The 56,515-nt window shown below is 62.9% G+C and carries 53 protein-coding genes and 1 tRNA gene (2 of these 54 cut by a window edge); 21 read left to right on the top strand and 33 right to left on the bottom strand.

Annotated features, from left to right (window positions below; translation table 11 throughout):
* Nucleotides 1-143: the 5' end (the start) of a rod shape-determining protein MreC gene (gene mreC, locus CDQ91_RS04020; RefSeq protein WP_088471361.1), read on the bottom strand. The gene continues 754 nt to the left of window position 1, outside the view; only the first 143 of its 897 coding nucleotides appear in the window; its start codon is at nt 141-143; the stop codon falls past the left edge of the window.
* Nucleotides 144-162: 19 nt separating this feature from the next.
* The gene (locus CDQ91_RS04015) at nt 163-1,209 is read right to left on the bottom strand and encodes a rod shape-determining protein (protein WP_088471360.1); all 1,047 of its coding nucleotides are present in this window, start codon (nt 1,207-1,209) and stop codon (nt 163-165) included.
* A gap of 193 nt (nt 1,210-1,402) precedes the next feature.
* Here CDQ91_RS04015 and mutL point away from each other — a divergent pair, with 193 nt between their 5' ends.
* Complete coding sequence (gene mutL / locus CDQ91_RS04010; RefSeq protein ID WP_088471359.1) at nt 1,403-3,226, top strand: DNA mismatch repair endonuclease MutL; 1,824 nt, start codon at nt 1,403-1,405, stop codon at nt 3,224-3,226.
* 9 nt (nt 3,227-3,235) lie between these two features.
* Here mutL and CDQ91_RS04005 read toward each other — a convergent pair whose 3' ends face one another.
* Complete coding sequence (locus tag CDQ91_RS04005) at nt 3,236-4,801, bottom strand: alkaline phosphatase D family protein (protein WP_088471358.1); 1,566 nt, start codon at nt 4,799-4,801, stop codon at nt 3,236-3,238.
* Between the two features lie 88 nt (nt 4,802-4,889).
* Nucleotides 4,890-5,636, bottom strand: coding sequence for a glutaredoxin family protein (locus CDQ91_RS04000; protein WP_088471357.1), 747 nt, complete (start codon nt 5,634-5,636; stop codon nt 4,890-4,892).
* Between the two features lie 32 nt (nt 5,637-5,668).
* On the opposite strand from CDQ91_RS04000, the gene CDQ91_RS03995 reads away from it, so the two are divergent.
* Entirely contained in the window at nt 5,669-6,070 is a 402-nt protein-coding gene (locus tag CDQ91_RS03995) for a MerR family DNA-binding protein (RefSeq protein ID WP_088471356.1), read from the top strand.
* Between the two features lie 490 nt (nt 6,071-6,560).
* Here the strand turns inward: CDQ91_RS03995 and ychF are convergent, their stop codons facing one another.
* On the bottom strand, nt 6,561-7,658 hold the full coding sequence (gene ychF, locus CDQ91_RS03990; protein ID WP_088471355.1) for a redox-regulated ATPase YchF: 1,098 nt from the start codon (nt 7,656-7,658) through the stop codon (nt 6,561-6,563).
* A 164-nt stretch (nt 7,659-7,822) separates the two neighbouring features.
* Here ychF and CDQ91_RS03985 point away from each other — a divergent pair, with 164 nt between their 5' ends.
* Nucleotides 7,823-8,482: a CAP domain-containing protein gene (locus tag CDQ91_RS03985; protein ID WP_088471354.1), complete on the top strand. Its 660-nt coding sequence runs from the start codon at nt 7,823-7,825 to the stop codon at nt 8,480-8,482.
* 77 nt (nt 8,483-8,559) lie between these two features.
* Here CDQ91_RS03985 and CDQ91_RS03980 read toward each other — a convergent pair whose 3' ends face one another.
* From CDQ91_RS03980 to CDQ91_RS03945, 8 genes are all read right to left on the bottom strand, one after another.
* Nucleotides 8,560-10,437 carry a PhoX family protein gene (locus CDQ91_RS03980; protein ID WP_088471353.1) on the bottom strand — a complete coding sequence of 626 codons (1,878 nt, stop codon included), beginning with the start codon at nt 10,435-10,437 and terminating at the stop codon, nt 8,560-8,562.
* Nucleotides 10,438-10,592: 155 nt separating this feature from the next.
* On the bottom strand, nt 10,593-11,003 hold the full coding sequence (locus tag CDQ91_RS03975) for a GNAT family acetyltransferase (protein WP_088471352.1): 411 nt from the start codon (nt 11,001-11,003) through the stop codon (nt 10,593-10,595).
* Nucleotides 11,000-11,569, bottom strand: a complete 570-nt coding sequence (gene pth / locus CDQ91_RS03970) for an aminoacyl-tRNA hydrolase (RefSeq protein WP_088471351.1) — start codon at nt 11,567-11,569, stop codon at nt 11,000-11,002. The genes CDQ91_RS03975 and pth overlap by 4 nt, the downstream gene beginning before the upstream one ends.
* A 72-nt stretch (nt 11,570-11,641) precedes the next feature.
* Nucleotides 11,642-12,268, bottom strand: coding sequence for a 50S ribosomal protein L25/general stress protein Ctc (locus tag CDQ91_RS03965; protein WP_088471350.1), 627 nt, complete (start codon nt 12,266-12,268; stop codon nt 11,642-11,644).
* A gap of 818 nt (nt 12,269-13,086) precedes the next feature.
* Complete coding sequence (locus CDQ91_RS03960; RefSeq protein WP_237245798.1) at nt 13,087-13,929, bottom strand: TraB/GumN family protein; 843 nt, start codon at nt 13,927-13,929, stop codon at nt 13,087-13,089.
* A gap of 53 nt (nt 13,930-13,982) precedes the next feature.
* On the bottom strand, nt 13,983-14,900 hold the full coding sequence (locus CDQ91_RS03955) for a TraB/GumN family protein (protein ID WP_088471349.1): 918 nt from the start codon (nt 14,898-14,900) through the stop codon (nt 13,983-13,985).
* 67 nt (nt 14,901-14,967) lie between these two features.
* On the bottom strand, nt 14,968-15,405 hold the full coding sequence (locus CDQ91_RS03950) for a hypothetical protein (protein WP_088471348.1): 438 nt from the start codon (nt 15,403-15,405) through the stop codon (nt 14,968-14,970).
* On the bottom strand, nt 15,398-15,610 hold the full coding sequence (locus CDQ91_RS03945) for a helix-turn-helix transcriptional regulator (protein WP_088471347.1): 213 nt from the start codon (nt 15,608-15,610) through the stop codon (nt 15,398-15,400). The genes CDQ91_RS03950 and CDQ91_RS03945 overlap by 8 nt, the downstream gene beginning before the upstream one ends.
* Before the next feature lie 247 nt (nt 15,611-15,857).
* Here CDQ91_RS03945 and CDQ91_RS03940 point away from each other — a divergent pair, with 247 nt between their 5' ends.
* The 6 genes from CDQ91_RS03940 to CDQ91_RS03915 all read left to right on the top strand — a co-directional run bounded on the left by CDQ91_RS03940 (nt 15,858) and on the right by CDQ91_RS03915 (nt 23,168).
* Complete coding sequence (locus CDQ91_RS03940) at nt 15,858-16,739, top strand: glycine--tRNA ligase subunit alpha (RefSeq protein ID WP_088471453.1); 882 nt, start codon at nt 15,858-15,860, stop codon at nt 16,737-16,739.
* Entirely contained in the window at nt 16,736-19,075 is a 2,340-nt protein-coding gene (glyS, locus tag CDQ91_RS03935; RefSeq protein ID WP_088471452.1) for a glycine--tRNA ligase subunit beta, read from the top strand. The genes CDQ91_RS03940 and glyS overlap by 4 nt, the downstream gene beginning before the upstream one ends.
* 134 nt (nt 19,076-19,209) lie before the next feature.
* Nucleotides 19,210-21,864 carry a pyruvate, phosphate dikinase gene (gene ppdK, locus CDQ91_RS03930; RefSeq protein WP_088471346.1) on the top strand — a complete coding sequence of 885 codons (2,655 nt, stop codon included), beginning with the start codon at nt 19,210-19,212 and terminating at the stop codon, nt 21,862-21,864.
* A 78-nt stretch (nt 21,865-21,942) separates the two neighbouring features.
* The gene (locus CDQ91_RS03925; RefSeq protein WP_158213610.1) at nt 21,943-22,518 is read left to right on the top strand and encodes a DUF1214 domain-containing protein; all 576 of its coding nucleotides are present in this window, start codon (nt 21,943-21,945) and stop codon (nt 22,516-22,518) included.
* A 1-nt stretch (nt 22,519) separates the two neighbouring features.
* Nucleotides 22,520-23,047 carry a DUF1254 domain-containing protein gene (locus CDQ91_RS03920; protein ID WP_088471344.1) on the top strand — a complete coding sequence of 176 codons (528 nt, stop codon included), beginning with the start codon at nt 22,520-22,522 and terminating at the stop codon, nt 23,045-23,047.
* Nucleotides 23,048-23,091: 44 nt separating this feature from the next.
* Nucleotides 23,092-23,168, top strand: a tRNA-Arg gene (locus CDQ91_RS03915).
* Between the two features lie 81 nt (nt 23,169-23,249).
* Here the strand turns inward: CDQ91_RS03915 and CDQ91_RS21845 are convergent.
* The gene (locus CDQ91_RS21845; RefSeq protein ID WP_272897603.1) at nt 23,250-23,381 is read right to left on the bottom strand and encodes an N-acetyltransferase; all 132 of its coding nucleotides are present in this window, start codon (nt 23,379-23,381) and stop codon (nt 23,250-23,252) included.
* A 32-nt stretch (nt 23,382-23,413) separates the two neighbouring features.
* The gene (locus CDQ91_RS03910; RefSeq protein WP_237245797.1) at nt 23,414-24,274 is read right to left on the bottom strand and encodes a class I SAM-dependent methyltransferase; all 861 of its coding nucleotides are present in this window, start codon (nt 24,272-24,274) and stop codon (nt 23,414-23,416) included.
* Nucleotides 24,275-24,424: 150 nt separating this feature from the next.
* Between CDQ91_RS03910 and CDQ91_RS03905 the strand changes: the two genes are divergently transcribed.
* From CDQ91_RS03905 to CDQ91_RS03890, 4 genes are all read left to right on the top strand, one after another.
* Nucleotides 24,425-25,396: a glucokinase gene (locus CDQ91_RS03905; RefSeq protein WP_088471343.1), complete on the top strand. Its 972-nt coding sequence runs from the start codon at nt 24,425-24,427 to the stop codon at nt 25,394-25,396.
* Nucleotides 25,397-25,439: 43 nt separating this feature from the next.
* Entirely contained in the window at nt 25,440-26,180 is a 741-nt protein-coding gene (locus CDQ91_RS03900; protein ID WP_088471342.1) for a gamma-glutamyl-gamma-aminobutyrate hydrolase family protein, read from the top strand.
* A 117-nt stretch (nt 26,181-26,297) separates the two neighbouring features.
* Nucleotides 26,298-27,671 carry an aspartate aminotransferase family protein gene (locus CDQ91_RS03895; RefSeq protein ID WP_088471341.1) on the top strand — a complete coding sequence of 458 codons (1,374 nt, stop codon included), beginning with the start codon at nt 26,298-26,300 and terminating at the stop codon, nt 27,669-27,671.
* 142 nt (nt 27,672-27,813) lie between these two features.
* Nucleotides 27,814-28,758 (top strand): DUF808 domain-containing protein, encoded by a 945-nt coding sequence (locus tag CDQ91_RS03890; protein ID WP_088471340.1) that lies wholly within the window; start codon nt 27,814-27,816, stop codon nt 28,756-28,758.
* Between the two features lie 126 nt (nt 28,759-28,884).
* On the opposite strand, the gene CDQ91_RS03885 is transcribed toward CDQ91_RS03890, so the two are convergent.
* From CDQ91_RS03885 to CDQ91_RS03855, 7 genes are all read right to left on the bottom strand, one after another.
* Complete coding sequence (locus CDQ91_RS03885) at nt 28,885-30,015, bottom strand: ABC transporter ATP-binding protein (RefSeq protein WP_088471339.1); 1,131 nt, start codon at nt 30,013-30,015, stop codon at nt 28,885-28,887.
* 2 nt (nt 30,016-30,017) lie between these two features.
* The gene (locus tag CDQ91_RS03880) at nt 30,018-30,860 is read right to left on the bottom strand and encodes an ABC transporter permease (protein WP_088471338.1); all 843 of its coding nucleotides are present in this window, start codon (nt 30,858-30,860) and stop codon (nt 30,018-30,020) included.
* Nucleotides 30,860-31,765, bottom strand: coding sequence for an ABC transporter permease (locus tag CDQ91_RS03875; protein ID WP_088471337.1), 906 nt, complete (start codon nt 31,763-31,765; stop codon nt 30,860-30,862). The genes CDQ91_RS03880 and CDQ91_RS03875 overlap by 1 nt, the downstream gene beginning before the upstream one ends.
* Nucleotides 31,766-31,792: 27 nt before the next feature.
* Nucleotides 31,793-32,899 (bottom strand): ABC transporter substrate-binding protein, encoded by a 1,107-nt coding sequence (locus CDQ91_RS03870; protein WP_088471336.1) that lies wholly within the window; start codon nt 32,897-32,899, stop codon nt 31,793-31,795.
* A gap of 91 nt (nt 32,900-32,990) precedes the next feature.
* A complete protein-coding gene (locus CDQ91_RS03865) occupies nt 32,991-34,382 on the bottom strand; it encodes a glutamine synthetase family protein (RefSeq protein WP_088471335.1) in 1,392 nt (463 codons plus the stop codon).
* A 23-nt stretch (nt 34,383-34,405) separates the two neighbouring features.
* Nucleotides 34,406-35,674, bottom strand: coding sequence for an NAD(P)/FAD-dependent oxidoreductase (locus tag CDQ91_RS03860; protein ID WP_088471334.1), 1,269 nt, complete (start codon nt 35,672-35,674; stop codon nt 34,406-34,408).
* Between the two features lie 12 nt (nt 35,675-35,686).
* A complete protein-coding gene (locus CDQ91_RS03855; RefSeq protein ID WP_088471333.1) occupies nt 35,687-37,033 on the bottom strand; it encodes a glutamine synthetase family protein in 1,347 nt (448 codons plus the stop codon).
* 117 nt (nt 37,034-37,150) lie between these two features.
* Between CDQ91_RS03855 and aptA the strand changes: the two genes are divergently transcribed.
* Together aptA and CDQ91_RS03845 are read left to right on the top strand one after the other, a co-directional pair.
* Nucleotides 37,151-38,512, top strand: a complete 1,362-nt coding sequence (aptA, locus tag CDQ91_RS03850) for an omega-aminotransferase AptA (protein ID WP_272897602.1) — start codon at nt 37,151-37,153, stop codon at nt 38,510-38,512.
* A gap of 111 nt (nt 38,513-38,623) precedes the next feature.
* Nucleotides 38,624-39,706 (top strand): choice-of-anchor A family protein, encoded by a 1,083-nt coding sequence (locus tag CDQ91_RS03845; RefSeq protein WP_419722535.1) that lies wholly within the window; start codon nt 38,624-38,626, stop codon nt 39,704-39,706.
* A gap of 8 nt (nt 39,707-39,714) precedes the next feature.
* Here CDQ91_RS03845 and CDQ91_RS03840 read toward each other — a convergent pair whose 3' ends face one another.
* Nucleotides 39,715-40,950 (bottom strand): sensor histidine kinase, encoded by a 1,236-nt coding sequence (locus CDQ91_RS03840; RefSeq protein ID WP_088471332.1) that lies wholly within the window; start codon nt 40,948-40,950, stop codon nt 39,715-39,717.
* Nucleotides 40,951-41,097: 147 nt separating this feature from the next.
* On the opposite strand from CDQ91_RS03840, the gene CDQ91_RS03835 reads away from it, so the two are divergent.
* Nucleotides 41,098-41,511: a hypothetical protein gene (locus tag CDQ91_RS03835; RefSeq protein WP_088471448.1), complete on the top strand. Its 414-nt coding sequence runs from the start codon at nt 41,098-41,100 to the stop codon at nt 41,509-41,511.
* A 59-nt stretch (nt 41,512-41,570) separates the two neighbouring features.
* Nucleotides 41,571-42,572, top strand: coding sequence for a fumarylacetoacetate hydrolase family protein (locus tag CDQ91_RS03830; RefSeq protein ID WP_088471331.1), 1,002 nt, complete (start codon nt 41,571-41,573; stop codon nt 42,570-42,572).
* A gap of 36 nt (nt 42,573-42,608) precedes the next feature.
* On the opposite strand, the gene CDQ91_RS03825 is transcribed toward CDQ91_RS03830, so the two are convergent.
* The 7 genes from CDQ91_RS03825 to CDQ91_RS03795 form a co-directional block, all read right to left on the bottom strand.
* Nucleotides 42,609-43,655, bottom strand: a complete 1,047-nt coding sequence (locus CDQ91_RS03825) for a type II secretion system F family protein (protein ID WP_167836660.1) — start codon at nt 43,653-43,655, stop codon at nt 42,609-42,611.
* Between the two features lie 13 nt (nt 43,656-43,668).
* Nucleotides 43,669-44,640 (bottom strand): type II secretion system F family protein, encoded by a 972-nt coding sequence (locus CDQ91_RS03820; RefSeq protein ID WP_088471446.1) that lies wholly within the window; start codon nt 44,638-44,640, stop codon nt 43,669-43,671.
* 64 nt (nt 44,641-44,704) lie between these two features.
* A complete protein-coding gene (locus tag CDQ91_RS03815; RefSeq protein ID WP_088471330.1) occupies nt 44,705-45,985 on the bottom strand; it encodes a pilus assembly protein CpaE in 1,281 nt (426 codons plus the stop codon).
* Nucleotides 45,982-46,626 (bottom strand): CpaD family pilus assembly protein, encoded by a 645-nt coding sequence (locus tag CDQ91_RS03810; protein ID WP_088471329.1) that lies wholly within the window; start codon nt 46,624-46,626, stop codon nt 45,982-45,984. Before CDQ91_RS03810 ends, CDQ91_RS03815 begins: the two co-directional genes overlap by 4 nt.
* 25 nt (nt 46,627-46,651) lie before the next feature.
* The gene (locus CDQ91_RS03805; RefSeq protein ID WP_088471328.1) at nt 46,652-48,133 is read right to left on the bottom strand and encodes a type II and III secretion system protein family protein; all 1,482 of its coding nucleotides are present in this window, start codon (nt 48,131-48,133) and stop codon (nt 46,652-46,654) included.
* A 1-nt stretch (nt 48,134) separates the two neighbouring features.
* Complete coding sequence (cpaB, locus tag CDQ91_RS03800; protein ID WP_088471327.1) at nt 48,135-49,160, bottom strand: Flp pilus assembly protein CpaB; 1,026 nt, start codon at nt 49,158-49,160, stop codon at nt 48,135-48,137.
* Nucleotides 49,161-49,207: 47 nt separating this feature from the next.
* Nucleotides 49,208-49,696 (bottom strand): A24 family peptidase, encoded by a 489-nt coding sequence (locus CDQ91_RS03795; protein ID WP_088471326.1) that lies wholly within the window; start codon nt 49,694-49,696, stop codon nt 49,208-49,210.
* A 95-nt stretch (nt 49,697-49,791) separates the two neighbouring features.
* Here CDQ91_RS03795 and CDQ91_RS03790 point away from each other — a divergent pair, with 95 nt between their 5' ends.
* Nucleotides 49,792-50,922, top strand: coding sequence for an NAD(P)/FAD-dependent oxidoreductase (locus CDQ91_RS03790; protein WP_088471325.1), 1,131 nt, complete (start codon nt 49,792-49,794; stop codon nt 50,920-50,922).
* 6 nt (nt 50,923-50,928) lie between these two features.
* On the opposite strand, the gene rnhA is transcribed toward CDQ91_RS03790, so the two are convergent.
* The 3 genes from rnhA to ispH are packed head-to-tail and all read right to left on the bottom strand — an operon-like array spanning nt 50,929 to nt 53,352.
* Entirely contained in the window at nt 50,929-51,396 is a 468-nt protein-coding gene (gene rnhA / locus CDQ91_RS03785) for a ribonuclease HI (protein ID WP_088471324.1), read from the bottom strand.
* Entirely contained in the window at nt 51,393-52,355 is a 963-nt protein-coding gene (gene thrB / locus CDQ91_RS03780) for a homoserine kinase (protein ID WP_088471323.1), read from the bottom strand. Before thrB ends, rnhA begins: the two co-directional genes overlap by 4 nt.
* 10 nt (nt 52,356-52,365) lie before the next feature.
* The gene (gene ispH / locus CDQ91_RS03775; protein ID WP_167836659.1) at nt 52,366-53,352 is read right to left on the bottom strand and encodes a 4-hydroxy-3-methylbut-2-enyl diphosphate reductase; all 987 of its coding nucleotides are present in this window, start codon (nt 53,350-53,352) and stop codon (nt 52,366-52,368) included.
* A 149-nt stretch (nt 53,353-53,501) separates the two neighbouring features.
* Here ispH and CDQ91_RS03770 point away from each other — a divergent pair, with 149 nt between their 5' ends.
* The 3 genes from CDQ91_RS03770 to CDQ91_RS03760 all read left to right on the top strand — a co-directional run.
* Nucleotides 53,502-54,173, top strand: a complete 672-nt coding sequence (locus tag CDQ91_RS03770; protein ID WP_088471445.1) for a hypothetical protein — start codon at nt 53,502-53,504, stop codon at nt 54,171-54,173.
* A 140-nt stretch (nt 54,174-54,313) separates the two neighbouring features.
* A complete protein-coding gene (gene argS / locus CDQ91_RS03765) occupies nt 54,314-56,041 on the top strand; it encodes an arginine--tRNA ligase (RefSeq protein ID WP_088471444.1) in 1,728 nt (575 codons plus the stop codon).
* Nucleotides 56,041-56,515 carry the 5' portion of an SPOR domain-containing protein gene (locus tag CDQ91_RS03760; protein ID WP_088471321.1) on the top strand. Its footprint extends 278 nt past the window's final position, so only the first 475 of its 753 coding nucleotides appear in the window; it begins with the start codon at nt 56,041-56,043; the stop codon falls past the right edge of the window. The genes argS and CDQ91_RS03760 overlap by 1 nt, the downstream gene beginning before the upstream one ends.

Below are 56,515 nucleotides of genomic sequence, written 5' to 3'. Positions count from 1 at the left end.
GCGAAGCCGATGGGATCAACGACCGACAGAACTGCCAGCAACAGCCCGGCCACTGCCCCGGTCACCGCAATGACATAGGCAACGAACAGGCTGTACTGGGCCTTTCGGGATTGTCCCGGACGTCGATGTGCCGGGCGTGCCATAGTTCAGATCAGTCCGTGATCAGGCCTGTTGAAGCACGCCGCGGAAAGCGGGGTCTTCCATCGCGCGGCCGGTGCCGATCGCGACGCAGGTCAGCGGGTCTTCGGCGACCGTCACCGGCAGGCCGGTCGCTTCCTTGAGCAACTCGTCCAGTTCGGCGATCAGCGCGCCGCCACCGGTCAGGACGATGCCCTGATCGACGATATCGGCGGCGAGTTCGGGCGCGGTGTTTTCCAGCGCGATACGGACACCCTCAACGATCGTGCCGATCGGTTCGGACAAGGCTTCGGCAATCTGTGCCTGATTGATCGAAATTTCCTTGGGAACGCCGTTCACAAGGTCGCGGCCCTTGATGTGGATCGTCAGCCCGACGCCGTCGGCGGGAATCCGCGCGATGCCGAAGTCTTTCTTGATCCGCTCGGCGGTGGCTTCGCCGATCAGCAGATTATGGTGTCGGCGGACATAGGAGACGATCGCTTCGTCCATCTTGTCGCCGCCTGCGCGGACCGAAGTGGTATAGGCAAGGCCGCGCAGCGACAGCACCGCGACTTCGGTGGTGCCGCCGCCGATGTCGACGACCATCGAGCCGATCGGTTCGGTGACGGGCATGTCGGCGCCGATCGCGGCTGCCATCGGTTCTTCGATCAGCCACACTTCGCTCGCGCCCGCGTTCGACGCGGCGTCGCGGATCGCGCGGCGCTCGACGCTGGTCGAACCGCTGGGCACGCAGATCACGATTTCGGGGCTGCGGAATGCGTTGGGCTTGCCGCCATGCACCTTGGTGATGAAGTGCTTGATCATCTGTTCGGCGACGTCGATGTCGGCGATCACGCCGTCACGCAGCGGGCGGATCGCCTCGATGCTGTCGGGGGTCTTGCCCATCATCAGCTTCGCGTCGTCGCCGACCGCCTTCACCCGCTTGATGCCGTTGATGGTTTCGACCGCGACGACCGAAGGTTCGTTCAGCACGATCCCCTTGCCGCGCACATAGACAACCGTATTGGCGGTGCCCAGATCGATGGCCATGTCTTGCGAATTGAATTTGAACCAGCGGGAAAAGAAGGACATCGATACTGCTTCCTGTCATCGAAGCCGCACCCATGATGGGCGCGCCCCTGTCGTGATTATACCCGCGTGCCCGGCCGGGAACAGGACTAATCAGGGGGAGGTTCCGGCTCGTCCCTGAAGGGCTGGCTGGACAAAACGATCAGGCTGTGCGGGTGGGTCGCGATTTGCGTTCGACTGCGCTACGAGAGGCCCCATGTCAATACGTCGCCTACCTGAAAAGCTCGTAAATCGGATCGCAGCCGGTGAAGTGGTCGAAAGACCCGCCGCAGCGCTCAAAGAACTGGTTGAAAACGCTATCGATGCGGGTTCGACTCGCATTTCGGTGCGAATCGCCGAGGGCGGAATTTCGCGCCTCGAAGTCGAGGATGATGGCTGCGGAATGACCGCGGCCGACATGGCGCTCGCGCTCGAACGCCATGCGACGTCGAAGTTGCCCGACGATGCGATCGAGGATGTCACGACGCTGGGTTTTCGCGGTGAGGCATTGCCGTCGATCGCCAGTGTTGCGCGGCTGACGCTCGAAAGCCGGGGTGCGGGGGGCGACGGCTGGCGGCGCGTCGTCGACAATGGCGCGGTGGTGGTCGAAGGTCCGGCGGCGCTCGCCAAAGGGACGCGTGTGCTGGTCGAGGATTTGTTCGCGCGCGTGCCGGCGCGCCGCAAATTCCTGCGCAGCGGGCGCAGCGAATATGCCGCCTGCATGGATGTGGTTAAGCGCCTCGCGATGGCGCGCCCCGACATTGGTTTCACGGTCGAGCATGACGGGCGCCGTGTGCTCGATGTGCAGGGCGATCAGGACCGGCTGGCGCGCGTGGCCGCGCTGACCCACCGCGATCTGGCGGCCAACAGCATCGGCGTCGATCTCGATCGCGGCGACGTGCATCTGGGCGGGGTGATCAGCCTGCCGACCTACAATCGCGGTATTGCCGACCATCAATATCTGTTCGTCAACGGCCGCCCGGTGAAGGACCGGCTGCTCGTCGGCGCGCTGCGCGGCGCCTATGCCGATCTGCTCGCGCGCGACCGCCATCCGGTTGTCGCGCTGTTCCTTGATGTGCCGACCAGCGAAGTCGATGTGAACGTCCACCCGGCAAAGACCGAGGTGCGTTTTCGCGATCCGCAGCTGGTGCGCGGGATGATCGTCGGCGGCCTTCGCCGCGCGCTCGACGAACATGGCTTTCGCAGCGTCCAGCGCCCCGCCGAGGCGGCGCTCGCGGCGTGGCAGCAGGAACCCGTCGCGCCGCAACCGACGACGGGCTTTCTGTTCGGTCAGACACCGGCCGCACCGCCGCCCGCTGCCACTTATTCCTTTGGCAACAGTCATGCGCCGCAGGCCCACGATATCGCGCGCGTCTATGACCGGCTCACGCCCTTCGCCTCGGCCGCACCGATTGCGGGTCGCGCCGAAGTCGCCGCCGCGCCGGTCCCGCAAGCCGAAGCCCACCCGCTCGGTATCGCGCGCGGCCAGATTGCGCGCACCTATATCGTCGCCGAGGCCGAGGACGGCCTCGTCATCGTCGACCAGCACGCCGCGCACGAACGGTTGGTGCTCGAACAGCTACGCCGCGGGATGAGTGGGCAGGCGGTTCCTTCGCAGGGGCTGCTGCTCCCCGAGGTCGTTGAACTCGACGAGCCGGCATGCGACCGGCTCGAGGCCGCATCGTCTCAACTCGCCGCGCTCGGCGTCGAAATCGAACGCTTCGGCCCCGCTGCGGTGATGGTCCGCGCGACTCCGGCGATGCTCGGCAACATCGATTGCCAGAAATTGGTCACCGACATCGCCGACGACCTCGCGGGCTATGACGCCGCGCTCGGGCTTAGCGAAAAGCTGGAACTGGTCGCGGCCACCATGGCCTGCCACGGCTCGGTGCGCGCCGGACGGACGCTCAACGTCCCCGAAATGAACGCGCTCCTTCGCCAGATGGAAATCACCCCGCACAGTGGCCAGTGCAACCATGGGCGGCCGACGTGGGTGAAGTTGGCGATGGACGATGTCGAAAAACTGTTCGGAAGGAAATAGCGCCGCGCGCTAAGCCATTTTGATCCCGGCGACGCCATTCTCGACCACGCCCGTTGCGCGCCTCGACAGCGTGTTGACCGGGGTCGTCACCTTGTCGACGACCATGAAATGCGTCTGCCAGGCTTCGCGATTGACGTCGCAGACCAGATAGCCGCGCTGGTCATTGGCGAATTTGAGTTCGGGGTTCAGCGCCAGCCATTCGTCGGTGCCGTTCCGTTTATCGCTGCCATCGCCGCCGCTCGAAATCGAGGTGCCAACGAACTCGGCACCGACGATCTTGTCCTTGAGCGCCAGATCGCCGCAGAAATTCTGATGCTCGTCGCCGGTCAGCACGACGCAGTTTTTCAGCCCGCCCATGCGCGACAGCACCCGTTCGCGCGGCGCTTCATAACCCGCCCAGCTGTCGAGATTCAGCACTTTCTTCGGCTCGTCGGGCTTGCGGCGCCGGTCGAGCGACATCATCGTGATCTGCTGCGCCAGCGCGTTCCATGTCGCGCCGCCCTGACCCAGATTGCGGCCGAGCCAGTCTTCCTGCGCCTTGCCCAGCACCTGCGCCTGCTTGGCGTTCACCTCTGGGCACGCGGGCTTGAAACCGTCGCCGCACGGCTGGTCATCGCGATACTGCCGCGTGTCGAGCAGCTGCATCGCCATCAAATCGCCGTAGCGCAGCTCGCGATTGAGCGCGACCATCCCGCCGCGCGGCAGCAAGGCGCGGCGTACCGGCATATGCTCGTACCACGCCTGCATCGCCGCCTGTTTTTTCAACATGAAAACCTCGGGCGGCGCGGCGTCGGGGTCGTTGCCGTCGAGCCCCATTTTCCAATTGTCGATGTCGCCGACCCAGTCGTTGCGGATCTCATGATCGTCGAAGCTCGACAGGAAAGCGTGGACCGATCGCGCCGCCTGCAAATCAATGTCGCCGAGCTGCTGCGAATAGGCCGTTCGGAAGTCCTCCAGATCGACCAGCGCGCGGAACGCATGCTTGCGCACCGGGCGCGTCGGCAGCCCGGTGTTGAACAGATATTCCTCGCTATATTCGTAGATGAAGTCGCCATAATGATAGACGAAGGCAAGGTCTTCGCGCGCGAGATGGCGGTAGGCACCAAAGAAGCCCGCCTCGAAATGCTGGCACCCGGCGACCCCGAACTTCAGCGCATCGGCGCGCGCGCCGGGGGCGGGCAGGGTGCGTGCGCGGCCCCGCAGGCTGCGTTCGCCGCCCGCGGTGAAGCGGTAAAAATAGGGGCGGTCGGGTTGCAGCCCCGCAACCTCGACATGGACGCTATGCCCCAGTTCGGGGCGTGCCAGCGTCGTGCCCTTCGCCGCGATGGTACGAAAACCGCTGTCGCTCGCGACCTCCCATTCGACCGGGATATTGGTCAGCGGCATCCCGCCGTGCGGCGCCATCGGTTCGGGGGCGAGGCGGGTCCAGATGACGAAGCCGTCGCTCGCCGGATCGCCCGCCGCGACCCCCAGCTTGAATGGAAAGTCACGGAAAATGCCCTGCGCGCGGACAATCGCCGGAGCGGCCAGCCCGGCGATTGTCGCTCCGGCAAGGAAATGGCGGCGGTCATACATGGCTGGTTTCCCTCGGCGCGCGAATCATGCGACCCTCGATAGACCAGCCATGTGGGACTTCAATGACCGAAACTCTGGTCTGCTGGCGTCACACGAACATCCACAGCATCCAGACCGCCATGCCGACCATAGCGACATTTTCGGTCAGCGAGATGAAGCCGAGCGGCACCTTGCTGCTGCCGCCGACGCACGCGCATTTCAGCTCGCGCCTGTCGATATAGACCGCCTTGAACACCGAAGCGGCGCCGATGCCGCCGATGAACAGCGCAACAGGGATCGACAGCCAGGGCAGAGCGTGGGCGGTCATCAACACGCCCGCCAGGCCCTCGGCAAAGGGATAGATCAGCCCATAGGGAACCCAGCGTTTGGCAAGCAGGTCGTAATTCAGGAACATCGTCGCGAATTTGTCGATGTCCTGCAGTTTGAGCAGCGCGAGCACGATCATGCTGAACGAGATGAACCATTCGGCGGCGCGCAGGGTAAAGGCATCGCCAAACACCGAGTAGGAGGTAGCGAGCGCCATCAGCGCGGTCATCGCGAACAAGGCGATCACCGGGCGGTAGCTCGTCGCCTCGGGGGCGGCGACCTTCAGCCCGAAATGACGGCGCAGATCGTCATATCCGCCGATCCGGACGCCATCGATAAAGGTCTGCGGCGTCGTCTTGACGTCATGCTCGGCCTTAAACGCGTCGGTTTCCTCGCGCGTCGTCAGCCATTGGTCGTCGACCGTATAGCCCCTTCTTTCGAGAAGATATTTTGCCTTGAGGCCATAGGGGCAGGTGTGCCCCGGCATGACCATGCGATGGAGTGTTGCTTGCTTTGTCATGCACCCCATATAGCCTCCGTACCATAGTACGGAGTCAAGCGATGCAACTCACGATCGGAAAATTGGCGGCGGCGGGCGACGTCGGGGTCGAAACAATCCGCTATTATCAGCGCCGCGGGTTGATCGGCACCCCTGCGCGCAGCGGCGGTGACGGTTGGGGCGGCGGCATCCGCCGTTATGACGAGAATGATGTTCGGCGCCTGAAATTTATCCGTTCGGCGCAGGCTGCGGGATTCACTCTGGAAGAGATTGGCGAGCTGTTGGCGCTGGAGGCGAGCGACGACCGCGCCCGCGTCCGCGACCTTGCCCGCCAGCGCATCGAGGTGCTCGATGCGAAAATCGCGCAAATGACCGAAGCCCGCGCCGCGCTGGCGCGCCTCGCAACGCAATGCGCGGCGAGCGACAAGGGGCCGTGCCCGATCTTGGCCGCGTTCGAAACCTGACACATTGTAAATTGACTCGGAACGACGGCTAACGACCGGTGGTTGCCATACTCTATCCCTTCGTCATCCCCGCGAAAGCGGGGACCCAGAGCGTCCGTCAGCCAACCTATCCCTGGGTTCCCGCTTTCGCGGGAATGACGAAGTAAGAAAAGGGTATCCTCCGCTTCCCACCCCAAAGTCGCCATTTACTGGGGTTCCGGTCGCAATGACTGTGTTCGCCCCCCGGTGCCGCTCCATCCCCATAGCCAAAATGTGGCGGCCTTCACATAGGCCTTTCCTACATTATCCCGCTGTGACAGCCTGTCTCACAGCTCTTTCAACTTGGTATATAAAGCGGTCGGCCGGGGGTGCGGCCACCGCGGATTCTGTGCCGCGCGTTCAGCACGGCAAGGTTAAGTTCGCGGCCCGCACAAGGCTGACCTTCGCTGAACTTTGGGACATCGTGCGGTCCTCCCGGCGATCCGATTCCCGCTGAAATGACGAAGCCGGATCAGCTATGCAGGAAATGCATCACGTCGCCGTCGTGCACGACATAGGCCTTGCCTTCGGCGCGCAGCTTGCCCGCTTCGCGCGCCCGCGCTTCGCCGCCCAGTGCGACATAATCGTCATAGGCGATGGTTTCGGCGCGGATGAAGCCCTTCTGGAAATCGCTGTGGATTTCGCCCGCGGCTTCGGGGGCGGTGGCGCCGGTATGGACGGTCCAGGCGCGCGCTTCCTGTGGCCCGACGGTGAAGAAGGTGATCAGGTGGAGAAGCTCGTAACCGGCGCGGATGACGCGCGCGAGGCCGGTTTCGGTAAGGCCCATTTCGGACAGGAATTCCATCCGGTCGGCCATCTCCATCGTCACCAGCTCGCTCTCGATCGCGGCGGATACGACGACGGCCTGCGCCCCCTCGGCGGCGGCCTTGGCGAAAACCTTTTCCGAGAAAGCATTGCCATTGGCGGCGCTGCCCTCATCGACGTTGCAGACATAAAGGACGGGCTTCGAGGTCAGCAGCTGTGCGGTGCGCAGGACGCGCTCTTCCTCTTCGTCGCGCGGCTGGGTCAACCGCGCGGGCTTGCCTTCGCGCAGCAGTTCGAGCGCCTGGCCGAGCACCGAAGCGGCGATTTTCGATTCCTTGTCGCCCTGTGCGGCCTTTTTGACAAAGGCGGGAACGCGCTTTTCGAGGCTTTCGAGATCGGAAAGCAGCAGTTCGGTCTCGACCGTCTCGGCATCGGCGACCGGATCGACGCGATTTTCGACATGCTGGATGTCGTCATCCTCGAAACAACGCAGGACATGGACGATTGCATCGACTTCGCGGATGTTGCCGAGGAACTGGTTGCCCAGACCTTCGCCCTTCGACGCGCCGCGCACAAGGCCGGCGATGTCGACGAAGGCGAGCTGGGTCGCGATGATCTTCTTGCTGCCCGCGATTGCGGCCAGTTTCTCAAGCCGCGCGTCGGGGACGGCGACATTGCCGATATTGGGCTCGATCGTGCAGAAGGGATAATTCGCTGCCTGCGCCGCCGCCGTTTCGGTCAGCGCGTTGAACAGGGTGGACTTGCCGACATTGGGAAGCCCGACGATTCCGCATTTGAAACCCATGATTTTGTCTTTCGATTGTCGCTGGCGCCGCACGGACGCGCTATTTGCAGGCCCGCTAGCCGGTTCGCGCGCTTTTTGCCAGCCCAGACCGCGCAGCGTCGTTGCCGATCATTCATTATACGCAAGCTATCGCCCGACACCGGGGGAAAGAAGGGCGCGACACTATGCGATGGAAATATATGCTCTGGGCCGGGTTGGCGATCGCATCGACGACCGCTGCAACCGCGGCGCCGGGCGATTTTGAGGGTGATGTGCTGGACGAACTCAACGCGTTGCGCGCCGATCCACGCGGCTATGCCCGCGTCGTCGCTCAAACACGCGAGCGTTACGACGGCGACATTCTGCGCGGCCGATATGACGACGAGATTGACATTCAGACGCGCGAGGGCGTCGCCGCGCTCGACGAGGCCGTCGCCGCGCTGCGCGTGGCACGTCCGGTCGCGACGCTGAAGCATGGCGAGATACTCGCACGCGCGGCAGCCGATCATGTCGCGGCACAATCGCGCTCGGGCGAGGTCGGACACCGTTCGCGCGGTCGCGGCCCGGGCGAGCGCGTGGTTGCGCGCGGCGGCGGCCGTTATGTCGGCGAAGTGATCACCTATGGCCATAGTGACCCGGTCACGGTGATCGAACAATTGCTCGTCGACGATGGCGTTCCCGGGCGCGGCCACCGCTTTGCAGTGCTCGAAGCGCGCTATCGCTATGCCGGCGCCGCGTGCGGTCGGCATAGCGTTCACCGCACGATGTGCGTGATCATGCTCTCCGAAACCGCCGACGGATCGCCTCCGCCGCCGCCCAAGCGGCCCGCCGCCAGACCAAATTAAATGTTATTGGAAACGGCCAGCCCCGGGGGACGGAGGCCGGCCGTTTCGCGCGTCGCCGGACGAGCCCGGCGACGCAATCAGTTGCCGACCGGCTGATTGTCGATTCGCCGCACCACGACGGTCGACGAGCGCGGCTGCTGGCCCGCGACCGGCCAGTTGCCCGTCGGATGCTGGATGTTGACGAAGAAGGTCTTGAGGTCGGGCGTATAGGCCAGTCCGGTGATCTCGCAGCCTTTGGGGCCGACCAGAAAGCGTTTCGACAGCTTGCTCACCTGATCGACATAGAACATCGCATTATGCCCGAAGGCGCCGTCGATCGTCGTCCCTGCGACGCCTGAATTGCCCGGAACGCTGTGATCGGTCTGCACCCACAGACGGCCTTGCGGATCGATGCGCAGCCCGTCGGGGCTGGAGAAGGTGTCGCCGTTGATATTGCCGGTCAAATTGCTGCCGCCTGCGGCCAACGACTGGTCGCCCGCCATCAGGAAGACTTCCCAGCTGAACTTGGTCGCCAGCGGCGTGTCGGCGTCCTCGCGGAATTTGATGATGTGGCCATGCAGGTTGGTGACTCGGGGGTTCATCGGATCGGTGACACGGCGGCCGCTATTGTTGGTCAGCGTGACGAACACGGCCCTGTTGTCGGGCGCGACGGTCAGCCACTCGGGGCGATCCATCACTGTGCCGCCGGCAACGCGCGCCGCTGAGGCGCAGTTGATCAGCACATCGGCCTGATTGTTGAAGTTGACGATCGTCGGCGCGGGCGGGGTTGTGCTCTGGCTGACATTGCCGGGGTCCGATGCTCCGGCGGTCAGGCCGTTCTGACCGACGACCAGCGCCCGCCATTCGCCTGTCCCGTCGCCGTTGAAGCGCGCAACATACAGCGTGCCATAGTCGAGCAGGTCGGTGTTCGCTGCCCGGTTTGTTCCGCTGTAGGCGCGGTCGGGGACGAATTTATAGATGCAGCCGGGGGTCGAATCATCGCCCATATAAAATGCGACGCGGCGATCGCCATTGGCCATATAGGCCACATTCTCATGGTTGAAGCGGCCCATCGCGGTGCGCTTGGTCGGGACCGCCAGTTCGCGCAGCGGGTCGATTTCGACGACCCAGCCATAATCGGTCGCGGGCTGCGTCGGGTCGAAATAATTGTCGGTCGTTTCCTCGCAGGTCAGATAGGTGTCCCACGGGGTCCGGCCGCTCGCACAATTGTTCAGCATGCCCTTGATCGATCCCGACAACAGGCCTGCGGCGGGACCACCGGCGCGATAGCTGCTGTTGCCGGTATAGCGCCGGTTATAGGTCGAGTTCGCTTTGACCGCCCATTTTCCATCGGTGCCCTTGGCGATTTCGACAACGCCGATGCCGACCGCCGACAGCGCGAGCGCTTTCTGGTCGGCCGTTGCGGTGGCGGCATTATAGCTGCCCGCCATCAAAATGTTGAAATCGGGATATTCATAATTCATCGCAAGCAGGCCGCCATTATTGGCATCGACGCCGGGCAGGGCGAAATATTCCATCCCGTCATGATTGCCGCCGGCCCATTTCTCCGCAACCGCAGGGCTGGCGGGGAAGCTGCCCGCGTAAGGCGTGCCGGACTCAACCGAATCACCGGCCTTGAGCAGCACATCGACGCTGTAACCTGCGGGCACGGTGACGGTGTCATTCTGGTTCGCGGCGACTGCGGCAAAGCTGATCGCATAGCTCGGCGCGGGGGTTGGTGTCGGGGTGGGCGTCGGTGTCGGGGTGGGCGTAACGGTTACGGGCGGCTTGCCGTCGTCATCGCCGCATGCCGCGAGCGCGGCAACGGGAATCACCGACAGTCCGAACAGGCCATTGCGCAACAGCGTGCGGCGCGTCGGATTTTGGGCGACGATCGCCTCCAGGCTATCCGTGCCGCCAAGGTCGTCGGTGTCGCGGCGAAATGGTGCGCGCGCTTCGTCGGTAAGATGTGACATGCAGTACCCCTGTTTTTCGGTTGGGCCCCGGGACTGGATGTCCCGATGAGGTGGCCCCGATGGCAGGGGGAAGTGTCAGCGTGATTGCTTGAACATGTCAGAACGGGATGATTTTGGTGACAGTCGTGTGACCGGGGCAGCCGCGACAGCCGCTATCACGCCAGCCACCGCGCAAAAACGCGCACCGGCTGCAACTCCCAGCCAAGATGCTTGTAGAGTTCAGCCGCAGGATTTCCTTCGCGCAGCATCAATTCGACTTTCGGACAGCCGCGAAGCTTCAACCAGTCGCAGGCGTGATCGAGCAATTGCCGCGCAATCCCCTGTCCGCGACGATCCGGGGCAACCCCCAAATAATAAATCCACCCACGATGGCCGTCGAATCCCGTCATCGCCGTTCCGACAATGTCGGGTCCTTGTTCAGCGACGATGATGGTGGATGCCGAATGATTGAGTGCGCGTGCAAAATCCGCGCGGGGGTCGTTCCATGGGCGCGTCAGGTCGCAGGCCTGCCAGATTGCGATCACCGGGCCGGCGTCACTTTCTGTCGCCGCCCGCAAGCGGGTCATCCCTGCAACCGCAGCGCAAGGTCGCTCTGGAAGCGCACCTCGTCACCCTCGGCAAGCCACTTCGCTTCGGCCGCGATCGCGCCGAGCAGGTCGATCAGCGGCTCCATTTCGCTCTTGTGATAATTGCCCAGCACATGGCCGGTCACGCGGTCCTTGTGACCCGGATGGCCGATGCCGATACGCACGCGGCGGAAATCCTCACCGATATGCTGGATCATGCTGCGGATGCCATTATGGCCTGCCGCGCCGCCGCCCTGCTTGACCTTCACCTTCATCGGCACGAGGTCGAGCTCGTCATAGAATGCGGTGACGTCCTGCGACGTCAGCTTATAGAAATCCATCGCGGCGCGCACGCTGCGGCCGCTTTCGTTCATGAAGGTTCCGGGTTTCAGCAGCAGGATGCGCTGGTTGCCGATGCGGCCGTCCTGAATCCAGCCCTGAAATTTCTTCGCGGGCGCGGGGAAGCCGTAAACATCGGCGATGACGTCAGCGGCCATGAAGCCGACATTGTGACGGTGCATCGCATATTGGGGCCCGGGATTGCCGAGGCCGACCCATAGTTGCATGGCGTCGTCTTTCGCGGGGCCGCAAACGGATCGCCCCTCCCCGCAAAGGGGAAGGGGCGAGTCCAGTTTTGTTTAGGCGTCGCCTTCAGCAGCTTCGCCGTCCGCCGACGTATCGCCAGCGGTCGACTTCATTGCCGACGGAGCGACGATCGTCGCGATGGTGAAATCGCGATCGGTGATCGCGCTTTCGCTACCCTTGGGCAGCTTGACGTGGCTGATGTGGATCGAATCGCCGACTTCAAAGCCGGTGACGTCGATCGCGATGTCGTCGGGGATCTTGTCCGAATCGCAAATCAGTTCCAGCTCGTGACGAACGATATTCAGCACGCCGCCACGCTTCAGGCCCGGCGAGGCTTCTTCGTTTTCGAACACGACGGGCACCGACACATGGACCTTGGCATCCTTCGAGATGCGCAGGAAGTCGACGTGGATCGGGCGATCCTTGACGGGATGGAAAGCGACGTCCTTGGGCAGCGTGCGAACCTGCTTGCCGCCAACTTCGATCATGACGACCGAGTTCATGAAGTGACCCGTCATCAGCTGCTTCATCAGCAGCTTTTCTTCGACGTGGATCATCAGGGGTTCTTCTTTGCCGCCATAGACAACGGCGGGGACGCGGCCACTACGACGCAGTTCACGCGAGGCTCCCTTGCCTCCCCGATCACGCGTCTCGGCCGACAGCACCAGCTGGTCGCTCATCATTTTTCTCCGAGTATAGATTTCACAGTCCGCCACGCCTCCAGGGATGACCATGGACGGAAGCCGCGGCGCTTAGCGAGGAAGCGGCGAAAATGCAAGCGTCGGTGGTGAGTCCGCTTGCGAGATACGCCTAACGACCGGAAGGCGACCTGTCATTCCTCGTCACCCCGGACTCGATCCGGAGTCCAAGCGAGGTCGGCGTAAATGGACCTCGGATGAAGGCAGGATGACGAATTGCTGGTAACGACCAATAGCCGACCTGTTCACGTCCAAAGTAGTTTCCCGATTGCAGCCATCCAATGTGAGCTACAAGGCTGTAGCCGATTGCGATAATTCACATGAGGAGAAAGGCATTGTCTCGACCGACCCTTTGGCAACGGCTGACAGGCCAAGTACCGGTCAGTACAATTGAGCGAATAAATCGAGCAATAGATGTGAAATTACCACAAAGGCTCGTTCTCCATAACGGGGGAACGGAGCCGCTGGAAATCTTGGTCGAGATAATTCCCGATCGATACGTCCTTCAGCCGGGTGACGAAATGGTTATTGAGGCTGACCTCAACGATGCTCCATTTTCCATCACGCCCTACCATTTGGGCATGCAGATATATCCTGGCAACGCATTTGATCCACGGGTTACCATCAACGGTACGGTTGCCGAGTCCGATTGGAGCACGCCAACCCCCGACGCTGGTTAGATGAAATATATTGGCATGACCCGCATGCGGGTTTCGGCTCCCGCCCCGCATTATCACTCAGTCTGCTGCGCCGCTCCCCACCCCAACGCGGCCCCGACAAACCGGACCGCCATCAACCCATCACTGCACCCGCGTCACCTTAATTCCTTCTGCTTCTAACATCGCTGGTACGCCGTCGCTTCCAACCATATGCCCCGCGCCGACCGCCAGCATCACCGTTCCCGGCTGCGCCATCCGCTGCTTTATCCAAGCGGCCCAGCGCCGGTTGCGGTCGGTGATGATTGCCGCGCGCGCCGCTGGGACGACGTCGATATCCTCGTTGATCAGCTTCTCCAGCGCCGCGATGTCGCCGCGCGTCCATGCCGCCGTCAGGGCATCGACGTCCTGCACGGCCTTGTCGGCCTTGGCTGCCGCGCGCGTCAGCAGGACGCGCTGCGTCTGCGGATCGAGGGTTTCGAACAGCATCAGCTGTTCCCTGGCGGTTTCGAGCCCGCCAACCGGCTTGCCCGCCGCTTCGAATGTGGCGGTCAGGCCGGCTTCAACGCCTTTCGACGGCATGAGTTCGGCATTTTGTGCGACGCGCTGCCCCATCAGGACCATCACGGCCCAGTCGTCGAGCTTGTCGCCGCCAAAATCGCCGCCGCTCGCCTCCAGCGCGCGATAGCGGGCGAGGGCGTCGGCGGGCAGTCGTTTGTCCATCGCCAATGGCGCACTGCGCGGGGCCAGTGCCTGAAATATCGCGCCCGCGGCGACCAGTTCTTCAGGCGGCAATTCCAGCACCAGTTCATCGGCCGCCGCGATCGCGCCCGCAACCTTGCCGTCGTCCCAGTCGGTGCCGCGCGGCAGTGCGTGCATCGTACCGAGCATATAAATATATGTGTCGTCATCCTCGACCAGCCACATCGCGGGCCGCGCCTGCTGCCCGGGTTCGGCAGGGCCGCATGCGGCGAGCAGCAACGGCAAAAGGGCCGCCGCAATGCGGCGACCCCGATGCTGGAAAAGAAGCGCGCTGTTTCTCAATATGCGACCCGCGTCACGGTCAGGCCGCGCTGCTTCAGATAATCCTGGACGCTCTTCTCTCCCGCCAGATGGCCCGCACCGACCGCGACGAAGACGGTTCCCGGCTGGTCCATCCGCGCCTTCAGCGTATCGGCCCAGCGCTGATTGCGATCCCAAAGAAGGACCTTTGCGATTTCGGGCGTGTCTGCCATGCTTTCGTTCATCGTCACTGCCAGTGCTTCGGGCTCGCCCTTGCTCCACTGCATGACGAGCGTGTCGAGCATCGGTCCAGCCTTGTCGATATCCTTGACCACCGTGTTCAGATAGCCGACCTGCACTTCTTCGGGCAGGGTGTCGAGAAAGCCCAGCTGTTCGGTCAGGGTTTCAAAACCTGCGACGGGCTTGCCGCTATCCTTGGCAAAACGGGTCAGCAGCTTTTCGGCACCCTGTTCGGGGTCATAGCCGAGCTTGCCCAGCGGCAGCATCGATAGCGTGGCCGCCGCGAACCAGGGTTCGAACATGTCGAGTTGCGTCGGCTTCAGGCCAAGCCCTTCGAGTGCGGTCTGATAGGCCTTCAGTTGATCGGCATCGAGCCGCGACGACAGCGTTTTGCCGCTCGGGTCGACGGCGAGTTCCATCGTCGCTTTCGCCAGTACCGCTTGGTCCTCGGGCATCACCATTTCGAGCATCAGCTGGTCGGACTTGTCGAACGCATCCTTGACCGCCTCATCGAACCAGCTGAGGCCCGGCTTCAGCACATGGACGGTCCCGAACAAATAGATGGTCGTGTCGTCGTCCTTCATCACCCACAAGGCGGGGTCGGCATCGACCGTCGCGGCGGCAGCGGGAGCTGCGGCCTGGACCGGGCTCGCGGCGAAACCGGCAAAGGAAATGACTGCGCAGCTGGCGGCAAGGGTACGGAAAAACCTGTTCATGGGAGATGTCTTTCTTTTGCGGGAATGTTGCCCGGGATTGCAAAGAGGGAAGGGGGCAGGCGCCCGGTCAGCGAAATTTGAACCACAGCCAGACGATGACGTTGACGATCGTCGATCCGGCAAACAGCAGCATCGCATCGACCGGCGGAACCAGGTCGGCGCGGTGAAGAAGCCACCAGACAGGCGCTGCGAAGGCAAAGCCATACCATGCGGCGAGACCGGACCAGAGCAGTGCACGTTCCTCATGATCGTCGACCGCTCGGTGGAAGAGGGGGATGCCGATCGCCAAGCCGATCGCCCACAGAAGCGATGCGCCGATCGCAAAGCTGGCGGTCAGGGCGGGGTTGCCCAGAAAGAGAAACGCCGTGTCGGGGACGTCGGGGCTGACAGTACGGCTCCATATGCCGATGATCCCGCCGATCGCCACGGAAAAACCAACGGCTATCAGATAGCGCTTGCGGCGCAGCGACATCGGGCGTTTTGTGGTTTTGCCGGCGTCAGTCATGGTTTGATCCTTCAAAGCCATCGTCGAAAATCTCCTCGATCGGCATCTCGAACAGCCGCGCAAGTTTGAACGCGAGCGGGAGGGACGGGTCATATTTCCCCGTCTCGATCGCATTCACCGCCTGCCGCGATACGTCGAGCCGGTCGGCCAGTTCGGCCTGGCTCCAGTTCCGCATCGCACGCAGCACTTTCAGCTGGTTGTTCATCCCATGAGCCTTGGTCACTCGACCCTGACACTATGTCAGGTGTTATTGACTAAATGACATGAGTCGCTGACTGTGTCAACAACAGCTGACAAAATGTTCTGTGACCATGACATGGACCTGCATTGAAATCCGCTGTCCTCTTGACCCTAAGCCCCCGCTGCGCCAAGGCGGCGGCGATTGTTGCACCTGCGAAGGAATTGCGGCCGTGGCCGACGCCGAAGCGAAGAAAAGCCTCAGCTTTCAGGATATGATCCTGACGCTCCACGCCTATTGGGCCGCGCGCGGTTGCGCGATTCTTCAGCCTTATGACATGCGCGTCGGGGCAGGCACCTTTCACCCCTCGACGACGCTGCGCAGCCTCGGTCCCGAACCGTGGAATGTCGCCTATGTCCAGCCGAGCCGCCGCCCGACCGATGGCCGCTATGGCGAGAACCCGAACCGGCTCCAGCATTATTACCAATATCAGGTCATCCTGAAGCCGTCGCCGGCCGACCTTCAGGAACAGTATCTGGGCTCGCTGGCCGCGATCGGCATCGACCCGCTGCTCCACGATATCCGCTTCGTCGAGGATGACTGGGAATCGCCCACATTGGGGGCGTGGGGTCTCGGCTGGGAAGTCTGGTGCGACGGGATGGAAGTCACCCAGTTCACCTATTTTCAGCAAATGGGCGGCTTCGACTGCAAGCCTGTCGCGGGCGAGCTCACCTACGGGCTCGAACGCCTCGCCATGTATATCCAGAATGTCGACAATGTGTATGACCTGCGCTTCTCCGATCCCGTCGGCGACGTCGCGGGGCTGAGCTATGGCGACGTCTTCCTCGAGAATGAAAAGCAATTCTCGAAGTGGAATTTCGAGGTCGCCGACACCGACTCCTTGTTTGCGGGCTTCAAGGCCGCCGAGGCCGAATGCCAGCGCGCAATCGCCGCGAACGTCCCGCTCGCCGCCTATGATCAGGCGATCGAGGCGAGCCACCTTTTCAACCTGCTTCAGGCACGCGGCGTGATCAGCGTTCAGGAACGCGCCAATTACATGGCCCGCGTCCGCGATCTCGCGAAGGGCAGCTGCAAGGCGTGGATCGACAGCCAGTCCGAAAGCTGGACCGCAAAATATCCGGGGTGGACGCTGTGACCGATTTCCTTCTTGAACTGCGCTCGGAAGAAATCCCCGCCCGCATGCAGGCCGGCGCGCGCGCCGAACTCGAAAAACTGTTCCGCGCCCAAATGACCGCCGCGGGCATCGAGGCCGGCGATCTCACCATCTGGTCGACCCCGCGTCGCCTTGCGCTGATCGCCAAGGGGCTTCCCGAGGCAACCGCCGCCGTCAGCGAAGAACTCAAAGGCCCGCGCAGCAGCGCCCCGCCGCAGGCGCTTGAGGGCTTCCTCCGCAAGACCGGGCTGACGCAGGATCAGCTTCAGGACCGCGACGGCACATGGTTCGCCGTCATCGATAAGCCCGGCCGCGCGACCGCCGAAGTGCTTGCCGAGGCGATCCCCGCAATCGTCCGCGCCTTCGCCTGGCCCAAGTCGATGCGCTGGGGCAAGGACAGCGCGAGCAGCGAAAGCCAGCGCTGGGTCCGCCCGCTGTCGGGCATCGTCGCGATCTTCGGCGAAGAGCTGATCGCGTGTGAAGTTAGCGGGATTTCCGCCGGTTTCGCGACGCGCGGCCACCGTTTCCATTGCCCGGGCGAGATCACGATCGGCTCGGCTTCCGACTATGCCGAAAAGCTGCGCGCCTGCCACGTCATCGTCGACCATGAGGAACGCCAGTCGATCATCCGCGACGGCGCTGCGAAGGCCGCCGCCGACGCCGGGCTGACGCTCGTCGCCGACGAAGGTCTGGTGATCGAGAATGCCGGCCTCACCGAATGGCCGGTGCCGCTGCTCGGTCGCTTCGACGAAGCGTTCCTCGCGGTGCCGCCCGAGGTCATCCAGCTCACCGCGCGCGTGAACCAGAAATATTTCGTCGTGAACGACGCCGCGGGCAAGCTCGCCAACGGCTTCGTCTGCACCGCGAACATCGCCGCGATCGACGGCGGCGCCGAAATCGTCGCGGGCAACCAGAAGGTGCTGGCGGCGCGGCTTTCGGACGCGCGCTTCTTCTGGGAACAGGACCAGAAAAAGACCCTCGCGCAGCACGCCGAAAAGCTCGCGAACATCACCTTCCACGAAAAGCTGGGCACCGTCGCCGACAAGGTCGAGCGCGTCGCGAAGCTCGCGCGGTGGCTGGTCGAAGAAGGCATCGTCCATGACCGTTCCCCGGCGAAAGCCGGGGCCCATGACGACGGTGCCGATGGGCCCCGACTTTCGTCGGGGAACAAGGAAGAGCTGGCCGACCAGGCCGAACTCGCTGCGCGTCTGTGCAAGGCCGATCTCGTCACCGAAATGGTCGGCGAATTCCCCGAGCTGCAAGGCCTGATGGGCGGCTACTACGCCCGCGCCGAAGGCCTGCCCGAAGCCGTCGCTGCCGCGATCCGCGACCATTACAAACCGGTCGGGCAGGGCGATGACGTCCCAACCGCGCCGGTGACGGTGGCCGTGGCATTGGCGGATAAGCTGGACAGCGTTGCGCAGTTCTTTCTCGAGGAACTGACTCCCACAGGATCAAAAGATCCCTTTGCACTTCGTCGGTCGGCGCTAGCTACTATTCTTTTGATCGGCGAAAATGGCCTTAGGCTGAATTTACTCGATGTGATCCGAAAGGCGATGCTCCTTAGAGTGGCGGAAGATAAGACCGTCCAAAATTCCGCCAACGCTTTGCGTGTCGAATTGTTGGTCGGAGAGCTGTCGAGAAGCGACCGCGGCTTGGCGGCAGCGTATGATGCTGTTGGTGATGCCGAAAGGGACGCTGACAAACAGAGACTTGAGCAGCAAACCCAAGCTGTCTCGAATGCGGCGGGGGTTGTTCTCGACTTCTTCGCCGACCGCCTCAAGGTCCAGCAACGCGAAGCCGGCGTCCGTCACGACCTGATCGACGCGGTGTTCGCGCTCGGCGGCGAGGATGATCTCGTCCGTCTGCTCGACCGCGTGAAGGCGTTGCAAGCCTTCATGACGACTGACGACGGCGCGAACCTGCTCGCAGGTTACAAGCGCGCAGCGAATATCCTGAAGCAGGCGGAGCAAAGCAGTTCCCCGGCGAAAGCCGGGGCCCATGGCGGTCAAGAACCAGCGTCGGCGGATGCACGCTCTGGACCCCGGCTTTCGCCGGGGAGCATAACGGAGCATGACGCTATGCTGCTCGCCGCCCTCGACGCCGCCGAACCCGCCGCCTCAGCCGCCGTCGCCGAAGAACGCTTCACCGACGCCATGGCCGAACTCGCCAGTCTCCGCGCGCCGATCGACGCTTTCTTCGAATGCGTGATGGTCAACGATCCCGTTGAGGAAGTCCGCGCCTATCGCCTCGGCCTGCTCGCCCGATTTACCGGCGCGGTCCACGGCGTTGCCGATTTCTCGAAGATCGAGGGCTGACGCTACGGCTATCTGCCTCTCTTTATACCGCACGAAGTAAAACTGAATCGACGATAAGCCCTCTCCACCCTATTCCCCGCGCAACCTCCTCCCCGGGGCAACAGGAGCATGAAATGACGACGCCAGACGTTTCTATGATGGTGCATTTGTTCGGCGGCGACGCGACGACAGCCGAACGCTCGAAGGAATTGCTGGGCGGCAAGGGTTCGAACCTCGCCGAAATGGCCTCGATCGGCCTGCCGGTGCCTCCGGGCTTTACGATCACCACCGACGTCTGCACCGCCTATTATGCCAATGGCGAACAGTTTCCGGCGGGTCTGGTTGAACAGGTCACCGCGGGTATCGCGCATATCGAGGGCATCACCGGCAAGATTTTCGGCGACGCCGCCGATCCTTTGCTCGTCTCGGTCCGTTCCGGCGCGCGCGTGTCGATGCCGGGGATGATGGACACCGTCCTCAACCTCGGGCTCAACGACCGCACCGTCGTCGGCCTTGCCGAAGCATCGGGCGACGCGCGTTTCGCGTGGGACAGCTATCGCCGCTTTGTTCAGATGTACGCCGACGTCGTCATGGGCCTCGACCATGCCGAATTCGAAGAGGCGCTGGAAATCGCCAAGGAAGACCGAGGCTTCTACCTCGACACCGACATGTCGGCCGAGGATTGGCAGGCACTGGTCGCCGAATATCAGGCGATCGTCGAACGCGAAACCGGCGCGCCTTTCCCGCAGGAACCGAAGGATCAGCTGTGGGGCGCCGTCGGCGCCGTCTTCGCCAGCTGGGAAAGCGACCGTGCGAAAGTCTATCGCCGCCTGAACTCGATCCCCGCCGAATGGGGCACCGCAGTCAATGTGCAGGCTATGGTGTTCGGCAATATGGGCGACACCTCGGCCACCGGCGTCGCCTTCACCCGCGACCCCGCGACCGGCGAGCGCGCCTGGTACGGCGAATGGCTGATCAATGCACAGGGTGAGGACGTCGTCGCCGGCATCCGCACCCCGCAATATCTGACCAAGGCCGCGCGCGAAAGGGCGGGCGCCAAGCCGCTGTCGATGGAAGAGGCGATGCCCGAAACCTTCGTCGAATTGGGGCAGGTCTTCGACCGGCTCGAGGGCCATTATCGCGACATGCAGGACATTGAGTTCACGGTCGAGCGCGGCAAATTGTGGATGCTGCAAACCCGCTCGGGCAAGCGCACCGCAAAGGCGGCGCTGAAGATCGCGGTCGATATGGCGGCTGAAAAGCTGATCACAGAGGAAGAGGCCGTCGGCCGCGTCGATCCCGGCGCGCTCGACCAGCTGCTCCATCCGACGCTCGATCCCAAAGCGCCGCGCGACGTGCTGACCAAGGGGCTGCCCGCCAGCCCCGGCGCCGCATCGGGCAAGATCATGTTCGACGCCGACAGCGCCGAAAAAGCTGCGGCGATGGGCGAGGCGGTCATCCTCGTCCGCGTCGAAACGTCGCCGGAAGATATCCACGGCATGCACGCCGCCAAGGGCATCCTGACCGCGCGTGGTGGGATGACCAGCCACGCGGCGGTGGTCGCCCGCGGCATGGGTCGCCCCTGCGTCTCGGGCGCCGGCGGGTTGTCGATCGACGGCAATGCACGCGTTCTGCGCGTCGCCGGGCGTGAGCTTCGCGAAGGCGATATCCTGACCCTCGACGGCTCGACCGGCGAAGTGATGGCGGGCGAGGTTCCGACGCTGCTTCCCGAACTCGTCGGCGATTTTGGCACGCTGATGGTGTGGGCCGACAAGGTCCGCCGCATGAAGGTGCGCGCCAACGCCGAAACCCCGGCCGACGCACAGGTCGCGCGCGACTTCGGCGCAGAGGGTATCGGCCTTTGCCGTACCGAGCATATGTTCTTCGACGCGGCGCGCATCACCGCGGTGCGCGAGATGATCCTCGCCGAGAATGAAGATGGCCGCCGCGTCGCGCTTGCCAAGCTGCTCCCTGAACAGCGCGGCGACTTTGCCGGGATTTTCCGGGTGATGGCTGGGCTTCCCGTCACCATTCGCCTGCTCGACCCGCCGCTGCACGAATTCCTGCCGACGCGCGAAGAGGATTTCGCCGTCGTTGCCGAAGCTGCGGGCGTCGGGATCGAGGCATTGAAGGCACGTGCCAACGAACTGCACGAATTCAACCCGATGCTCGGCCATCGCGGCTGCCGCCTCGGTGTCACCTATCCTGAAATCTATGAGATGCAGGCACGCGCGATCTTCGAGGCGGCGTGCGACGTCGCTGCCGAAACCGGCGCCGCGCCGATCCCCGAGGTGATGATCCCGCTCGTCGCGACGCGCCGCGAGTTCGACCTGATGAAGGCGGTCGTCGACGCGCAGGCCAAGGCCGTGTTCGCCGAAAAGGGCCGCGAGATCGCCTATCTCGTCGGCACGATGATCGAACTGCCGCGCGCCGCTCTGATGGCGGGCGAGATTGCCGAAACGGCTGAGTTCTTCAGCTTTGGCACCAACGATCTGACGCAGACGACGATCGGGATCAGCCGCGACGACGCGGGCCGCTTCCTGACCCAATATGTCGACAAGGGCATCTTCCTGACTGACCCGTTTGTCAGCCTCGATGTCGAGGGGGTCGGCCAGTTGATCGAGATCGCCGCCGATCGCGGCCGCAAGACCCGCCCTGACGTCAAGCTCGGCATTTGCGGCGAGCATGGCGGCGACGCGCCGAGCATCCATTTCTGCGAAAAAACGGGTCTCGACTATGTCAGCGCCTCGCCTTACCGTGTGCCCATCGCACGTCTGGCAGCAGCACAGGCGGCGCTGAAGACGAGGTAGTTTTTCATTCCCGTCATCCCGGCAAAACGGGGTGACGGGAAATGGGCCGCTCACCTCGCGATAGAGGGGATGGGGCGCATGAAAAGCGGGCACCGCTATGCGATCACGCTGGTCGGCGGCTTGGCGGTGGGGCTCGGCGCCGCCTGGGCGATCACCGGCCGCGGCCTTTCGGACGGTCAGATCGCCAACGGGCCCTGGACCACCTCACTCGGCTACGGCACCAAGGCGACCGATGCGGTCACCCGCGCCGCCGTGGCGCGCGCCGGGCTGCTTGCGCTACCTGCCAAGGAAACCGTCTATTGGTCGGCAAAGAGCGACGCCGCGGGCGCACCGCTTGACGGCAATTGCCGCTACAGCCTGTCGGGCGCTCCGCTCGATGCGCGCTGGTGGAGCGTTACGCTCTATGACACGGCGGGCTATCTGGTCGCCAATGATACGAAAATCTGGTCGGTCAACGGCGCCAATGTTGCGCTCGACGCCAAGGACGAATGGCGCGTCACCATATCGCCCGACAAGCCTGCGGAGGGCGCGTGGCTCCCCGGCACCAAGGGGCAACTCTTTCACCTGACCTTGCGCATGTATAACCCCGGCGGGGGCTTTCGTGCCGATCCCGCCAAAGCCGTCCTCCCGCGCATTGTGAAGGAGGGCTGCTGAGATGCGCAGCTGGCTCGGACCTCTCCTGTTTGGCCTGATCGTCGCGGTCGCCGCGGCCTGTGCCGCGATCGCCGCCATTCCCTATGGCTTGATGAACGTCGCGATCGACCGCCTCGGGCAGGGCGGCATCAACCGCATGGCTTATGGCAATCTCGCCAATCCGGACCGCCAGCCCGTGGTGCGCCCCAGTCCCGACCTTGCCTATTCCAGCTGCCCCTATGATCTGTCGGCGGGGCCAGTGGCGATCGACGTGGCTCCGGTGCCGGGCCGCTACAGCTCGCTCAGCATCTTCGACGCGGCGACCGACGTCATTTTCGTCCGGAACGATGTCGAGGCGGCGGGCAAGCCCTATCGAATCATCGTCGCGCGCGAGGGGCAAGCGGTGCCCGCGGGTGTCGAAACTGTCCGCACGGACCATGATCGCGGTATCGCGCTCATTCGTCTTTTGCTGAAAGATCCGTCGGAAATTGGTCAGCTCGACGCGGCGCGGCGACAATCTTCCTGCGCGATGGTCACAAAGCTGAAATAGGGGGTTGCGCCCCTGCAACTCACCCCGTAAAGGCCCCTCACCACGCACCCGTAGCTCAGCTGGATAGAGCATCAGACTACGAATCTGAGGGTCGGGCGTTCGAATCGCTCCGGGTGCACCATTTTCCTTCACCATATGAAAAATGGCCAAAAGGCTGGCTTTTTAGCCTGCGCCGAGCTGTAGTCTCATGATGGAAAAGCCCTCAGCGGGGCAATTGCTTCCGCATGAAATACCGGCTTTCTCCTCGGGGATGGTTCGGAATTTCTCCGGCGATCTCGAAGCCCAGTTTCTCGTAAAAGGCGCGCGCCTGAAACGGGAATGTGTCGCGCCACATGCGCTCGCATCCCGCCTTTCATCGCCGCCGCGCTAGCCGCCCGGATTGCGCGCCGTGACGATCCACGCCGCACCATCGATCAGAACCGATGTCTCGCCGGGCCTTGCGGCAAAGGCTGTACGGACGGCGGCGGCGGCCCGCGCTCGTATATCGTCGGGCTGTCCCGCAAATGCGCGCGACAGGGGGCCGACGGCGAAGGCCAGTTCCAGCGCATCGTCGATCGCTTCGTCGCGCGTCGTTCCATGGCCATAGGGGATGATCGCGTCGAAGGGCGTGATTGCGATCTCGTCAAAACCGGCATCGGTCAATATCGCGGAAATGCGCGCCGGATCGGCGAAGGCAAAAGGGTCCGGCGCCATCGGATCGGCGGGAACGGGCGGCACGATGTCGCGGATCGCCGCCATCGGCAGACGGACCCAGTCATTGTCCTGCGCGCTGCGCCAACAGACGAAGGCCAGCCGTCCGCCGGACTTCAGGCCGTGCCGCATATGGGCAAAGGCGCCAGCGGGATCGTCGAAGAACATCACGCCGAACCGCGAAAAGAGCAGGTCGAATACGCCCTGCGGGAAGGGTGCGGTCGCTGCGTCGGCAAGCTGGAAGTCGACAGGCGTGTGATCCGGCGCATCCGCGCGTGCGCGCGCGATCAACTGCGGCGATATGTCGGCGCCCAGCACATGGCCGCCGGAACCGACGCGCTCCGCGAGGGCAAAGCTGGTCACGCCGGCACCGCAGCCGATATCGAGGATATGCTCGCCGGGTTCGACCGCGGCGGCTTTCATCGCCGCGTCGCCGAACGCCTCGAGCATCAGGTCGAGCCGCAACTGATGTGTGACCCAATTGTCACCGCTTTTCCCGTCCCAATCATGGTTTGGCGTTTTCTGGGTGATCGTCACGGTGCGGCCTCCTATCTTGTGCGAATGATTCGCAATTAGGCGCCCGTCGCCCAAAGAACAAGGCGGTGCATAGCTATAGCGTCTTGCATCGGGCCGGGCCATGCGACATCCCTTGGGCATAGGAATGCCGCGGATCGGCAAGGGAGATTTATGAGCGAAGCCATCGTCACGGTCGATATCGGCGGCACCCACGCGCGCTTTGCGATTGCGGAGATCGCGGGCGGCCGCGTGATCTCGCTCGGCGAAGCGACGACGTTGCACACCAGGGATCATGCGAGTTTCCAGCGGGCGTGGCAGGATTTCGAGCGCCAGCAGGGCGGAACGTTGCCGCGCGCCGTCGCGATCGCCATCGCCGGGCCGACGCGTGGCGAGATCATTCGCTTTACCAACAATCCGTGGATTATCCGACCGGCGCTGGTCGGCGAGAAGCTAAACGTCGATCGCCATGTGCTGGTCAATGACTTCGAGGCGGTCGGGCATGCCGTTGCGCAGGCCGACGAAAGCTATTTCCAGCGGCTGACCGGCCCCGACGAAGCGCTTCCCACCACCGGCACGATCACGATCATCGGTCCGGGAACAGGGCTGGGCGTTGCGCATATCTGGCGCGATGGTGCTGATTATCGCGTTCAGGCGACCGAGGGGGGCCATATCGACTTCGCGCCGCTCGACACGATCGAGGATGCGATCCTCGCCCGGCTGCGCAAACGGCACCGCCGCGTTTCGATCGAGCGTGTCGTGTCGGGGCCGGGCATCGTCGATATTTACGAGACGCTGGCCGGGCTCGAAGGGCGTGCGGTGACCCCGCTCGACGACAAGGCGATCTGGACCAATGCGCTTGGCGGTGAGGACAGCCTCGCCGCGGCGGCGGTCGATCGTTTCTGCCTGTCGCTGGGCAGCGTCGCGGGCGATCTCGCGCTGGCACAGGGCGCGAGCGGTGTGGTGATCGCCGGCGGGCTGGGGCTACGCATCCGCGACAGCCTGGTCGTGTCTGGTTTTCCCGAACGCTTCATCGAAAAGGGGAGGTTCGAGGGTTTCATGGCGGCGCTTCCGGTCAAGCTGATCACCCATCCGCAGCCGGGCCTGTTCGGCGCGGCGGCGGCGTTTGCACGTCAATATGCCTAAGATTCCGCTGGCGCTGCCGCGCTAAAACCGGCAGCTTGAGGCTATGTCAGAGCGCCCCGTTCTCGGTATCATCGCCTGCAACCGCATGGTCGGCACCGAGGTCGCGCAGGCGGTGGTCAATCGCTATGCGACCGCAGCGATGCGCCATGCGGATTGCGCGGCGCTGATTATCCCGTCGCTGCCCGACCTGATGCACGCGCGCGAAGTCGTCGGACGCCTCGATGGCGTGCTGCTGACGGGGACGCCGTCCAATGTCGCGCCCGCGCGCTATGGCGATACGGCCGCAGGCGAGGGGCCGTTCGATCCCGATCGCGACCGGATGATGATCGAGCTCGTGGAAGCGGTAATTGTGGCCCGGCGCCCCTTGTTCGGCATTTGCCGCGGCTTTCAGGAAATCAACGTCGCGCTCGGTGGAACGCTGCGCCGCGACACGTCGGCGAGCGAGACGTTGCTCCATCACCACGCGCCCGACGGCGTCGATTTCGACGCGATGTTCGACCATCGGCACAAGGTCGAACTGGTCAAAGGCGGGATTCTCGCTACGGCCTATGATGCGCCGTCGATCGAGGTGAATTCGGTCCATTATCAAGGCGTCGGAAAACTCGCCGACGGTCTGACCATCGAAGCGCAGGCGCCCGATGGCCTCGTCGAAGCCTATAGCGCGCGTCCCAACGGCGCGCCGCTGCTCGCGGTGCAATGGCATCCCGAATGGGCGACCGACGCCAATGAACAAAGCCAGACTTATTTCCGCCTGCTCGGGCAGGCTTTGCGGGGCGCCTTATGAACCGGCGCATCACCCGCTATAACCGCTATCTCGCGCGGCTCGGTTTCTCGCCCTGACTGAAGGCAGGCTCGTTTCTTCGCTCGATACGAACGGTCTTCAAAATTCAGGAGTTTTTCCATGCCCCGCAATCACGACATCGCCGAACTTCGCCGCCTCGACGTGGCGCACCACTTGCCCGCCCAAGCCGATTGGGCCGAAATCGAACAAATGGGCGGCAGCCGCATCATCACCCATGCCGAGGGCTGCTATATTCACGACGGCGACGGCCACCGCATCCTCGACGGCATGGCGGGCCTATGGTGCGTCAATGTCGGCTATGGCCGCGAGGAACTTGTCGACGCGGCGGCGGCGCAGATGCGCGAGCTGCCCTTTTACAACACCTTCTTCAAAACCGCGACGCCGCCTACAGTGACGCTTGCGGCGAAAATCTCCAGCCTCACCGGCAATCGCCTGCCGCACATCTTCTTCAACGCCTCGGGCAGCGAAGCCAACGATACGGTGTTCCGCATGGTGCGCCATTATTGGAAGCTGAAGGGTGAGCCCAAGCGCACTATCTTCATCAGCCGCTGGAACGCCTATCATGGCTCGACCGTCGCGGGCGTCTCGCTCGGCGGGATGAAGGCGATGCACGTTCAGGGTGACCTGCCGATCCCTGGCGTCGAACATGTTCGCCAGCCCTATGCCTATGGCGAAGGGCAGGGGATGACCGAGGAAGAGTTTTGTGACGCCTGCGTTCAGGCGATCGAGGACAGGATACTCGAAGTCGGCCCCGAAAATTGCGCCGCCTTCATCGGCGAGCCGGTGCAGGGTGCGGGCGGCGTCATCATCCCGCCCAAGGGCTATTGGCCAAAGGTCGAGGCGGTGGTCCGCAAATATGGCCTGCTGATGGTGTCGGACGAGGTGATCTGTGGTTTCGGCCGCACCGGCAAGATGTGGGGGCATGAAGCGATGGGCTTCACTCCCGACCTGATGCCGATGGCGAAGGGGCTGTCGTCGGGCTATCTCCCGATTTCGGCCACTGCGGTCGCGCCGCATGTCGTCGAAGTGCTGAAGACCGGTGGCGATTTCGTCCACGGCTTCACTTACTCGGGCCACCCCGTTTGTGCCGCGGTCGCGCTCAAAAATATTGAGATTATCGAACGTGAAGGGCTCGTCGAGCGCACCGGCAGCATCACCGGCCCGCATCTCGCCAAAGCGCTTGCGAGCCTGAACGACCATCCGCTCGTCGGCGAAACGCGCTCGATCGGCCTGCTCGGTGCGGTCGAGATCGTCGCCGACAAAAAAACACGCGCGCGTTTCGGCGGTGCCGAAGGGACAGCAGGACCGATGGCGCGCGACGCATGCATCGCCAGCGGCCTGATGGTGCGGGGCATCCGCGACAGCCTGGTGATGTGTCCGCCGCTCGTGATTTCGACCGAGCAGATTGACGATATGGTTGCCATCATCCGCAAATCGCTCGATGAGGTGCTGCCGAAATTGCGGGCATTGTAGAGCCTACTTCTCAACCCGTTTGTGCTGAGCCTGTCGAAGCACTGTTCTTCTTCGCTGCGTCGAAAGAAAGAACGGCTCTTCGACAAGCTCGGGGCGAGCGGGTAGGGGAGGCTCATCATTCTGGAAGAAAGCTCAAACCCCTATGCCTTCAGGTCTTTTTGCCCTGCTCGACGACATTGCGACGATCGCCAAGGTCGCGGCGGCGAGCATCGACGATATTGGCGCCGCCGCATCGAAGGCGGGGGTGAAGGCCGCCGGGGTGGTGGTCGACGATACCGCGGTGACTCCGCGCTACGTCACCGGTTTCAACCCCAACCGCGAACTGCCGATCATCTGGCGGATTACGAAGGGGTCGATCTTCAACAAGCTGGTGCTGATCCTGCCGGCGCTGCTGCTGCTGTCGACCTTCTTGCCCTGGGCGATCACACCGCTCTTGATGGTCGGCGGCGCCTATCTTTGCTTCGAGGGCGCTGAAAAGGTTTGGCACTCACTCCAAAAGGACAATGCCAGTCTCGTCGAAGAGGCCGAAATCGTCGCCGACAAGGACCATGAAGAGGCGATGGTGAAGGGTGCGGTGCGCACCGATTTCATCCTGTCCGGCGAAATCATGGTGATAGCGCTCAACGAAGTCATCGACGAACATTTCGCGATGCGCGCCGCGACGCTCGCTGTCGTGGCGGTTGCGATCACCATCGCCGTCTATGGCGTCGTCGGGCTGATTGTGAAGATGGACGATATCGGCCTGCATATGGCGAAGGAAGGCAATAGGGCGCGGCGCGCGATCGGGCGCGGGCTCGTTGATTTTATGCCCAAGCTGCTGGCGGCGCTCGCGCTGATCGGCACCGCGGCCATGCTGTGGGTCGGCGGCCAGATTTTCCTTCACGGCCTCGATGAATATCATATCGGCAATATCGGCCACGGCCTGCACGATTTCGCGCAATCCGTGACGGGGGGCTTGCCCGGTGCGGGCGTGCTGGAATGGCTGATCAATGCGGGCGGGGCGGGCGTATTCGGCCTGTTGCTCGGCGGGGTGATCGTCGCGGCGCTGCATCTGGTGCCGGGGAAGAAGGCGGCAGCCGCCCACTAAAACTCTCGTCATTGCGAGGAGCGTAGCGACGAAGCAATCTCCAGCTATCGACGACCAATTCCGTTGGCTGGAGATTGCTTCGCTTCGCTCGCAATGACGAGGTTGGCGCAATGACGATTTCGGGAATTACCCCAGCAACACCACCGGGCTATCCGCGCGCCAGTGCATGCTCACCTTGTCGTCCCAGGTGAAATCCTCCTGATCGTGGCGCGACAGGTTGGGGCGTGACACGCGGATGCGCGCGCCCGATTCCAGTTCGATCTCGAACAGGGTGATATCGCCGAGATAGCTCATGCCTTTGATCTTGCCGCGCGCGAAATTATATCCGTCGGGGGCATCCTGCGCCGCCGCCTTGACCGCTTTGCCTTCGCCCGGAACGTGGAGATAGATTTTCTCGGGGCGCAGCGCGATCCACACATCGGCGCCGTGCGGGCCGGTGACGCCATGGTTGAGATAGACTTTGCCCAGCCCCGGACAATCGACTGCGGCCTTGTCGGGATCGTCGAGGGTCAGCTTGCCCTCGAAGATATTCACCGACCCGACGAAATCGGCGACGAAGCGGTTGGCGGGATATTCGTAAAGGTCCGACGGGGTCGCGAGCTGGGCCACATCGCCCTTGTTGATGACGGCGATGCGGCACGCCATCGACAGCGCCTCGTCCTGATCATGGGTGACGGTGACGAAGGTGATCCCGACCTTTTCCTGCAATTCCGACAGCTCGAACTGCATCTGCGCGCGCAGCTTCGCGTCGAGCGCCGACAGCGGCTCGTCGAGCAGCAGCACTTTGGGCCGCATCACCAGGCTGCGCGCAAGCGCGACGCGCTGGCGCTGGCCGCCCGACATCTGATCGGGCATTCGCGTCTCGAAACCACCGAGCTTGACCAACTCGAGCGCCTCGGCAACGCGGTCCTTTGCCTCGCCGCCCTTCACCCCGGCGATTTTCAGGCCGTAAGCGACATTGTCGGCGACGCTCATATGCGGAAACACCGCATAGCTTTGGAACACCATGTTCACCGGCCGCTTGTTCGGCGGAATGCCCACCATATCCTGTCCGTCGATCAGGATTTTGCCTTCGGATGGCAGCTCGAATCCCGCGATCATCCGCAGCAGGGTCGTCTTGCCGCAGCCCGAGGGGCCGAGGAGGACGAAAAATTCTCCCGCCAGAATGTCGAGGCTGACATCGTCGACCGCGGTGACCTTGCCAAAGCGTTTGGAGACATTCTGGATCTGGATGATCGGGCGCGCGGTGTCGGTCATGGTCAATGGGTTTCCGCAATGGCCTTCACACCCTGAAATTTCAGTGCGGCGGCGGTCAGAATGACGGTCAGGATGATCAGGATGGTCGAGGCGGCGTTGACCTCGGGCGTGACCGAGAAACGGACCATCGAATAGACTTTTACCGGGAAGGTGATCGTGTCGGGACCGCTGGTGAAATAGGTAATAACGAAATCGTCGAGACTGAGCGTGAAGGACAGCAGCGCCCCGGCGACCAGCGCCGGCTTGATGTGCGGAATCAGTACGTCGCGGAATACCTGCCACTCATTCGCCCCCAAATCCTTCGCGGCTTCCTCTTGCTCGCGGTTGAAGGTCGCGAGGCGGGATCGCACGACCATGGTGACGAAGGGGAAGCAGAAGGTGATGTGTGCGATGGTGATCGCGCCAAGGTTGAGCGGCCAGATGAGGTCGGTCGGCCAGTCGATCGCCGAGAAGAACATCAGGAAAGCGACGCCGAGGCAGATTTCGGGGACGATGATCGGCAGTGAGATCGCGCCGTCGATCACGCCCTTGAACGGAAAGCGAAAGCGCCAGAGCATGACGGCCGCAACCGCACCGAGGACGAGGCTGGCGACCGTCGCGAGCGCCGCGATGGTCAGCGAATTGACGAGCGCCTCGACAAGCTGGTCGTTGCCGAACGCCTTTTCGTAATATTTGGTCGTGAAGCCGCGCCACACGACGTTGCGCTTGCTGTCGTTGAAGCTGAAGATCATCAGCACGAACAACGGGGCATAGAGAAACAGCATCACCGTGCCGACCCACAGGCGCATCCACAGCGTGCGGCTATATTCGAGCGGTGCGCGCGGGGTGCGGGCGAATAATGCCATCAGCCGACCTCCGGCACTTTTTTACGCATCGATTGCAGCGCGATCAGGATGAACATCGCATAGATGAGCAGAAAGGAGAGCGCAGCGCCGAAGGGCCAGTCATTCGCTTTTTTGAATTGACGCTCGATCACATTGGCGATCATCTGGCTGTCGGTGCCGCCCATCAGATCGGGAGTCAGATAGGCGCCGAGCGCCGGTATGAGCGTGATCATCACCCCGGCGATGATCCCCGGCGCGGCGAGCGGGACGACGATTCGCATTATGGTACGGAAATGCCCGGCACCAAGGTCGAGGCTCGCCTCGATCAGGCTGCGATCGAGCCGGTCGAGCGCGGCGTAGAGCGGCAACACCATGAAGGGCAGGTGGACGTAGACGAGCCCGAAAACGACCGCGAAATTGTTGAAGAGCAGTTGCACCGGCTCCCACGTCGGCAGCGGTTGCAGCCCGACCAATGTCTTGAGCCAGCTTGTCCCTTCCCACAAAGCGCCGAGCCCTTTGTTCGCATAACCCTGCGTGCCGAGCAGCATCATCAGCGCATAGGTGCGGATGAGCAAATTGGTCCAGAAGGGAAGCATTATGCCGAGCAGCAGCCATGGCCGCCACTTCTCGCTGGCGAAGGTGATCGCCATCGCTACCGGGAAGCCGATGATCAGGCAGATCAAGGTGACCAGCGCCGCGACCGCGAAGCTCTTGGCGAAGATGGTGAGGTAGAGCCATTCGGTCGCGCGCTTGTAATTGTCGAGCGTGCCCGAAATGGCGATGTCGGTCAGTCCACGGTTTTCGCCGAAACTATAGAGCCAGACGATGGCCATCGGGATGAGGAAAAAGACGATAACCCAAAACAATGTCGGGATCGAAACCGCAGCGAAGGTTCGCTTGCTTGCTTTCCAGTCCTGTTCGGCCACCCCCCGATGCCTCCCTCCTTCCGGTCGCTACGCCGCCCGGACGCGGGTGAAAGCCTCTTCGAACAGGCGCTGCAATTCGGGATTGAACTTCGCATATTCGCATTTCGCCAACACGTCGGCGGGCGGGAAGATCACCGGGTTGTTCTTGTAGCTGTCGGGCATCAGTGCCTTGGCAGCGGCGTTGGGGGTCGGGAAAAGGATCGTCTCGGTGATCTTTTTGTCGACCTCGGCATCGAGCATGTAATTGATGAAGGCATGGGCATTCTTCGGATGCGGTGCGCCTTTCGGGATGCACAGATTGTCCGAATTGAGCTGACTGCCCTCCTTGGGGACGATGAAGTCGATATCATCGTCCTCGGTCATCGCCTGTGCGATATCGCCATTATATTCCAGCACCAGGTCGACATCGCCCTTCAGCAACAGGTCCTGCCCGTCGTCGACGTGGAAATTCTTCACATTGGGTTTCTGCTTGATCATCATCGCCTCGATCGTCGCGATGTCGGCGGGGGTCAGCGCATTGACCGACTTGCCCAGATATTTGCCATAGAGGCGGAACATGTCGCCGGCTTCGGAAAGCCACGAGATGCGCCCGGCATATTCGGGGCTGTCGAAGAGGACCTTCCAGCTGTCGGGTTTGGTTTTTACCTTCGACTTGCGATAGCCGATCCCCAGCGACAGCCAAGTGTAGGGCATCGAAAATTTGCGGCCCTTGTCATAATCGACGTCGATGAAGGTCGGGTCGATATTCTTGAGGTTCGGGATTTGCGCATGGTCGAGCGTCTGGAGCATGTCGGCCAGCGCCATGCGTTCGACAAAATCATTCGACGGGACGATTACGTCGTAACCGGGGTTGCCGGCCTTGAATTTGGCGAACAGCACGTCGTTGCTGTCGAACAGGTCCATCTTGACCTCGACGCCGGTCGCGCCCTTGAAATCGTCGAGCGTCGTCTCGCCGATATAGGTGTCCCAATTGTAGAAGTTGAGCTTGGCCTCTTCGCCATTGGCGAGCTTCTTGCCCTCGCCCTTGCTGCAGGCGGCGAGGCCGCCAAAGCTGATCCCGATCGCCGCCACCCCCATGGCCTGAAGCAGCGAACGGCGGTTCCGGCCTTGCGCGAGCAGTTCGTTCAGATCCATGACGGTCTCCCTGATGGTGACGTCAAGCTGACTCAATAAAGGCGAGTTGGAAAGAGGTTATTTTGCACCGCAGCACGAATCTTTGTACTTTTCATGCGTTGCGCAGATACCAGTCATAATCAAGTGTCGGTACCACGCTGAAATAGCGGTCTTGTTCGACCCGCTTCACGATGCTGAACATATCGACAAACCGCTCCCCCAGATAATCGCGCATCAGTTTGGACGCGTGGAATCGATCGACGGCAGCAAACCAGTTCGAGGGTGGTTTGTCGTCACCGGAGGCATCGCGGTCATAGCCGTTGCCTACCACGGCCGGACCCGGGTCGATCGCGCTGGTCATGCCGTAGTGCATGCCCGAGAGCACCGCCGCGACCGCTAGATAGGGGTTGGCGTCGGCGCCGCAGGCGCGGTGCTCGACGTGGCGGCTCGGCGGCGGGCCGGCTGGGATGCGGAAGGATACGGTGCGATTGTTGACGCCCCAGGTCGGCGCGACGGGGGCATAGCTGTTCGCCTTGAAGCGGCGATAGCTGTTCGCATGCGGCGCGAAGAGCGCGAAGCCATCGCCGACGCTGCCGATCATCCCACCGATCGCGTGGCGCAGCGCGGGGGTGCCTTCGGGATCGTCGCTGGCGAAGATGTTCGCGCCGTCGCCGTCGTTGACCGACACATGGATGTGCATGCCGCTGCCCGCCTGTTCGGCGAAAGGCTTGGCCATGAAGGTCGCCTCGAGCCCATGTTGCTGGGCGATCGCTTTCACGAGCTTTTTGTACATGATCGCATCGTCGCAGGCGCGCAGAACGTCGGGTTTGTGGCGCAGCGTGAGTTCGAACTGGCCGGGGGCGAATTCCGAAATCGCGCTTTCGAGCGGCAGGTCCTGAACATCGGTCGCGGCGTAGAGCGCGTCGAAGAAGGGGCGGAAATCGTCGAGTTCGCGCAGGCCATAGACTTCGACATTGCGCGGGGTGTCGCGGCTGTAGCCGGGGCGGGCGGGGCGGATCGAGCCATCGCGGGCGCGGCGCGGGTCGACGAGGTAGAATTCGAGCTCGACCGCGAGCACCGGGGTCAGCCCCTCGGCGGTGAAACGGTCGATGACGCCGCCAAGGACATGGCGCGGGTCGAGGTCATGGGGGGTTCCGTCGAGTTCGTAAAAGCCGACGAGGAATTGCGCGGCGTGATCGCCGCCCCAGGGGGTGCGGACAAGGGTGCCGGGGATCGGCTTCATCGAGCGATCGGCATCGCCATCCTCCCAAACCAGGCCGGTTTCGATCGTATCTTGTCCGGTGATGTCGACGACCGTGATCGAACCGGGGAACATGCGGCCAGTTTCATAGACCGCGAGCACCTCATGCTGGCGCAGCCGCTTGCCGCGCGGGACGCCCCCAAAGTCGGTGTAGATCATCTCAATCGAATCGACGTCGGGATTGGTGTTGAAAAAGGCCTCGGCCTCCGAGCGCGGCGCGATCGCGCCCGATGACTTCGACATGCGAAATACTCCTGAAATTCGGGTCAACCGAGCCGATCGCGAAGCGCATACCAGAGCAGCCCCAGCGTAGCGAGGGGGCGTCTGAGCCATGGTCCGCCGGGAAAGGGGCGGGAGGGAAGGTTCGCGAAGATGTCGAAACGCTCGGCGGTGCCTGCCATCGCCTCGGCGATCAGTTCGCCCGCGAGCGTCGTTACCAGCGCGCCATGCCCCGAAAAGCCGTGCGCGAAAAAGACGTTCCCGCGCCGTCCGATATGCGGAAGCCGGTTCATCGTCACCGCGACGGCGCCGCCCCAGCCATAGTCGATCTTTGCATCTGCGATCTGCGGGAAAACTTGCATCATGAATGGCCGAACGAACGCCGCGATGTCGCGCGGCGGCGTCTGCGAATAGCGCTCGCCGCCGCCGAAGATCAGTCGCTTGTCGGCCGACAGGCGGAAATAGTTGAGCACGAAGCGGCTGTCGGCGACCGCTGTATCGCTGGGCAGCAGTGCGTCGGCGTTTTTGAGTGGTTCGGTCGCGATATTATAGTTCATGATCGGGACGGTGTAGCGGCCGAGATCAGGCTCGACATGGCCGATCCAACTGTCAGTCGCGTCGATCACATAGCGTGCGCCGATATGCGCTCGATCAGTGATTACACCGGGACCGCGCGGGTTTTCGGTAATCTTGTGAGCGCGCTGCCCTTCCAAGATGCTCACGCCCGCGGCCTCGGCGGCTTGTGCGAGGCCGATGGCATAATTGAGCGGATGAAAATGCCCGCCCTGTGGATCATGGATACCGCCATGATAGAGCGGCGTCGCGACGTGCGCTGTCATATCGCCTTTACCCACGACCTCGCTCTGATAGTCGAAGCGCGCCGCCAGATATTCCGCTTCGCGCCTCATCGCGTCGAAATCTTTGGGCGTCCAAGCCGCTTCCAGATGGCCGGCCTTGAGGTTGCAGTCGATGCCATGCCTCGCGATCCGTGCTTTCACACGATTGTCGCGCCAGCACAGGTCGAACAGCGTATCGGCGCGCTCGCGGCCGAATTCGGTTTCCAATTCGGATGCCGTCCAGCGCAGGCCGGGGATCAACTGTCCACCGTTCCGGCCGGACGCACCGAAGCCGATATGTTCGCGCTCGATGAGGATCACCGAGAAGCCGCGTTCAGCGCAGGCGAGCGCTGCGGACAGGCCGGTGAAGCCGCCGCCGATCACCGCAACGTCAAACGACAGGTCTTCACCCATTCTAAAAGCCGAGCGCCACTTATGCGCGGTCGCGGCGTAATAGCTGTTAGCGAGCGGATCGGTCATGGCGCTCGGCAGTCAGACCCGCATCAACAGATGTTCGCGTTCCCAGCTCGACACGACCGACTGGTAATTGAACAGTTCATAGTCCTTCACCGCGAAGAAGATTTCGAAGAAATCGTCGCCCAGCAGGTTGCGGACCTTCTTGCACGAGCTGAAGCGGTCGAGCGCAGCCTCCAACGTGCGGGGCAGGGTGCGCGCGCGATTGTAGGCGCTGCCGGTGATCGGCTTGGGCGGGACCATGCGGTCAACCATGCCAATGTAGCCGCATACCAGCGAGGCGGCGATGGCGAGATAGGGGTTGCTGTCGGCGCCGGGCAGGCGGTTTTCGACGCGACGGTTGTTCTTGTCGGCGATTGGGATGCGGAACCCGCAGGAGCGGTTGTCCTCGCCCCACTGGACATTGATCGGCGCGGCACTGTCGGGGCGCATGCGGCGGAAGCTGTTTACATTGGGTGCCCACATCGGTGAGATTTGCGGCATGAAGCGGATGAGGCCGGCAACATAGCTGCGGAACATCGCGCTATCGCGGCCGTTGGCGGTCGCGAACAAATTGCGCCCTGTGTCGGCATCGACGACCGATTGGTGGATGTGCATCGCGCTGCCCGGCTGGCCCGCCATCGGGTTGGCCATGAAGGTCGCATAGACGTTGTGCTGCTTGGCGACGTTGCGCACCGCGCGCTTGAACAGGAACACCTCGTCGGCGAGCCGCAGCGGGTCGCCGTGGATGAAGTTCACCTCGAGTTGCGCAGCGCCCATTTCGTGGATCATCGTGTCGATATCGAGCCCCATCAACTCGCAATCGTCATAGATATGATCGATGATATCCTCATATTCGTTCATCGCTTCCAGTCCGTAAGGCTGGCTCGCGCTCTCGCTGCGCCCGGACTCGCCGGTCGGCGGGGTGAGCGGGAAATCGGGGTCGGTGTTCTGCGACACGAGATAAAATTCGACTTCGGGCGCAATGATCGGGCGCCAACCCTTGTCGGCATATAGCGCGAGCACCTTTTTCAGGATTGTGCGTGGCGCGATATCTACTTCGCTGCCATCGCGGTTGAGGGCATCGGCGATGACGAAGGCGGTCGGCGATTTGAAACCCGGTGCGACGCAGATCGTGCTGGGGTCGGCGATCAAAATCTTGTCGGGATCCTTGTCCCAGATATCGTCGATATCCTCAGGATAATGGCCGTCGATCGTGCAGATGAAGACGCTGCCCGGAATGCGCAGCGACTTGTCCTTCACCGAGGACAGGAATTTTTTGGCCGGCAGCACCTTGCCGCGTTGGACCCCGTTGATGTCGGGGACGATGCATTCGACCTCGTCGATATTATGTTCGCTGATCCATTGTTCCAGATTGACTGACATGCGCCCCCGATTGGGCCGGGGATCCGGCCCTGTTGTGGATGAGGCAGCCTATCGTGAAGTGAAGGGGAGCGCCAGAGGGGCCGTGATTCGGCGATTTTCGCCATTGTCTATGCGGTGGTGGCCCGCCACTATGCGGTGTCCGACCGGTTGGGAGAGTATGTGGTGAAGGGTGACAATGATCCGCTGGCGTCCTTCTGGATGCCCTTTACCGCCAACCGTTCGTACAAGGCGAACCCGCGTCAGCTCGTGTCGGCGAGCGGGATGCATTATCAGAGCGGCGACGGGCGGACGATCCTTGATGGGACGTCAGGGCTTTGGTGCAGCAATGCTGGCCATTGCCGTCCGGAGATCACTGAGGCGATCGCCAAGGCGGCGGGCACGCTCGATTTCGCGCCGACGTTCCAGCTTGGCCATCCGCTGCCCTTCGAGCTTGCGCAGCGGCTCGCGGCGTTGATGCCCGAGGGGCTCGACCGGATATTCTTCACCAACAGCGGCTCCGAATCGGTTGATACCGCGCTGAAAATTGCGATCGCTGTCCAGCGCTCCAAGGGGCAGGGGACGCGCACCCGGTTGATCGGACGCGAGCGCGGCTATCATGGCACCGGCTTCGGCGGGATCAGCGTCGGCGGGATCGTTACCAATCGGCGGACCTTTGGCGGCGGACTACCGGGCGCCGACCATATGCGCCACACGCATGACATCGCGCGCAACGCCTTTTCGCGTGGCTTTCCGCAGTGTGGCGTCGAGCTTGCCGACGACCTTCAGCGCCTTGTCGACCTGCACGGCGCCGATACGATCGCGGCTGTAATCGTCGAGCCGATGGCGGGATCAACGGGCGTGCTAGTACCGCCTACCGGCTATCTCCAGCGGTTGCGCGTGATTTGCGACCGGCATGGCATCATCCTGATCTTCGATGAAGTAATCACCGCGTTCGGCCGGGTCGGCGGCGCGACCGCGGCGGGCCAATGGGGGGTGACGCCCGATATCATCACCATGGCGAAGGGGCTGACCAACGCGGCGGTGCCGATGGGCGCGGTCGCGGTGAAGCGCGAACTGCACGATGCGATGATCGAAAGCGTGCCCGGCGGGATCGAGCTGTTCCACGGCTATACATATTCGGGGCATCCGCTTGCCAGCGCGGCGGGCCTTGCGACGCTCGACCTTTACGCGCGCGATGGATTGTTCGAGCGTGCGAACGAACTTTCCGCTTATTGGGAGGATGCGGCACACAGCCTGAAGGGGCGGCGCCATGTCATCGACATTCGCACGATCGGGCTGGTCGCCGGGATCGAACTCAAGCCGCGCTCCGGCGCCCCGACCGCGCGCGCAATGGAGCTGTTCCACGCCTGTTTCGACAATGGCCTGCTCGTCCGCGCGACCGGCGACATCATCGCGCTGTCGCCGCCTTTGATCGTCGCAAAGGCTGAGATCGACGAGATGTTCGGGAAGCTTGGCAATCTGCTCGATACTATCGCGTAGGGCCCTCTGTCTCAAAGCGGGACGGCGTAGCGGTGGCCAAGTGCGCCAAAATTGGCTATGGGCATGGTCAGGCCACGAAGGCTTTTTCCCCTTAGTTACAGGCGTATCACAGTGTCTTTTGCTTTTCGTTCGTTCGCTCCGGTCGCCTTCATTGCGCTGTCGGCCGCGTCCTTGCCTGCGCTTGCGCAATCGGGTTCACCCATCATCGGTATCGATGCCCTGCGCGAATGGAACCTCGTTGTTCTGGGTAATCTCGATTCCTCTTCTGAGGTCGAGGGGCGCACCTTCGTCGGCGGAAATCTGACCGGCAATTCGTCCAACTATAATATCCGTCCGCTGCCCGCGTCGCCGAACGGGACCCCCGGGCTGATCGTTGTTGGCAACGTCAATGGCGGGCACAAGAATCTTAACAATGGGTCGGGCGCGATCGTCGGCGGCAACGTCAACAGCGGCTTCAACCTCAATGGTTCGGCGCAGACAGTGAAGGTCGGCGGCGATATCCGCAATACCAACGTCAATCAGAATACGGTCCTGTCGGGACTCGGCGCGAAGGACCCCGGCTTTACTGTCGGCCTGCAGCAGCAGAAGAGCCAGTTGAGCAGTAGCATGGCCAGTCTGTCTTTTGACATGGGCACGCTGACGTCAAACAGCAAGTTCGTCACGCAGGGCAATCGCGGCATTTTCAACGCCCAGCCCAATGCTGACGGGATGGCGGTGTTCAATATCACCGCCGCTGACCTCGACAAAATTGGCGAGATCCAGTTCAACCTCAACGGCGCGAAGACCGCGATCGTCAATGTCAGCGGTCAGAAGATCACGCTCAACGACAATTTCCTCGGCGGTACGAATAATCTGGGTGAGAATCTGATCTGGAATTTCCCTGATGCCGAAGAGTTGAAGCTGACAACTGCATGGGGCGGATCGGTTTTGGCACCGCACGCCGACGCGCAGACCGGAAACTATATCCAGGGCTCGGCGGTTTTCGGCAATCTGAAGCAGAATGGTGAGATGCACGTCGGCACCTATAATGGCGGCGATATTCGGCCGCCGGGCGGCGGTTCTTCCTCCGGTGGGGGTGGTTCGAGCTCGGGTGGGGCGACGCCGATTCCCGAGCCGGGGATGTTTGGCCTGTTTGCATTGGGTGTCGGCGGACTGATTTACGCGCGCCGTCGCCGCGCGAAGCGCGAGGGGTAAGGTGCCGCCTAGGCTCCGTCGGTGATCGGAAAGGTCACCGACACCCGCGTTCCCTTGCCCAATTCGCTTTCTATGTGGAGCTGCCCTTGGTGGCGCTCGCTGATATGCTTGACGATTGCGAGGCCCAGACCAGTGCCGCCCACCGAACGGCTGCGTGCCTCGTCGACGCGATAGAAACGTTCGGTCAGGCGGGGGATGTGATCGGGGGCGATGCCGTCTCCTTCGTCGCTGACCGACAGGCGCACGCGGTGGCCTTCGCGGACCAGTTCGACGGTCACCGGGGTGTCCGACCGGCCATATTTCATCGCGTTCGAAATGATATTATGTGCGAGTTGTCCCAGCTGTGCTTCGTCGCCCAGCATCGGGTAGAGGCCATCGTCCAGTTCGGGCGCGATGTCTTTGGCGCGCGGATGTTCGCTGTCGTGCAGCTGCCCGATCGTGTGCCGCACGATTGCTCCCAGATCGACGGGAGTCGTCGGTCGCCGGAAGCGGTCGGCCTCGACGCGCGAGATCGACAGCAAATCGAGGACGAGCTGTTGCATCCGCCCGGCCTCGCGCTCGATGATCGAGAGGAAACGGTGCCGGACGGGAGCGTCTGCCTCGGCATTCATGTCCTGTAGCGTTTCGACATAGCCCAATATCGCAGCGAGCGGGGTGCGCAGTTCGTGGCTGGCATTGGCGACGAAGTCGGAACGCATCCGGTCGGCGGCATCGATCACCGAGCGATCGGTCAGGAAGACGATCCGCTCGGTTCCGGACAATGCCGCGATCCGCATCGTCCAGCGCTGACCGGGGCGCGGATAGTCGATGAGGTCGATCGTCCGCATCGGCGCCGTCGCGTCGGCCTGCAACAGCGACCCGGTTGCGGCAGGATGACGGATCGCGGTGCGAATGTCGGCGCCGACGATATGTCGGCCGAGCAACTTGATTGCGGCGTCATTGGCGATGGTAACGATATTGTCTGCGGTGCCGAGCAGCGGTTCCTTTTCCTGGTCGGCCCAGCGCGCGAAATCGGGGTGGCGCAGCAGCGACAATTGCGCCGGTTCGGCCGGCGGATGGGTCGTTTCGCCGCTCGGCTCGGGTGGCACGGTAGGCAGGGCGGCATGGACGATCGAGGACGCGACTGCGCCGGCGACGGTCAATATGACGATCGTCAGGGTGTCGCCGCCGGCAAGCGCGGCAAAAATGGCCGCGACGGCGACCAACGTCAGCGCGATGACCAGGCTGGATAGACGATCGAACATCGCGTTCGGCCTCGCACGAAGCGCCCGTCGCCGCAAGGCAGTTTGCTGGGGTTAACGAGTGGTCGGCGAATGTCCCAACGCGGGATGACGCATGGTGGTGATGGTCTTTTGCTTTTCCTCGTTGCTTCATTAGGTTATGCGGCTTCCATGGAAAACAGCGACATCCCGGTCGGCAATGGTACAGAAAATGACGAAGCCATTCCCTCGCGCCGCGCAATGCTGGCGTTGGGCGCGGTTGGCGTGTCGGCGGCGCTGACGATCCGTCCTGCTTTTGCGCAGACGGCCGTGTCGGTGATGAACTGCCAGATTCCGGTTCCCGGCCCGACGGGCGCGGGGAAGTTTATCGATACCAATGGCAAACTTGTTCCGCCGGGGACCAAGGGCGCGTTTCCGGGCGCGTCGCGGCCATTTACTGGCGAGGAAGTGAAACGTGCGTTTCGCGGGCAGACACTGCCCGGCACCTCCTACAAGCAGTCGCAGGCCTATCTGCAGTATATACGGCGCTTGCAGGCGGGGCAGAGCGGCTTTACCTGTTTTGCATCGATCCAGATGCCGCGCTGATCATCGTTTCCTTTTCTGGTGATGATGGCGTCGACCGCATCGCAGACAAAGGACAATGTGTGAAACTAGCTTCACTGAAGCAGGGCCGCGACGGTCGGCTTGTTGTCGTTTCGGATGATCTTGCCTGGTGCGCCGACGCTACGCATATCAGCCCGACCTTACAGTCCGCGCTCGACAATTGGGCCTATGCCGCGCCGCGACTCGCCGCGCTTGCCGAGGATTTGAACCATGATGCGATTCCTAAGGATCGTTTCCATGAGCGTGACGCCGCATCGCCGCTGCCGCGCGCTTATCAATGGGCCGATGGCAGCGCCTATGTGAATCATGTCGCACTGGTGCGGCAGGCGCGTGGCGCCGATATGCCTGACAGTTTCTGGCACGATCCGCTGATGTATCAGGGCGGCAGCGATGCCTTTCTGGCACCGCGCGATCCGATCCCGCTCGCCGATCCCGCCTGGGGCTGTGACATGGAGGCCGAGGTCGTCGTCGTGACCGGCGATGTTCCCGCCGGTATTGATGCGGTTGCGGCGCGCGACCATATCCTGCTCGTCGGCTTGACCAACGACGTATCGCTGCGGGGGCTGATCCCGGGCGAACTGGCAAAGGGTTTCGGTTTCTTCCAGTCGAAGCCATCAAGCGCTATGTCGCCGGTGTTCGTCACCCCCGATGCGCTTGGCGACCGGTGGAAGGATGGCAAGCTGCACGGAGCCCTGTGCGTTGACCTCAACAGCGAGCCGCTGGGCCGCGCCGATGCGGGGGTCGATATGACGTTCGATTTCGGCGCGCTTGTCGCCCATGCAGCGAAGACGCGCAATTTGGGGGCGGGAACGATCATCGGGTCGGGCACGGTGTCGAACCGCGACGCGGATGGCGGTCCGGGCAAACCGATCAGCGAAGGCGGATTGGGTTATTGCTGCCTGGCTGAAGTTCGCACGGTCGAAACCATCCGGAACGGCGAGGCGAAAACGCCTTTCATGCAAAAGGGCGACCGCGTTCGCATCTGGATGGATGATGACCGCCACCACAGTATTTTCGGTGCGATCGAGCAGGAAGTCGAGTGACGTGCGGGCGGGCGGGCCAAGGCCCGCCCGCCGCGATCAACCCTTGCCGCCCGACATGGCGCCCGAGGACATCGCATCGCTGAGCGTGCAGGCCGCAGGGCCGAGGATGACGATGAACAGCACCGGCAGGATGAACAGGATCAGCGGCACCGTCATGATGGCGGGCAGGCGCGCGGCCTTTTCTTCGGCGCGCATCATGCGTTCGTTGCGGAATTCGGCAGATAGCACGCGCAGCGCCGAGGCAAGCGGCGTGCCGTATTTTTCGGTCTGGATCAGCGTCGTGACAACGCCCTTTACCGATTCCAGATTGACGCGATAGGCGAGGTTTTCAAACGCCTGTCGACGCTCGGTCAGAAAACCAAGTTCGATCGATGAGAGCGCGAATTCTTCGCCCAGTTCGGGATAGGCGCGGCCGAGTTCCTTGGCGACGCGGCTGAAGGCGGCATCGACGGTCAGGCCGGCCTCGGCGCAGATGACGAGCAGGTCGAGCGCATCGGGAAGGCCCTTGCGAATCGCGTCGGTGCGCTTGGTGCGCTTGTTCTCGACGAACAGGTCGGGCGCCTTATAGCCGAGGATGAGCGCCGCCATCGTTGCGCCCGAACGCTTGATGGGCGACAGGTCGGGCCACATTTCAACGCCATAAATCAGGAAGGCGACGGTGCAGCCAAACAGGATTGGCAGCACCATCCGGCCAAAAATCACGGCAACTGCCAGATCCTTTGACCGGATGCCGGCCTGTGCCAGCTTTTGCTGGACCTCCTTGATCTGGCTGTCCTGCAGCACCTGCAATCGGCCAAGGACAGTACGCATCTTGTCGGCGGTCTGATTCTTGCGGACCAGCTTGGCACGTCGCTTCGCGGTGGAAGCGGTGATCCCTGCCTTCAGCTGTTCGCGGCGTTCATTCAGCGCCTTGACCCGCTTGGTCATCGGGTTGCGGACGGTCAATGCGCCATAGATGGCGACCATCACGGCGAACACGCCGACCGCGGCCATCATGGTGCCTACCCAGATGATGTCGATGCCCATGATCGTCGGGCCGGCCTGGGTTCCCGTAAAGGCGGCGAAAAGGAGGCTGCTGTTCATGGCTTTGCTGCCTTCAGATTTCGAAGCTGATCATGCGCGACATGATGAACACGCCGATGCTCATCCATACCAGTCCCCCGGCGCCGGCGATCATCAGCCGCTCTTCGGAGAAGAAGCCGGCCAGATAAACCGGGTTCATCATCCACACCATGGCGAACACGAAGAAGGGAAGCGAGCCGACGATATAGGCCGACGCCTTGGCTTCCGATGACATGGCACGGATTTTCAGTTTCATCTGCGCGCGCTTGCGGAGGACGTCCGACAGATTGGCGAGCGTTTCGGCGAGGTTACCGCCTGTTTCGCGCTGGATCGCGATCGTGATGCAGAAAAACTGGAATTCCGGGGTGGCCAGCATGGCGGCCGTTTCCTGCAGCGCGGCTTCCATCGTGTTCCCGATACGGATGCGTTCGACGACGCCCTTGAATTCCTCGCCGACCGGGCCGGGCATTTCCTGGCTCACAACCTGAAAGGTTTCGGTGACCGGCAGACCCGATCGCAAACCGCGGACCAGCAGGTCGATCGCATCGGGAAAGCGGGTGTTGAAACGCGCGACGCGTTTTTTGATCAGCTGGCCGACGACCAAATGGGGCAGTCCAACCCCGGCGAGCAGGCCGAGCATGCCGGCCAGCATCACAGGCGCTCGCAACACCAGCAGCCCGCCGGTGACGAGGACGAACAGGCCCATCGCGCCGAACATATACTGGCTGACGGTCCAATTCTTGCCGGTTCGCCGCAGTCGCAATTCCATCAAATCACGGCGCGGCATCAGGCTGGAAATCTGGCTGTTGCCCGAGTTTCCGGCGGATTGGATGGTTTTGCGCATCTGGGCCGCAACGACGGCCTCGGTCGAAGCCGCGTGCCGGTCCTTGAGCATGGATAGTCGCCGTGCCTTGGCTTTGCCCACCGACGGCCCGCCGAGGAGGATCACGAGCAGCGAAAACGCCAGAAAGGCGACGCTGATGATAAGGATCACTGACAGGTTCATGGTCGCCATTTGTCCCGCTTGGGTTGAGCAAGGAGATCGCGGCCGGACGGTTCCGGCCGCAATATCAACCCTGTTTCACGCCTTTTTTCGCCATCATGCCGCCGATTCCGCCCAGCTTTCCGAGCAAGGTTCCGCCCGATTTGCGCTTGGCCGTGACCGGTGCCGCTTCGGCTTCGATATCGGCGCCGTCGAGGACGATCCGCATCAAATTGGTCCATAGCTGGCCCGACTTTGTGCCCTTGCAGATTTCGGCATAGGATTTGCCGAGCTTTGCCGCCTGACTGACCATTTTCGGGTCGAAGGGAATGACGATGTCGATCTGGCGCTCGATCGACGATTCAAATTCCTTGCGCGAAAGTTCGCCAATGCTGTTCTGGAATTTGTTCGCGACCAGCACGACGCGGGCGCCCGGTACATTCTGCTTGAACCAGGACAGAAGGCGGATCGTATCGCGCGCCGCCGCGAGCGTTACGTCGGTAACCAGCATGATCGTGCCCGCTTCCGATGCCAGATGGGGGAAGGGGATCAGCACCTGGCGCGGGATATCGACGATCGTCATTTCGAACGCGTTGCGCAATTCTTCCTCGAGCTGGAAGAAGGCCGAACCGTCGGTCATCACCGGTTGGTGGATTGGGGCTTCGGCGGACAACAGGCTGAGCTTGTCGGATGCCCGCACCATCGCGCGTTCAATGAACAGACCGTCGATACGGCTGGGGTTGTCGATCGCGTCGATCAGACCGCGGCCGGGTTCGAGGTCGAGCGTCAGCGCACCGGTCCCGAAATGGACGTCGAGATCGAGCAGCGCGGTTTGTCGACCCGCCTGCTCGCTCATCGCCCAGGCCAGCGATGTCGAGACGAGCGATGCTCCGACCCCGCCGCGTACGCCGACGACGGCCATCATATGGTGCGGTTTGTCGTCGTGCATATCGGCATGTTTCGGCGCCGTCAGCATCGCCTGCGCCATGGTGAGCGATTCGCGGACCTGGTCGAGCGACAGCGGCTTCAGCAGATAGTCCTGGATACCGCTCGACAGGAGGTCGCGGTACAGCCGGACGTCGTTGACTTGTCCCGCCGCGATGACGACGGTGCCGGGTTCGCAAACTTCGGCGAGGGCGTTGATATCGTTAATCGGATCACCCGATTCCGACATATCGACGAACAGGATGTTCGGGCTCGCCGAAACCGACAGCGACTGGACCGCATTGCGCAGCCCGCCCTTGTTACATTTTTCGGTCGGCCATCCCATGTCGGCAGCCGCTACGCGCATCAGCTCCAGCGTATCTTCGTCGCACACAAAGGCGTTAAACGGATCGCGCAGCCCCGCGGTTTTAAAAGGAGCGTTCACTTGCCGCCTCCATTGGTATCTTCGACCTTCAACTGGCTTGCCCCGGTCTGTGGCTTTTCCCGATAGGTTTTGATCGGCCGGGTCGCTGCGGTCGGATCGTAATTTTCGTTGTGTGCGCCCTTGATCAGGTCGTTGGCGTCGGCAACCATCGCCGCGAGATTGCTGTTCGCTGCGCAGCCAAAATTGGCGGAGGTCGCATTGGCGAGGTTGATCGACGATGAGCTGGACCAGTCGGGGCATCCAGGCACATGGGCTGATGCGCGAGTGATGATCACGCGCAAATGACCTGAGGGGACCGCCCCGGTGGTGACCGGGACGTCCCGGCTCAAAAGCAGGCCTCGCCGCTCAACCATCTGCCGAACCGTCGCTTGCGCCGCACTGGCGCCATAGATTGCGGGGTCCTCGATCGCGATACGGTCGCCATAGCGCGCGCCCATGGCATTGAGCCAGTCCTGCAGACGGGCTTGCTCGCTGGGTGCGAGGTCGCCGTCGCCCGCAGCAACATCGAATTGATAGGTGGCGTTGCGCACGATCGGTTGATGGACCGAATCCAGGCTACGATTGCTGGTGGCTGTGCCGTTGGCGCATCCGGCAAGCGAGGTTGCCAGCGCCAATATTGTCCAGGTTGCGATTTTGTTCATCACTTTGCTCCTCGAAACCAGCGCGTCATTTTTTGATGCTGAAACCCGGCGACACATCGGCGCCGCTGCGCAGTCGGTCGGCATCGCCAGGTGACGTGTCGAGCCGTGGCTTCGGCCGGTCGCCGCCAGTGATGCCGTCGCTTTCCTGGCTGCCCAGAAGTCGGTCAGCGTCGTTCGCAACCTGGAAGGCGTCGGTCGGCAGCTTGATGTCGTTCGCCGACACCGGCTGTACCAGATAGGGGGTAACCACGATCACCAGTTCGGTCTCGCCGCGACGGAAGCTGTCCGACTTGAACAACATGCCAAGGATGGGCACGTCGCCAAGGCCGGGGATTTTGTCGATGGCGCCGATCGAACGGTTGTTCATCAGGCCGGCGATCATGAAGCTTTCGCCCGATCCGAGTTCGACGGTGGTCTCGGCCCGACGAACGGTGAGCGCCGGGATCTGGTACCCCTGCATCTGGATCGCGCCTTCGGTCGATAGTTCCGACACTTCGGGGCGGACGCGCAGGCTGATGCGGCCGTTCGATAGAACTGTTGGTGTATAAGCGAGGCTGACGCCATATTGGCGATATTCGATCGTGGTGCCGGCGAAATTGCCGGGAATCGGGATCGGGAATTCGCCACCGGCCAGGAAGTCGGCGGTTTCGCCCGAAATTGCGGTCAAATTCGGCTGGGCGAGAGTGACGACCATTCCCGAGCGTTCGCCAATGTCGAGCGATGCGATCAGATCGAGCCCGAACAGGCGTCCAGCGCCAGCAAGGCTGTTTGTGCCCGAGGGGGTGAGGATATTGTAGGTGGTGCTGCCGTCGGCGTTGCGGGTAATCGTACCTGCTTGCCGACCGCGGACGATGTTGCCGAGGAAACCGTTGCCGAATGGCCCGTCGTTGTCGCTCGTCACCACATTGCCGCTGATTTCCTTGACAAGCGTGCGGTTCACTTCGGCGATGCGGACCTGCAGGTTCACCTGCAGCGGCGTGGCGGTGCGCAGGCGCGACAGGACCTTGGTCTGTTCGCCGACGAAGGCCTGGACAAGGCGCTCTGCCTCGGCTGCGTCGTCGGGCGACTGGACGGTTCCGGTCAGCAGGATAAAGCCGTTCATCGCATTCGAAGAAATGCTGGCATCCGGCATGGCGAGCGACAGCATTTGCTCGATCGTCTCGATATTGTTGCCGACCCGGGCAACGGTCGAATAGACGACCCGGCCGTTGGCGTCAGTGGCGTAGATACTGGTTTCGCCCGGCGCCTTGCCAAAGATGTAGAGCTGGCGGTTCGAGCGGATCTGCACGTCGGCCACTGCGTCATTCGCGACGAAGACGTCGCTCATCGATGCAGGAAGGCTGATCAGGCGACCGCGGCCCACCGACAATTCGATGCTGCTGCTGGCGTTCTGGACGGCCTGGGCCGAAGCGGGCCCCGAGGGGGCCCAGGCGAGTGTGGCCGCCATCAGGCCGATGGCCAAGGTGCGCGCGAGCGCGGCGGCCTTGAAATTGGCTTTGCTGTTCATCTTACTTGCCCCCCACCGGAACTTCGGTCACCTTTTCGCCGCGAGTCACGCGGACGACTGGTCCGCTGCGGACGACCGGCGCGGCGCTTCCGCTACTCGCCGGCTGTTGCACCAGCACTGGCCGGGTAAGCGGTCCCCGGCCGCTGATCGGTACCCAGAAGCGTGACACATCGCCGCCAGTGGTCGCCGACGAACGGCCAGCGGTCGGTCGGTCGGCCACTTGGGCCAGCATTTTCTTTTCGGCAGCGGTGCCGCCCTTTGCGGGTACGTTCACGTCACCCGAAGCGATCGCGGCGTCGAGGTCGCCGGTGCTTTCGGCCAGCGGTCGCAGCGCAAGCGACAATTTGCCCATATTCTGGCCGACCGCGATCCGCTCGGCGATCTCGGGAGTTGCTTCTAGGGTGACCGAGCTGAAGGTGTTCACCGGGGTCTTGCCGGTTTCATCCTCGGCATTGAAACGCTGGTCGGTGGCGAGCACGCGAACGTTGCGCACAATCGTTTCGGCGGTGAAGAGTTGGTCGTCGGGATAGGCGCTACCTTCCTTGACCTCGATTGTCTGCGACAGCACCACGTCAACCCGGTCGCCAGGAAAGACGAAGCCCGCGACGCCTTGCTCCTGCGAAACCTTGACGGTCACGGCGCGCATGCCGGCGCCGAGCGCCGCAGCGAGGAAGCCGCGATCATTGGGATGGACGAGCGCGCCTTGTGTCAGCGGCTGGCCAGCGGTGATCGGATGGCGCACGACGGTCCCGACCAGGGTCTGGGCGTCGGATTTGTCTTTCAGGAAGTAGGCGTTCTCGACCAGTTCCTTGGGCCAGGGTTGATAGCGGAAGCTGTCGGGGCCGATGATCGTGCCGACCGGCAGCGGCCGTGTCGCAACGAGGATCAGCGGACCAGTGATGTCGGGAGCGGCCGCGGCGCGAGCCTCCGGTGTCGATGCCCCACGCATTATCTGGTTGACCCCAAATGCAGCGCCGATGGCAATCACCAGCGCGCCGACGATCAGCATAATCTTTCGCGTATCCATGACGATTTTTCGCCTCCTGCACCAACCGGAAACGGCGGTGCTTGCCCTCAGTTCGAACCGATAGCCTGAAACTGGTTAAAATATTGTTGGTGAAGTGCCCAAAGCCCCGCAGCGGCGATCGCGACTCCATAGGGAACCTCGACCGGCTTGTCGGACGGGCGCATTTTGATGCGTACAAGCATGACCGCCGACAGGATGCCGCCCGCGACCGCCATGACGGTCAAGGTCGGCATGAACAGCGGCAGCGGAATCCACAGCATCACCGCGCCGATCATCTTCACGTCACCGCCCCCCATCGCGCCGACGGCGAACATGCCGACAAAGACGAGGAAGACGGCCAGCGCAGCGCCGAACTGGATCGGAACGTCGGGCCATGGCGCGAGCCCGCTCGCCAGCCAGAAAGGAATGGCGAACAGCGCAATTGCCGAATTAAGGCGGTTCGAGATGGTGCGCGAGCGAAGGTCACTGATCGCCGCGACGACCATCAATATTGCGAGCAATGCCACGAGGCACAACGTGATCGAGCCTTTGTCCATTGGCACAGCTCTAGCCAGCATGGCTTACCAAAGAGTAACCATGTTCGCTGGCCCGGCGGCTTGCATTCCTGTCGCCAGCCGATATGCGGCGGGGCATGACCGCTGCCGCTCCCTCCGCAACCGATGTTCTGATTGTCGGCGCCGGGATCGCCGGTGCCAGCCTGGCCGCTGCGCTGGCGCCTCACCGCCGCGTGATGTTGATCGAAGCCGAGGACATGCCCGGCTATCATGCGACCGGGCGATCGGCGGCATTCTGGCACGAAAGCTATGGCGGGGCGCAGGTTCAGCCGCTGTCGGCCGCGTCCTTTGCGATGCTATCCGATCCGCCGGCCGAATTTTCCAGCCGCGGCTTTTTGTTTCCGCGCACCGCGCTGACGATCGGACGCCACGAAGAGGCGGTGGCCGTCGACGCCTTTTGCACCGAATTTGCTGCGAAAGGTGTCGATGTGACGCGGATGGCGCGGGCCGAAATTGCACGCTTGATCCCCGGCGTCCGTCCCGACTGGAGCGAGGCCGCTTATGAGCCCGCGTGCAGCGACATCGATGTCGGCCGCCTTCACGCCGCCTATTTGCGTGCGGCGAAGCGTGGCGGCGCAGTGCTGGTGACGCGCGCGCCGCTGAAGGGCGCGCGGCGAGTGGGCGATGGCTGGGAGGTCGTGGCTGGCGGCGAAACGATCCGCGCGTCGCTGATCGTCAACGCGGCGGGGGCATGGGCCGATGGCGTGGCGGCGGTGTGCGGCGCCGCGCCGCTGGGCATCCAGCCCTATCGCCGGACCGTGTTGCAACTGCGCCTTGGCGTGCCCGTGCCCGCGGAACTGCCGCTGGTCGTCCATGTCGGCGGGCAATTCTACTTCAAGGGCGCAAGCGAGGGGCGCATCTGGCTGACCCCGCACGACGAAACCCCGTCCGATCCCTGCGATGCGGCGCCCGAAGAGATGGATGTCGCGCTGGCGATTGACCGCTTGCAGGCGGTGGTCGACTGGCCGATCGCCGCGGTCGAGCGAAAATGGGCGGGCCTGCGCAGCTTTGCGCCCGATCGCGCGCCGGTTTTCGGCCTAGATCCGCTGGTGCCCGGTTTCGTCTGGTGCGCGGGGCAGGGCGGCTTTGGTATCCAGACCGCGCCGGCGATCGCGGCACTGCTCGCCGCCGAACTGGGTGCCCCGACGCCGAAAGGCGCCATTGGCGAGGTCGATACGGCGCCTTACGCGCCGTTGCGTTTTGGCTGAGGCCGTTTAACGCTTCCGCATGGCGCGCATCACTTCGATTGCGGCGTCGCTCGCCAGCTGGTCGGCGATTTCATTGTCGCCGTGGCCGGCGTGGCCCTTGACCCACAGCCATTCGATCTTGTGCCGCTTTGCTTCGGTCACGAGCCGTTGCCACAGATCGGCGTTGGCGACAGGCTTTTTGGCTGCGGTTTTCCAGCCATTTTTCTGCCAGCCGAACACCCATTTGGTGATGCCATCGCGAACATAGACGCTGTCGGTCGATAGCTCGACATTGCAGCCGCGTTTGAGCGCCGCCAGCGCCTCGATCGCTGCCATCAACTCCATACGGTTGTTCGTCGTGTCGGGTTCGCCGCCGGATAGCTTCTTCACGACATCGCCCCAGCGCAGCACCGCGCCCCAGCCGCCGGGGCCGGGATTGCCCTTGCACGCGCCGTCGGTCGCGACGATCACGGTCTTTGCTTCGCCCTCGGTCATGCGATGGCGAACAGGCTGGCGGCGTCGGCCCCCTTATAACGGCGCAGGCGGTTGAGGAACGGCAGCGGGTCCTTGCGCGTGACGAGTGCGTCGGCGGGTGTGTGGACCCAGTCGTGCGCGCGGGTCAGCAGGAAGCGCAGCGATGCGCCGCGCGCGAGCAGGGGCAGGGCGGCGATTTCGGCGACGGACAGCGAGATTTCGCGGGCGTAGCCGCGCATCAGTGCCCGGGCGAGGTCGGCGTTGCAGGTGCTGCCATCGTCCGAAAAGGTCCAGGCGGCGTGCGTGATCGCGACGTCATAGGCACGGAAATCCGTCGCTGCGAAGTAGAAGTCGATCAGGCCGGTAACCTCGTCGCCGAGCATCAGCACATTGTCGGGAAACAGGTCGGCGTGGATGACATGCGCCGGCAGATCGGTGGGCCAATGGGCGCCGAGATAGTTCAACTCATCATCAACGATCGCTTGCAGGCCCGGCATCACCGCGTCGAGGTCGCCCGTCGCCTGGGCGACACTGAGCCAATAAGGGTGGCCCATGCTGTTTTCGCGTGCGCCGTTATAATTTTCGAGCGCGCGGTGCATGGTGCCGAGCGCGGCGCCCGTCGCTTCGGACTGACCGACGGTCGGATGGGTTAGCGAAATGCCCGAGAGAAACTGGATGATGCACGCCGCACGGCCCGAAATTTTCTGGATCGCGATCCCGTCGCGATCGCGGATCATTGCGGGGACCGGGCAGTCGCTGGCCGCGAGATGGGCGAGCAGGTCGACGAAAAAGGGCAGGTCGTCCTCTTGCACGCGCTTTTCATAGAGGGTCAGAATGAAGCGGCCGGCCGTGGTTTCGAGCAGGAAATTGCTGTTCTCGACCCCTTCGGCAATGCCCTTGCACGACAGGACGGTGCCCATGTCATAGCGGGCGACGAGCGCGGCGAGGTCGTCGGGATCGACGGCGGTGTAAACGGCCATGATAGGGGTCCTATTCCGTTTCCGGTTCGAGCCCGCGGGGCAGTTTGAACACCATATTCTCTTCGGCGGTCACGACGACATTCTCGACGATCGGCCGACAAGCCGCCACGGCGTCGATCACTTCACGGACGAGCGTTTCGGGCGCGCTCGCGCCTGCGGTGATGCCCAGCGTCGTGATACCGTGCAACCAGTTGGGATCGATATCGGTTCCGCGCTGGACCAGATGCGCGGGAATGCCGAGTCGTTCGGCGACCTCAACCAACCGCAGGCTGTTCGAACTATTGGGCGCGCCGATTACAATCACGCGGTCGCATTGGGTCGCGATCGCCTTCACCGCGTCCTGACGGTTCGAGGTCGCATAGCAAATATCCTCGCTGCGCGGTCCGGCGATGCTGGGGAAACGATGGCGGAGCGCCGTGACGATGTCGCGTGTATCATCGACCGACAGCGTGGTCTGGGTCAGGAAAGCCAGATTTTCGGCATTGGCGGGCGAGAGCGCGGCAACATCGTCGACCGATTCGACCAGCGTCATCGCGCCGTCGGGCAATTGGCCTAACGTGCCGATGACTTCGGGATGGCCGGCATGACCGATGAAGATGATGTGTCGCCCGGCATCATAATGGCGTTCGGCCATCCGGTGGACCTTCGATACCAGCGGGCAGGTGGCGTCGATAAAGTCGAGTCCGCGCGTTTCGGCCTTCGCCGGCACCGCTTTGGGCACGCCATGTGCGCTGAACACCACCGGAATATCGTCGGGGACCTGATCGAGCGATTCGACGAAAATCGCGCCTTGGGCCTTTAGCGATTCAACGACATAGCGATTGTGAACGATTTCATGCCGGACATAGACCGGCGCGCCGAAACGTTCGAGCGCGAGCTCGACGATACGGATTGCCCGATCGACCCCGGCGCAAAAGCCGCGCGGCGCGGCCACCAAAACCTTGAGTTCTGCCGTTTCATTGCCGGGAATGGGCGTCATAGGATGGGGTGCATTCATGTTGTGGGGGCTCTAGCGCAGCAGGGCATAAGCGGTAAAGCGGCTTCGTCCGAGTTGCGCCGCGTTCATCGCACCGATAAGAAGCGGCGCGCATGAAGCGGGATCAACTGTCCCGACGCAATCGCGCCTGTTTGGAAAGCCCGTTCATCATGATGCCCATTTCGTCTTCGCCTCGTAAGTTTCTGGCTGTGCTGTGCGGCACGGCGGCGATGGCGACGGCGGCTGGCTGCGCAAAGAGCAACGACATTGACCTGTCGTCGGGCGTAGGGATCAACTCGGTCCGCGATACTTGCCCTGCGGTGGCGGTACCGTTGCACACCGGCGACATCACTTTGTTCGACCCGGCGACCAGCCGCGATGCGCGCGCGATCGACGTCGTCGCGACGATCACCAATCTGACCCCGCAGTGCAACGACACCGGCGAAAAAGTCTATCAGATCGCGAACTTTGAAATCGTCGCCACACGGCGTGATGCAGGTCCGGCGCGCACGCTGACCTTACCCTATTTCTCCACCGTCGTTCAGGGCGGCACCGCCGTCGTCGCAAAGCGATTGGGCAATGTGACCGTCACTTTCCCCGAGGGGCAGGTGCGTGGCACGGGCCGCGGTCAGGCGTCGGCCTATGTCGACCGCGCCGCCGCGACGCTTCCCGCCGATATTCAGGAGCGCATCACCCGCAAGCGCAAGGCAGGCGATCAGGATGCTGCGGTCGATCCGCTGAGCATTCCCGAGGTCCGCGTTGCGGTTCAGCGCGCCAGTTTCGAACTGCTCGTCGGCTTTCAACTGACGCAGGATCAGCTGGAATATAACGTTCGACGATAGATTTTGCGGCGGCGCGCCGATGCGCCGTTCGCCCTAGCTTCGCCCTGCGGCGCCATTTCGGCGGCGCAGGGCTTTTCGCGTTGCCCAAGCTGCGGTAGGGCGCGCACCTGCATCCTCTTGATACCAGATAGGCTTTGCCCGTGACCCTGTTCAGCCGTTTTTCCGACCATATCGGCGCCGCACTCGATGCGCTCACTGTAAAAAATGCCCTGCCTGCCGGGCTCGATCGCGGCGCGATCAGCGTCGAGCCGCCGCGCGATCCTGCACATGGCGATGTCGCAACCAACGCCGCGATGGTGCTGGCCAAGCCTGCGGGCATGAACCCGCGCGCGCTCGCCGAACTGCTGGTCGCCGAACTGGGCGCGCTGGACGAAGTGACCGAGGCGAGCGTCGCCGGGCCGGGTTTCATCAACCTGCGGCTGATCGATGACAGCTGGCGCGACGAACTGGCGCTGATCCACGCAGAAACCCTGGAATATGGGCGTTCGACGATGGGGCAGGGACGGCGCGTCAATGTCGAATATGTCTCGGCGAACCCTACAGGGCCCATGCACGTGGGCCATTGCCGCGGCGCCGTTGTCGGCGATGCGCTGGCGACGCTGCTCGAATATGCCGGGCACGACGTCATCCGCGAATATTATGTCAATGACGCGGGCGCGCAGGTCGATGTCCTCGCGCGGTCGGTGCATATGCGCTATCGCGAGGCGCTGGGCGAGGATATCGGCGCGATCCCCGAGGGGCTGTATCCAGGCGACTATCTGAAGCCGGTCGCGGCGAAGCTGGCGAATGAATATGGCGACCGTTTCGTAGGCGCGCCCGACAGCGACTGGCTGGGGCTATTCCGCGCGGAGGCGATCAGCGCGATGATGGACATGATCCGTGCTGACCTCGCCAAACTGGGTATTCATCACAATCTCTTCTCGTCTGAGGCCGCGCTGCAAGCCGCGGGCAAGCCCGACGAGGCCGAAAAATGGCTGCGCGAGCAGGGGCTGGTCTATGACGGGGTGCTCGAAGCGCCGAAGGGCGAGACGCCCGATGATTGGGAACCTGTCGAGCTGCCGCTGTTCCGCTCGACGCAATTTGGCGACGATCAGGACCGGCCGATCAAGAAGTCTGACGGCAGCTGGACCTATTTCGGCGCCGACCTCGCCTATCATTATCAGAAGGCGCAGGATGCCGACGAACTGATCGACATTTGGGGCGCCGACCATGCCGGTACAGTGAAGCGGATCAAGGCGGCGGTCGCGGCGATGACCGGCGGGACGAAGAAGTTCGACGTCAAGCTGGTGCAGATGGTCCGCCTGCTCAAAAATGGCGAGCCGTTCAAAATGTCGAAGCGGGCGGGCAATTTCGTCACGCTTGCCGATGTCGTCGATGAGGTCGGCAAGGATGCGGTGCGCTTCACCATGCTGACCCGCAAGGCCGACGCGCAGATGGATTTCGACTTTGCCAAGGTGGTCGAGGCGTCGCGCGACAACCCGGTATTCTATGTCCAATATGCGCATGCGCGGATCGCGTCGCTGAAGCGCAAGCTGGTTGATGCAGGCATTGCGCCCTCTGCACCGGCGCCCGCGCGGCTTGACGTGCATGAACTGGCGATCGTCAAATTGCTCGCGCAATTCCCGCGGATCGTCGAATCGGCGGCCTCGGCGCGTGAGCCGCACCGGATCGCTTTCTATCTGGCGGAGGTCGCCGCCGGCTTCCACGCCTGGTGGAATATGGGCAATGACCGCCCCGAAGCGCGCGTCATCCTGGCCGACGATCCTGAATTGACTGCGACGCGCCTTTATTTGGCCGATGGAATCGGGCAGGTTATCCGCAACGGGCTGTACCTGATGGGGGTCGAGGCGCTCGAGGAGATGGTCTGATGGCCGACGACAGGGGGGACGCGGGGCTGGGACTCGAAGGCGAGGATCGCCTGCCCTGGCTGGAAGCGGCCGATGCTTATGAAAATGATGGCGAAGTTTCGCCCGTCCGCCTGCTCGTGCTGGTGCTCGGCGGCCTGTTGCTGATCGGCACAGTGCTGGGCAGCCTGTGGTGGATGCAGAATGGCGGTGCGCGTGGGCAGGGTGAACTGATCGTGGCGCAGGCCGGCGACTATAAGGTCGCGCCGAAACATGATGCATCCAGGACTTTCGAGGGCGAAGGCGATTCGAGCTTTGCCGCGAGCGAAGGCGCAGAGCCTGCTGGCAGGGTCGACCCGACCCGGATGCCCGAAGAACCTGCGGTGACCCCGCAGGAACGCGAGGATGCGGCGAAGGCGGCGAAGAAAGCCGCGGCGGACAAGGCCGCGGCAGCGAAGAATAAGGACAAGCCCGCCGTGGCGCCAGTCAAGGCCGCCG

Source organism: Sphingopyxis witflariensis (assembly GCF_002205635.1).
Lineage (GTDB): Bacteria > Pseudomonadota > Alphaproteobacteria > Sphingomonadales > Sphingomonadaceae > Sphingopyxis > Sphingopyxis witflariensis.
Note: the sequence above shows the minus strand (reverse complement) of the source record. Positions and strands in the feature narration are given on the sequence as shown.

Excerpts from the sequence above, each read along its gene's own strand:
- CDQ91_RS04015 (WP_088471360.1), bottom strand. The coding sequence starts at position 1,209 with ATGTCCTTCTTTTCCCGCTGGTTCAAATTCAATTCGCAAGACATGGCC.
- mutL (WP_088471359.1), top strand. The coding sequence starts at position 1,403 with ATGTCAATACGTCGCCTACCTGAAAAGCTCGTAAATCGGATCGCAGCC.
- CDQ91_RS04005 (WP_088471358.1), bottom strand. The coding sequence starts at position 4,801 with ATGTATGACCGCCGCCATTTCCTTGCCGGAGCGACAATCGCCGGGCTG.
- CDQ91_RS04000 (WP_088471357.1), bottom strand. The coding sequence starts at position 5,636 with ATGGGGTGCATGACAAAGCAAGCAACACTCCATCGCATGGTCATGCCG.
- CDQ91_RS03995 (WP_088471356.1), top strand. The coding sequence starts at position 5,669 with ATGCAACTCACGATCGGAAAATTGGCGGCGGCGGGCGACGTCGGGGTC.
- ychF (WP_088471355.1), bottom strand. The coding sequence starts at position 7,658 with ATGGGTTTCAAATGCGGAATCGTCGGGCTTCCCAATGTCGGCAAGTCC.
- CDQ91_RS03985 (WP_088471354.1), top strand. The coding sequence starts at position 7,823 with ATGCGATGGAAATATATGCTCTGGGCCGGGTTGGCGATCGCATCGACG.
- CDQ91_RS03980 (WP_088471353.1), bottom strand. The coding sequence starts at position 10,437 with ATGTCACATCTTACCGACGAAGCGCGCGCACCATTTCGCCGCGACACC.
- CDQ91_RS03975 (WP_088471352.1), bottom strand. The coding sequence starts at position 11,003 with ATGACCCGCTTGCGGGCGGCGACAGAAAGTGACGCCGGCCCGGTGATC.
- pth (WP_088471351.1), bottom strand. The coding sequence starts at position 11,569 with ATGCAACTATGGGTCGGCCTCGGCAATCCCGGGCCCCAATATGCGATG.
- CDQ91_RS03965 (WP_088471350.1), bottom strand. The coding sequence starts at position 12,268 with ATGAGCGACCAGCTGGTGCTGTCGGCCGAGACGCGTGATCGGGGAGGC.
- CDQ91_RS03955 (WP_088471349.1), bottom strand. The coding sequence starts at position 14,900 with ATGAACAGGTTTTTCCGTACCCTTGCCGCCAGCTGCGCAGTCATTTCC.
- CDQ91_RS03950 (WP_088471348.1), bottom strand. The coding sequence starts at position 15,405 with ATGACTGACGCCGGCAAAACCACAAAACGCCCGATGTCGCTGCGCCGC.
- CDQ91_RS03945 (WP_088471347.1), bottom strand. The coding sequence starts at position 15,610 with ATGAACAACCAGCTGAAAGTGCTGCGTGCGATGCGGAACTGGAGCCAG.
- CDQ91_RS03940 (WP_088471453.1), top strand. The coding sequence starts at position 15,858 with ATGATCCTGACGCTCCACGCCTATTGGGCCGCGCGCGGTTGCGCGATT.
- ppdK (WP_088471346.1), top strand. The coding sequence starts at position 19,210 with ATGATGGTGCATTTGTTCGGCGGCGACGCGACGACAGCCGAACGCTCG.
- CDQ91_RS03925 (WP_158213610.1), top strand. The coding sequence starts at position 21,943 with ATGAAAAGCGGGCACCGCTATGCGATCACGCTGGTCGGCGGCTTGGCG.
- CDQ91_RS03920 (WP_088471344.1), top strand. The coding sequence starts at position 22,520 with ATGCGCAGCTGGCTCGGACCTCTCCTGTTTGGCCTGATCGTCGCGGTC.
- CDQ91_RS21845 (WP_272897603.1), bottom strand. The coding sequence starts at position 23,381 with ATGTGGCGCGACACATTCCCGTTTCAGGCGCGCGCCTTTTACGAGAAA.
- CDQ91_RS03905 (WP_088471343.1), top strand. The coding sequence starts at position 24,425 with ATGAGCGAAGCCATCGTCACGGTCGATATCGGCGGCACCCACGCGCGC.
- CDQ91_RS03900 (WP_088471342.1), top strand. The coding sequence starts at position 25,440 with ATGTCAGAGCGCCCCGTTCTCGGTATCATCGCCTGCAACCGCATGGTC.
- CDQ91_RS03895 (WP_088471341.1), top strand. The coding sequence starts at position 26,298 with ATGCCCCGCAATCACGACATCGCCGAACTTCGCCGCCTCGACGTGGCG.
- CDQ91_RS03890 (WP_088471340.1), top strand. The coding sequence starts at position 27,814 with ATGCCTTCAGGTCTTTTTGCCCTGCTCGACGACATTGCGACGATCGCC.
- CDQ91_RS03885 (WP_088471339.1), bottom strand. The coding sequence starts at position 30,015 with ATGACCGACACCGCGCGCCCGATCATCCAGATCCAGAATGTCTCCAAA.
- CDQ91_RS03880 (WP_088471338.1), bottom strand. The coding sequence starts at position 30,860 with ATGGCATTATTCGCCCGCACCCCGCGCGCACCGCTCGAATATAGCCGC.
- CDQ91_RS03870 (WP_088471336.1), bottom strand. The coding sequence starts at position 32,899 with ATGGATCTGAACGAACTGCTCGCGCAAGGCCGGAACCGCCGTTCGCTG.
- CDQ91_RS03865 (WP_088471335.1), bottom strand. The coding sequence starts at position 34,382 with ATGTCGAAGTCATCGGGCGCGATCGCGCCGCGCTCGGAGGCCGAGGCC.
- CDQ91_RS03860 (WP_088471334.1), bottom strand. The coding sequence starts at position 35,674 with ATGACCGATCCGCTCGCTAACAGCTATTACGCCGCGACCGCGCATAAG.
- CDQ91_RS03855 (WP_088471333.1), bottom strand. The coding sequence starts at position 37,033 with ATGTCAGTCAATCTGGAACAATGGATCAGCGAACATAATATCGACGAG.
- CDQ91_RS03840 (WP_088471332.1), bottom strand. The coding sequence starts at position 40,950 with ATGTTCGATCGTCTATCCAGCCTGGTCATCGCGCTGACGTTGGTCGCC.
- CDQ91_RS03835 (WP_088471448.1), top strand. The coding sequence starts at position 41,098 with ATGGAAAACAGCGACATCCCGGTCGGCAATGGTACAGAAAATGACGAA.
- CDQ91_RS03825 (WP_167836660.1), bottom strand. The coding sequence starts at position 43,655 with ATGAACAGCAGCCTCCTTTTCGCCGCCTTTACGGGAACCCAGGCCGGC.
- CDQ91_RS03820 (WP_088471446.1), bottom strand. The coding sequence starts at position 44,640 with ATGAACCTGTCAGTGATCCTTATCATCAGCGTCGCCTTTCTGGCGTTT.
- CDQ91_RS03810 (WP_088471329.1), bottom strand. The coding sequence starts at position 46,626 with ATGAACAAAATCGCAACCTGGACAATATTGGCGCTGGCAACCTCGCTT.
- CDQ91_RS03805 (WP_088471328.1), bottom strand. The coding sequence starts at position 48,133 with ATGAACAGCAAAGCCAATTTCAAGGCCGCCGCGCTCGCGCGCACCTTG.
- cpaB (WP_088471327.1), bottom strand. The coding sequence starts at position 49,160 with ATGGATACGCGAAAGATTATGCTGATCGTCGGCGCGCTGGTGATTGCC.
- CDQ91_RS03795 (WP_088471326.1), bottom strand. The coding sequence starts at position 49,696 with ATGGACAAAGGCTCGATCACGTTGTGCCTCGTGGCATTGCTCGCAATA.
- CDQ91_RS03790 (WP_088471325.1), top strand. The coding sequence starts at position 49,792 with ATGACCGCTGCCGCTCCCTCCGCAACCGATGTTCTGATTGTCGGCGCC.
- rnhA (WP_088471324.1), bottom strand. The coding sequence starts at position 51,396 with ATGACCGAGGGCGAAGCAAAGACCGTGATCGTCGCGACCGACGGCGCG.
- thrB (WP_088471323.1), bottom strand. The coding sequence starts at position 52,355 with ATGGCCGTTTACACCGCCGTCGATCCCGACGACCTCGCCGCGCTCGTC.
- ispH (WP_167836659.1), bottom strand. The coding sequence starts at position 53,352 with ATGAATGCACCCCATCCTATGACGCCCATTCCCGGCAATGAAACGGCA.
- CDQ91_RS03770 (WP_088471445.1), top strand. The coding sequence starts at position 53,502 with ATGATGCCCATTTCGTCTTCGCCTCGTAAGTTTCTGGCTGTGCTGTGC.